This window comes from Streptomyces sp. NPDC039423 (assembly GCF_055598725.1).
In genome coordinates this window covers 424041-479489 of the sequence record NZ_JBVKAH010000006.1, presented here as the reverse complement: position 1 = coordinate 479489, position 55449 = coordinate 424041, and the positions used below count along the sequence as shown (strand labels likewise).

Here is a 55449-nt window from a genome sequence, read left to right as displayed (position 1 = left end):
GGGACCCGGTGACCGGGCTGAACGACCACCCGGACGTGCTGGCCTTCCACCGGCTGCTGTACGGGACGCCCAGCCTGGTCGCGCGGTTGTACGCGTACCAGGGCGCCTCCGAGGAGGCGTTGGCCCGGGCGCTGGAGGAGGTGCTGGGGGACGGGGTGGCGGCCCGGCTGGCGGCGGGTCAGGTCATCGCCGTACAGCGGATCCTGGCGGAGGAGAACTGGCGGCGGATCGCCGCCGGTGAGTCCGCCGACGCGGTCGAAGGCGACGCGGTGGCCGCCGCCGCCCTGGCCTTCCGGCAGCTCGCGCGGGGGCTGCCCCTCTGAACGACGGCCCCCATGGGGCCCGGCGGGCCCGCGGCCCCCACGGCCCGCATAGCCCGCACGGGCCCGGTGGGCGCCGGGGGCCGGCGGGCCGCCGCTCCCTCCTCGGAGCGGCGGCCCGGGTCCCTTCCGGCGCGGCGGGTCACCACATCACGGGCAGCCGCTCCGGGATGCGCTTCATGAAGCCGGTGCGCCACACCAACTGCTCGATGGGGACGGCCAGCGCGAGGCCGGGCATCCGGTCGAGCAGGGTCTCCAGGGCGATCTCCGCGTGCCTCTTGCCGAGCGCGGTCGCGGGGCAGTAGTGCCGCCCGCCGCCGAAGGAGAGGTGGGCCGTGCTGTTCTCGCGGGTGAGGTCGACGGTGTGCGGGTCGGTGAAGACCTCCGGGTCGAAGTTGGCGCCCTCGACCAGCACCAGCACCAGCTCGCCCTTGCGCACCCGCACGTCCCCGAGCGTCACGTCCTCCAGGGCGAGGCGGGGCAGGCCGTCGCCGATGGAGAGGTTGATCCGCAGCAGCTCGTCGACGGCGGCCGGGATCTTGTCGCGGTCGGCGAGCAGTTCGTCCTTCAGCTCGGGGTGCTGGATGAGGGAGACGAGGGCCATGGTCAGGAACCCGGAGGTGGAGATGACCCCGGCGCCGAACATGGTCACGCCGACCGTCGCCAGCATCTCGTCGGTGAGGTGGTCGTACGCCGGGTCCTCGCGCAGCGCCGCCAGTTCGGCCATCAGCCCGGTGGTGGCGGGGTCGTCCAGGCGCTCCACCATGTAGGCGATGTCGCGGTCCCAGTTGAGCTTGGCACCGGCGATCGGGCAGGCGGAGTTCATGAACGCGATGTCCAGGCTGCGCATCAGCCGGGGCGCGTCCGCCGGCGGGATGCCGAGGATGTGGCAGTGCATGGCGGCGGAGTACGGATCGGCGAACTGCCCCCGCAGGTCACCGGGCGCCCCGTCGGCGAGGATGCGGTCGACCAGGTCGGCGGCGGCCGATCGCATCCATTCCACCAGGCCGGGCGCCTTGGGGTTGAGCGCCTTGAGCACGGCCTTGCGCAGGCCGGCCCCGGTGATGTTGCCCATGTTGTTGACGACCTCCGGGGGGATCGTCAGCGCGTACTGGCGCGGGACGCCCGGGGCGGAGGTGTCCTTGAGGCTGAACCGCGGGTCCTCCAGGACCTGCTTGCACAGGGCGTGCGAGGACACCAGCCAGGCCTGGTCCCCGGCGATGGTCCGCACGCGCTTGACCGGCTCCTCGCGCAGCAGCTCGGTCTCGGGGGGCAGCCGGTCGCCGCGCCAGGAGAAGGGGAAGTCGACGAGCTCGTCGGGCAGTGTCTCAACGGACATCGGCGGTGTCTCCTTCGGCGGCGTGCGGCGGTGCGTGGTGCGAGTGCGAGTCCGGGTGCGAGTCAGGGTGCGGGCCCGGGTGCGGTGCGGCGGGGGTCACGACGGCGTGGCCCTGGTTGCGGGAGGCGCGCAGCCCGGAGCCGCGCGAGTAGAGCAGCTCGGCCATCGGCAGGAGCTGGTGGTAGCAGTTGAGGGAGGAGGGGACGCCCAGGATGGCGGGCGTGTCCAGGAACAGGGGCGCCTCGGCGCAGACGTATTCGACGCACACCGCGCGCTGGCGCGCCGTGGGGGCCTTCCCGTCCAGGACCTTGGAGGAGAGGAAGGCGTCGATCAGGGCGTCGCACGTGGTGCGGAAGTCCTGGTCGGTCGCCAGCCGGTCCATCAGGTGCCGGTGGATCTCGCGGTACGCCGGGTTGTCCAGGAACGCCGACATGGGCCGGGCCCGCAGGCGCCGCCCGTCGGGGTCGACGGCGGCGACCGCGTTGGTCACCTTGGCGCGTACGCCGCGCAGGTTCTTCACGGCTTTGCGGCGGGCGTCCTCGGCGGTGTAGCCCGAGGCCTCGTACATCTCCGCCACGTGGAGGTCGGTGTAGACGAAGTCGACGCGGTCGAAGTGGGTGGTGCCCCAGCGGGCCAGGTCGGTGACGCGCCGGGCGGAGAAGTAGCTGTTGCCGGGCGAGACGCCGATGACGGCGTGGGCGCCTTCGGCGTGGATCACCCGGCAGTGGGCGGTGTAGGGCTGGACCCGGAAGAGGCCGGCGGCGGGGTCCGGAGCGGTGAAGGGCGGAATCTCGAAGACGGTGTCAGTCGTCAACTGGGAGGTCCTTCGCGTCGCTAGTCCCGAAGAGCCTCGTGCTCCTGGTGTGGCGACGACGCCGCGAAGTTAGCTTCCGGATACGGAGAGTGTCAACGGAACCCCACTCGTTACCCTTGCGTACGCGTGGACTTACGCAGGGTGTCATCTTCCGTTCATATTCATACTCGGAAAGAAACGTTACTCAGTAACGGTATTCTGGGCGGCATGACGTCACTCGACCAGGAACTGCGCAAGGAACGGGCCCACCACGACTGCTGCCGCGCCGCGCTCGATCGCATGGTCGCCGGTGCCGCCGACCACGTCGTCACCGGAGAGGACGTCTCCGCTTCCGGCGCCGACGCCGAAGTGCTCGGCCGCCGCCTCCGCAGCCGCGCCAAGGAACTGCGCGAGGAACCGCGCGGCCCGCTCTTCTTCGGCCGCCTCGACAACGAGGACGGCAGCCACCACCACATCGGCCGCCGCCGGATCGGCGAGCACCCGGCCGCCCCGCCGCTGGTCGTCGACTGGCGCGCGCCCGTCGCCCGCCCCTTCTACCGGGCGAGCGCCCACGATCCGCAAGGGGTCCTGGTGCGGCGCAGGTTCGGCTGGGCGCCGGCCGGCGACGGCGACTCGGCGGACCTCACCGGACTGGAGGACGAGCACCTGGCCGCCGGGAAGACGGGCGGGCCCGGCCCCGCTCCCACCGGCCCCGCCCCCACCCCCGCCCTCACCGGCGCCATCCTCACCGGCGAGATCGAGCGCCCCCGCGTCGGGCCCATGCGGGACATCGCCGCCACCATCCAGCCCGAGCAGGACGAGCTGGTGCGCGCCGGGCTCACCGAGTCCCTCTGCGTGCAGGGCGCCCCCGGCACCGGGAAGACGGCCGTCGGTCTGCACCGGGCGGCGTACCTGCTCTACACCCACCCGCAGCGAGTCCGGCGCGGCGGGATGCTGATCCTCGGCCCCAACCGGACGTTCCTGTCGTACGTCTCCGGGGTCCTGCCCGCCCTCGGGGAGTCGGACGTCCGCCAGTCGACGCTCCTGGACGAGATCGACCGGGGCCACGAGGTGCGCGCCCACGACACCCCCGCCGCCGCGCTGGTCAAGCACGACGCCCGGATGGCCGGCGTCCTGCACCGCGCCCTGTACGCGCGGACCGGCGCCCCCGACGAGCCGCTGACCGTGCCCGACGGGTCCTACCGCTGGCGGGTCCCGCTGGAGGAGCTGGCGGCGATCGTCGCGGAGGTGCGGGCGGAGGCGCCGCCCTACGCGGTGGGGCGCGAGCGGGTGCGCAGCCGGGTGGTGCGGGCGATCCAGCTCAAGGCCGAGCGGCGGGCGGGTCCCAGGAGCGCGGCGTGGACGCGGCGGATCGGCCGGACGCGGGCGGTGTCGGCCCTGGTGGACGCGTGCTGGCCGGCGGTCACGCCCGAGGAGGTCCTCGCCGGCCTGCTCACGGACCCGTGCGACCCGGCGCTCACCGGTGCCGAGCGGGCGGCGCTCCGGTGGTCGCGGCCGCCGCGCTCGTACCGGTCGGCGAAGTGGAGCGCGGCCGACCTGGTCCTGCTCGACGAGCTGGCGGGGCTGGTGGAACGCCCGGCCGGCTACGGGCACATCGTGATCGACGAGGCGCAGGACCTCTCCCCGATGGAGTGCCGCGCCGTCGCCCGCCGCGCGGACTTCGGCTCCCTGACCGTCCTCGGCGACCTGGCGCAGGGCACCACCCCGTGGGCCGCCCGCGACTGGGCGGAGCAGCTCGCCCACCTGGGCCGGACGTCGGTGCCCGTGGTGGCCCTGACGGCCGGGTACCGCGTCCCGGCGGGTGTCGTCGCGCTGGCCAACCGGCTGCTGGAGGCGCTCGACGTGGACGTGCCGCCCGGCCGGTCGCTGCGCCGGGACGGCGAGGTGGCGGTGCGCGAGGTGCGGGACGTGCCGGCGGCGGTGGCGGGTGCCGTGCGGGCGGCGCTGGACCGCGAGGGTTCGGTCGGGGTGATCGCCGCGGAGGGGGCGGTCGACGGGCTGTGCGCCACCCTGGAGGAGGCGGGCCTGACCGGGCCGCGGGTGACGGTGCTGCCGGCCACGCTCGCCAAGGGCCTGGAGTACGACCACGTCGTCGTCGCCGAGCCGGCCGCCATCGTGGCGGCCGAGCCGCGCGGGCTGAACCGGCTGTACGTGGTCCTCACCCGCGCGGTCTCCCGCCTCGACGTGCTGCACCACCTGCCGCTGCCCACGCCGTTGCGGCGGGGCTGAGCGCTTCGCCGGGCGCCGCCGCCGGAGTGTCGCCGGCGGCCGGGTGCGCCGGGGTGCGGGGGCGGCGCAGGACGGTGGCCGCGACGACGAGGGCGGCGACGAGGAGTCCCGTACCGACGGCGAAGGCCAGCCGGTAGCCGCCCGTGAGGGCCTCGGCCCGTCCGCTGCCGCCGGCCAGCAGGCTCTCCGTGCGGGAGGCGGCGAGGGTGGACAGGACCGCCACGCCCAGCGCCATGCCGACCTGCTGGGTGGTGTTGAACAGCCCGGACGCCAGCCCCGCGTCGTCCTCGCCCGCGTCCGACATGCCGAGCGTGGTGAGCGCGGGGAGGGCGAGCCCGAACCCGCCGGCGAGCAGCATCACGGGGAGCAGGTCCACGGCGTAGTGCGCGTGCACGGGGACGCGGGTGAGCAGTCCGAGGACGCCGATCAGCAGGACCAGCCCGGCGAGCAGGACGTTGCGCTCGCCGAAGCGGGCGTTGAGGCGGGCGGAGACGCCCAGCGACACGGCGCCGATCACGGCGGCGGCAGGGAGCATGGCGAGGCCGGTGGCGGCGGCCCCGTACCCGAGGACCTTCTGGAGGTGGAGCGCCACGAGCACCTGGAACGAGAACAGCGCGGCCACCATGAGGATCTGGACCAGGTTGGCCCCGGCGACGCTGCGGGAGCGGAGGACGCGCGGCGGTATCAGCGGTGCGGCGGCGGTGGCCTGGCGCACGGCGAAGGCTGCGAGCAGGGCGAGGCCGAGCGCGCCGAGCCCCAGCGTGTGCGCGGAGGTCCAGCCGTACGCCTCGACCTCGACGACCGTGTAGATGCCGAGCATCAGACCGGCCGTCACCAGGGCGGCGCCGATGACGTCGGCCCCGGCGGCGAGGCCGCGACCGCGGTCGCCGGGGAGGGCGGGGACGGCGAGGGCGAGGGTGGCGAGCCCGATCGGCAGGTTGATGAAGAAGATCCAGTGCCAGTCGAGCGCCTCGGTGAGGACGCCCCCGAGCACCTGGCCGAGGGAGGCGCCCGCCGCTCCGGTGAAGCTGAACACCGCGATGGCCCGGGCGCGTTCGCGGGCCTCGGTGAACAGGGTGACGAGGATGCCGAGGCTGACGGCGGAGGCCATCGCGCTGCCGGCGCCCTGGAGGAAGCGGGCGGCGATCAGTACGGCGGGCGAGCCCGCCGCCCCGGCCAGCAGCGAGGCGGCGGTGAACACCGCCGTGCCGGCGAGGAACATCCGCTTGCGCCCGATCAGGTCGCCGAGCCGTCCGGCCAGCAGCAGCAGGCTGCCGAAGGCGATCAGGTAGGCGTTCACGACCCAGCTCAGCGAGGCGGGGGAGAAGCCCAGGTCGTTCTGGATGGCCGGCATGGCGACGGTGACGATGCTGCCGTCGAGGACGGTCATCAGCATGCCGCCGGCGAGCACGGCGAGGGCGAGAGCGCGCGGGTCGCGCGAGGTGCGTGGGGTGCGTGGTGCGAAGGACATGGCGGTCTCTCCTGTCATGGGACCCGACAGGAGAGACCGTAGCAGATAGTTTTGTTGTAGACGATCTGCTGCGGATCAAATGGCCGCCCGGGGTGTCACCTCTCCCGCTGGCGTGCCCGCCGGGCCGGCCGGGGGCCCTCGACCGGCGTGGCGAGGTGCCCCTCGGTCAGGTGCTTCAGTGCCCGCAGGAACACCTCGCGGTCACCGGCGGGCAGGGAGCCGAGGGCCTCCTGATGGACGCGGTCGACGATCTCCTGGCTCTGCCGGGCGACCCGGGCGCCCTCGGCGGTGACCGCGATGATCCGTGCGCGCCGGTCCGTGCTGGAGGGGCGGCGCTCGGCGAGCCCGGCCTTCTCCAGGGCGTCGACGGTGACCACCATCGTGGTCTTGTCCATGTCGCCGATCTCGGCGAGCTGGATCTGGGTGCGCTCCTCCTCCAGGGCGTGGACCAGGACGCAGTGCATGCGCGCCGTCAGGCCGATCTCCGCGAGGGCGGCCGACATCCGGGTCCGCAGGACATGGCTGGTGTGGTCGAGGAGGAAGGAGAGGTCGGGCTCGGTGCGGGCGGGAGACATGGCGGTCATGGTCCCAGCGTACCCAGCGGTGGATCCGTAACGGATTATCCGAAAGTGGATGGTGCGGGGACCGTCGTAGCGCGTCACACTTTTGCAAGCGCCTGCTTGCAAAAGTTAGCAATGGGGTGCACCATCGAGGCATGGCATCACTCAACGTCGGCAATCTCGGCGAGTACTTGCGCGAGCAGCGGCGCAGCGCGCAGCTGTCCCTGCGTCAGCTCGCCGATGCCGCCGGGGTGTCCAATCCGTATCTGAGCCAGATCGAGCGCGGGCTGCGCAAGCCGAGCGCGGAGGTGCTCCAGCAGGTCGCCAAGGCGCTGCGGATCTCCGCCGAGACGCTGTACGTGCGGGCCGGGATCCTGGACGAGCGGGAGCGCGAGGAACTGGAGACGCGTGCCGTCATCCTCGCGGACCCGTCGATCAACGAGCGGCAGAAGCAGGTGCTGCTCCAGATCTACGACTCGTTCCGCAAGGAGAACGGACTCGATACGGAGACGAAGGGTGCCGAGCACACCACCGAGGACGGCACCTCACCCGAACTCTGACTCCGCGATCCGGGAGGACCACAGCCGTGGCCATCATCGAAGAACTCCGCACGCCCCTCTACTTCGCCGCCGGTACCGCCGACCTCGCCGTGCGGCAGGCGAAGAAGGTTCCCGGCCTCATCGAGCAGATCGCCGCCGAGGCACCCGCCCGCATCGACGCGGTGCGCCACACCGACCCGAAGGTCGTGCAGGAGAAGGTGAGCACCCAGGCCAAGGAGGCCCAGGCCACCGTGCAGGCGAAGGTCACCGAGGTGATCGGCTCGCTGGACACCGACCTGAAGAAGCTCGGCGAGAGCGCCCAGCAGCTCGCGCTGCGCAGCGTCGGCGTGGCGGCCGAGTACGCGGTCCGCGCGCGGGAGACGTACGAGAAGGTCGCCGAGCACGGCGAGCAGGCGGTGAAGCAGTGGCGCGGCGAGGCGGCCGAGGAGATCAACGAGATCGCCATCGCCGTCGAGCCGGACCCGGAGCCGAGGACCGAGGCCCCCGCCCCGGCCGAGGCGCCCGCCGCCGCCAAGCCGGCCCCCGCGAAGAAGGCGCCCACGCCGCGCAAGCCGGCGGCGAAGAAGACCACCGCGCCCGACGCGTGACCCCACCGGCCGCCCGGGCCCGCCGCCCGGGGCCGCCCTGACGTACCGGCCACCCCGTGTCGCCCGGCTGCCGCCGGGCACGTTCGGGGTGGCCGGGGCGTTGTACCGGTACCTTGGCCGCGAGGCGCTCCACCCACTGACTAGGCGGTGCTCAGTATGTTGCTCGCAGGATTCAGCACGTTCCTCTTTCTGCTCAACCTCGCGATGCTCCTGATCGCCGTGGTCGCCCTGTTCATCGCGGTGACGGCACGCGAGGACGCCTACCGGGCCGCCGACAAGCAGACCAAGATGTTCTGGCTGGTCATCCTGGGCGTCACGGTCGCGGTGAACCTGCTGGTGCCGATGCTGTTCCTCCAGATCGCCGGCCTGGTCGCGTCGATCGTGTTCATGGTCGACGTACGGCCGGCCCTCCAGCAGGTGTCCGGTGGCGGGCGCGGCGGCCGGCGCGGCGGCGGTTCCAGCAGCGACGGTCCGTACGGCCCGTACAACGGCGGCCGCTAGCCCGGCGGGACCACCCACCTGGGGGCGCGGGCGTGGGCGGCCTCAGCGGTTGCCGGGCGCTCGGCGGCCGGCCGCCCGGCCCTGGCGGGACCTGCGGGCGGCGGGCCCCTCGCCGGACGTCCGCTCGCGGGCGAGCAGCAGCACCGCCACGTCGTCCGTCAGCTCCCCGCCGTTCAGCTCCCGCACCTCCGCCACGGCGGCCTCCAGCAACTCCTCGCCGCCGAGGCCCTGCGCGAGCTGGCGGTTGATCATCTCGACCATGCCGTCCTGGCCCAGCCGGGGCGAGCCCGGGCCGGCCGAGCGGCCCTCGATCAGCCCGTCCGTGTACATCATCAGGCTCCACGCGCCGCCCAGCTCCACCTGGCGGCGCGGCCAGCGGGCGCGCGGCAACACCCCCAGGGCGAGGCCGCCGTCCTCGTACGGCAGGAGCTGGGCCGCCCGGCCGTGCCGTGCGATCAGCGGCGAGGGGTGGCCCGCCAGGCACAGCCCGGCGCGGCGCCCGTCCGGCGCGATGTCGACCGTGCAGAGGGTCGCGAAGATCTCCTCGTTGTCCCGCTCGTGCTCCAGCACCTGCTGGAGCGTCGAGAGGAGCTCGTCACCGCACAGGCCCGCCAGCGTCAGCGCCCGCCAGGCGATGCGCAGCTCGACCCCGAGCGCCGCCTCGTCCGGCCCGTGCCCGCACACGTCGCCGATCATGGCGTGCACGGTCCCGTCCGGCGTCCGGACGGTGTCGTAGAAGTCGCCGCCCAGCAGCGCGCGCGAGCGGCCCGGCCGGTAGCGGGCGGCGAAGCGCAGGTCGGAGCCCTGGAGGAGGGGCGTGGGCAGCAGGCCCCGCTCCAGGCGGGCGTTCTCCTGGGCGCGCAGCCGTGACTCGGCCAGCTTGACCTGTACCGAGTCGGCCCGCTTGCGTTCCACCGCGTACCGGATGGCCCGGCTGAGCAGCGGCCCGTCCAGTTCCTCGCGGCACAGGTGGTCCTGCGCACCGGCCCGTACCGCCGCGTTCGCCAGCTCGGTGTCGCCCGACGGGGTCAGGGCCAGCACGGCGTGGCGGGGGGCGAGGCGCAGCACGTGGTGCAGCGGCGCCAGCCGGTCGTCGTCCGGGCGGGCGGCGGACAGCGCGAGGTCGACGAGCACGCAGTGCACGTCGTCGGTGAGCAGCCGCTCGGCCTCGGTGAGGTTGCGGGCGGTACGGATGCGGACCCGGCAGCCGGACGCGTCGGTCAGCTCCGGAACGGTGAACGTGCCCGTCGGATCGTCCTCGATCACCAGCAGGGTGAGGTCCGTGACGGCGGCTGTGGTCTCGGGGACCACGGCCTGGCCGGGACTGCTCACCCTCTGTCGCGGTACGGGTACGGGCATCGGTTCGGTTTCCTTCCCTCCCCCCGAGGGCGGTGGCCCGTCGGACGACGCACCACCAGACGGGGACCATAGCGGTCCCCGGCGGCCGAACGGAATGGTGATCGGCGAAGAGCCGGCGGCATATGCCGCACGGCGGGAGGTAGTTGGGCACCGGGCCATGACGAACGTCACGCGCTGTGTGTTGGCCCGGTCACATCCCGGACGTATCCGGCAGGGGCGCGTACGGAGCGCGGTGCACGAGAGGGCCGGGGAGGGGCTCGCGGGCGGTAGGGCGGGGCGCGCGGGCGGGGAGGGGGCGCGGGCATGGAGGCGGGACGCGCCTCACCTGTCCGGGCGCACGACCCCCAGGATCGCCATCGAGCCGGCGCCTGCGACCGTCACGTTCCGTCCCGGGCGGGGCGCGTGGATGATCGCGCCGTCGCCGATGTACATGCCGACGTGGCTGGCGTCGGCGTGGTAGATGATCAGGTCGCCGGGCCGCATGTCCTTGATGTCGATCCGGGGCAGCAGCCGCCACTGCTCCTGCGAGGTGCGCGGGATGCCCTTGCCCGCCGCCGCCCACGCCTGGGACGTCAGCCCCGAGCAGTCGTACGAGCCGGGGCCCTCCGCCCCCCACACGTACGGCTTGCCGAGCTGCGCGGACGCGAACGCGATCGCCTTCCTGCCCTGCGGGCTGGCGCTGCCGCCGATCCCCTTCAGTACACCGGAGCCGAGCCACGCGGTCTGGGCCCGCGCCTGTTCGTCCCGCTCCAGCCGCTCCAGCCGGGCGCGCTCCTCGGCCTGGAGCCGGGACTCCAGCGCCTTCGCCGCGGCGATCTTGGTCTCGATCCGCTTCTTCGTCCTGGCCTGCTGGAGCCGGTTGGCCTCCAGCTCGGTCCAGTGCGCGCTGGCGTCCTTGGTGTACGCCTCCAACTCCGCCTGGCGCTGCTTCAGTTCGGCCAGCAGGTCCTTGGTTGCCTTCTGGCCCTGCTGGAGCCGGCCGACGCCGTTCAGGAAGAGCTGGGGGTCGTCGGTGAGGACGAACCGCGCCTCGTCCGGTAGGCCGCCGTTGCGGTACTGGGCGCGGGCGGCGGCCCCGGCCCGGTTCCTCAGGTCCTCGATGCGGGCCCGGCCGTCCACGATCGCCTGTGCCAGCCGCACGATCTCGGCCGACTGCTTCTTCGCCCGCTCGTCGGCGAGGTTGTACGCGTCGGTGGCGGAGGCGGCCTGCCGGTAGAGGGCGTCGATCTCCCGGCGTACCTCGTCGAGGCTCTTGCCGGAGGCGGTGGGGGACGGGGTGCCCGGCAGCGCGGGGGCGCCGGGCGAGGAGGGCGGCACGGTGGGCGGAGCGGGCGCCGCGTACGCGGCCTGTACCGGTGACGCCAGCACGGTCAGAGCGCAGGCCACGACGATCGCGGCGGAGGCACAGCGGCGTCGGTTCACGGACTCCCCCATCTCCCCATCTGATTTACCGTCAGTAACTTTGGGTGCCGTCCGAGATGGTGCCACGGCGGTGGCGAAAACGACAGGGCCGTACCCACCGAAGGGGACGAAAGATCGTCCCGGTCCGTTCCGCCGGGCCCCGCGGAGGGGCCGTGCAGGGCCGCGTCGGGCGTCGCCGGGCGCCCCTCCGGTCAGTACGAGCCCGGCGCGAGCGCCGGCCACCGCACCGTCAGCTCGCCCTGCCGCCACCGGCGCCGGCCGTCCACCAGCGGCCAGTCGGCCGCCAGGTCCCGTGCCGTGCGGATCCACCGCTGCCGGGCGCCCAGCGACGCGTACGGGGCCGCCGCCGCCCACGCCCGGTCGAAGTCCCGCAGGAAGGCGTGCACCGGCTCGCCCGGCACGTTCCGGTGGATCAGCGCCTTCGGCAGCCGCTCCGCCAGGTCCGAGGGCCGCTCCAGCGAACCGAGCCGCGTCGCGAACGTCACCGTCCGCGGCCCCTCCGGCCCCAGCGCCACCCACACGTGCCGCCGCCCGATCTCGTCGCAGGTCCCCTCCACCAGCAGCCCGCCCGGCGCCAGCCGCGCGCACAGCCGCGCCCACACCTCCGCCACCTCGTCCTCGTCGTACTGGCGCAGCACGTTCGCCGCCCGGATCAGCGCCGGGGCGCCGTCCACCGGGACCTCGAAGCCGCCGTGCACGAAGGTCAGCCCGTCGCGCTCGTACGGCCGGGCCGCCGCAACCCGGGCGGGCTCGATCTCGACGCCGACGACCCGGGCGCGCGGGTCGGCGTCGGCGCGCAGCCGGTCGAGCAGCTCGACGGCGGTCCAGGGAGCGGCCCCGTACCCCAGGTCCACCGCCGTGGGCGGGCCCTCGCAGCGACGCAGCGCGGCGCCGTGGACGGCGGCGATCCAGCGGTCCATGCGGCGCAGGCGGTTGGGGTTGGTGGTCCCGCGGGTCGGGGTGCCGACGGGGCGGGTGGTGCGCGGGGCCATGGGCACGAGGGTAAGCGGTGGGCGGGCGCCTCCCCGTCCCCCGTGCACCCGCCGACCGGACGCGTAATGAATTGGCAAAGCGGAAATGCGGGGGCCCGGGTCCGCTGTTGACGCTGACGGGAGGGCCGTACGCACCGGCGCGCGCGTGTCCTCCGCTTGCCGTGCCCGCACAGCGGAAGGACTGCCGACGTGAGCCAGTACGTGTCCCGGTTCGCCGGCGCCCTGGCGGGGCCGCACCGGACCGCCGGTCCGCACCGGCTCCGGCTGCCCGGGCGGGCGCGCGTGCCGCGCCGGGTCGCCATGCTCAGCGTCCACACCTCCCCGTTGCACCAGCCCGGCACGGGCGACGCCGGCGGCATGAACGTCTACATCGTGGAGCTGGCCAAGCGCCTGGCCGCGATCAACATCGAGGTCGAGATATTCACCCGGGCCACCGCCGGGGGCCTCCCCGCCGCCGTGGAACTGGCCCCTGGCGTGCTCGTGCGGCACGTCGACGCCGGCCCGTACGAAGGGCTCGCCAAGGAGGAGCTGCCCGCCCAGCTCTGTGCCTTCACGCATGGCGTGATGCGCGCCTGGGCGGGGCACCGGCCGGGCCACTACGACCTGGTCCACTCCCACTACTGGCTCTCCGGCCACGTCGGCTGGCTCGCCGCCGAGCGGTGGGGCGTCCCGCTGGTGCACGCCATGCACACCATGGCCAAGGTCAAGAACGCCTCGCTCGCGGAGGGCGACGCCCCCGAGCCGCCGGCCCGGGTCATCGGCGAGACGCAGATCGTGCGGGCCGCCGACCGGCTGATCGCCAACACCGCGGGGGAGGCGGACGAGCTCGTCCGCTTCTACGAGGCCGAGCCCGCCAAGGTCGCCGTCGTCCACCCGGGCGTCAACCTCGACCGGTTCCGCCCCGCCGACGGGCGGGCCGCCGCCCGCGCCCGCCTCGGACTGCCGGCCGACGCGTTCATTCCCGTCTTCGCCGGGCGCATCCAGCCCCTGAAAGCCCCCGACATCCTGCTGCGGGCCGCCGCCCTGCTGCTCGACCAGGACCCGTCCCTGCGGTCCCGGATGCTCGTCCCCGTCGTCGGCGGGCCCAGCGGCAGCGGCCTCGCCAAGCCCGAGGGCCTCCAGAAGCTCGCTGCGCGGCTCGGCATCGCCGACGTCGTGCGCTTCCACCCGCCGGTGGACCAGGAGCGGCTCGCCGACTGGTTCCGGGCCGCGTCCGTCCTCGTCATGCCCTCGTACAGCGAGTCCTTCGGGCTCGTCGCCATCGAGGCCCAGGCGGCCGGCACCCCGGTCGTCGCCGCCTCGGTGGGCGGACTGCCGGTGGCCGTCCGGGACGGCTCGACCGGCTTCCTCGTACGGGGCCACGACCCGGCGGACTACGCGGCCGCGCTGCGCCGCTTCGTCGTCGACCCGGGGCTGGCCGACCGCCTGGGCGGGGCGGCCGCGCGGCACGCCGGGTCCTTCGGCTGGGACGCGGCGGCGGCCGGGACGGCCGACGTGTACACCGCCGCCATGCACGAACACCGCCGTGGCGTACGCTCGCGTCATGGCTGACGCCCGGAAGATCATCGAGTCCGCGCTGACCGACGCCGAGCTGACCTGGGAGTCCCCGGAGCCCGGTTCGTACGTCGTCACCCTTCCCGGCACGCGCAAGCTGTCGACCACGCTGTCGCTGCGCCTGGGCAGGCACTCGCTGTCGCTGAACGCGTTCGTGATCCGGCACCCCGACGAGAACGAGGCGGCCGTCCACCGCTGGCTGCTGGAGCGGAACCTGCGGCTGTACGGGGTGGCGTACGCGGTCGACGGCCTCGGCGACGTCTACCTGACCGGCCGGCTCCCGCTGTCCGTGGTGACGCCGGAGGAGCTGGACCGGGTGCTCGGCTCGGTCCTGGAAGCGGCGGACGGGGCGTTCAACACCCTGCTGGAGCTCGGGTTCGCGACGGCGATCCGCAAGGAGTACGCCTGGCGGGTGGCGCGCGGCGAGTCCACGCGCAACCTGGACGCCTTCGCCCACCTGACCCGCCCGGAGAAGTGACCGCCGCCCCCCGGCGAGCGGCGTTCCGACCGGGGGCGTACGACACCCCCGTGTCCGTACGCCCCCGGAACCCTCAGGCGGCGGTCCTCTCCGGCTCCGGGGCGGCCGGCGCGGGCTCCGCTCCCGCCGGCTCCTCCGGCAGCGCCCGCATCAGCAGCCAGTAGCCCAGCCCGGCCACCGTTCCCAGCACCGCGCACGCGCCCCACAGCCACTCCGCGCCGAAGCGGTCGATCGTCCACCCCGACGCCAGCGGCGCGATCAGCGCGGCGACCGACCACGACATCGTGTACACACCCTGGTAGCGGCCGCGCCCGTGGACCGGGGACAGGGCCACCACCAGTCCCGTCTGCGTGGGGGCGTTGACGATCTCGGCGAGCGTCCAGACGCAGACCGTCAGCGCGTACCCGGCGACCGACCCGGCGAACGCCGTGAGGCCGAAGCCGTACCCGGCCAGCACCGACGAGACGATCAGCAGCCGGCGCGGGTCGCGGTGCTCGATGTACCGGGTGACCGGTATCTGGAGCGCCACGATGAGGACACCGTTCACCGACATCGCCAGCCCGAAGTCCGCCGCGCTGAACCCGTCCGTCCCCATGGCGACCGGCAGGCCCACGTACCCCTGCTGGAAGATCAGGGAGATCAGGAAGGACAGCCCCACCATTCCCATGAACCGCCCGTCGCGCAGCACCGTCCCCATGCCCACCTCCGGTGCCGCGGCCTTCCCGGCAGCGGACGGCGCCCGGACGGGGCGGGACTCGGGGATCCGCGCGAACACGAGCACCGCGCACACCAGCGTCAGCGCGGCCTCGCCCAGGAAACCGGCCAGGTAGCTGTACTCCGCGATGAACCCGGCGCCCGCCGAGGAGACCGCGAAACCCAGGTTGATCGCCCAGTAGTTCAGCGAGAACGCCCGCACCCGGTCCTCGGGCCGGACGATGTCCGCCATCATCGCCTGCACCGCCGGCCGTGAGGCGTTCGAGGCGGCACCGACGACGAGGGCGACCGCGGCGATCGCCACCGGGTGCTGCATGAACCCGAGGACGGCGACGGACACGGCCGTCGACACCTGGGCGACCAGCATCGTGGGCCGTCGGCCGAGCCGGTCGGTCATCACCCCCGCCCCGATCGACGACACCACGCCGCCGAGCCCGTGCAGGGCGGCGACTAGCCCCGCGTACGAGGCCGAGTAGCCCCGGTCCAGCGTCAGGTACAGCGCCATGAAGGTGGCGACGAAGGCACCGAGCCGGTTGATCAGCGTGCTCGCCCAGAGCCACCAGAACGCACGCGGCAACCCCGAGACGCTCTCCCTGGCCGCCCGTTTGAGCGTGGTGATCGACATGCGTTTCCCCCCGTAAGTGCCCGACCCGGTGACCGCAAATTACGGTGCGCCGGGGCAGGGGGGCCACTCGATTGACGGGAGCCGTCAACCGTCCCGGCGTCCATTAATCTCGTACGCATGGCCGACGCACCGTACAAGCTGATCCTCCTCCGCCACGGCGAGAGCGAATGGAACGCGAAGAACCTGTTCACCGGCTGGGTGGACGTCAACCTCACCGAGAAGGGCGAGAAAGAGGCCGTCCGCGGCGGTGAGCTGCTCAAGGACGCCGGTCTGCTCCCCGACGTACTGCACACCTCCCTCCAGAAGCGCGCCATCCGCACCGCGCAGCTCGCGCTGGAGGCCGCGGACCGCCACTGGATCCCGGTCCACCGCTCCTGGCGCCTGAACGAGCGGCACTACGGCGCGCTCCAGGGCAAGGACAAGGCGCAGACGCTCGCCGAGTTCGGCGAGGAGCAGTTCATGCTGTGGCGCCGCTCCTACGACACCCCGCCGCCGGTCCTCGCCGACGACAACGAGTTCTCCCAGGCCGGCGACGCCCGGTACGCGACGATCCCGCCGGAGCTGCGCCCGCGCACCGAGTGCCTCAAGGACGTCGTCGTCCGCATGCTGCCGTACTGGTACGACGGCATCGTCCCGGACCTGCTGGCCGGCCGCACGGTCCTCGTCGCCGCGCACGGCAACAGCCTGCGCGCCCTGGTCAAGCACCTGGACGGCATCTCCGACGCCGACATCGCGGGCCTGAACATCCCCACGGGCATCCCGCTGGTCTACGAGCTGGACGCCGACTTCAAGCCGCTCGTCAAGGGCGGCACCTACCTCGACCCCGAGGCGGCCAAGGCGGCCATCGAGGCGGTCAAGAACCAGGGCAAGAAGTAACGCCGATCGACGCCAAGCCCCCCACCCGCGGTTTCGCCGTCACGTGGGGGGCTCCGTCGTTCCCGCGCCGGGTCAGGTCCCGGCGCATCCCGCCGGGTGGCCGCCGCGGCCGGTCCGAGTGGCCCGGCCGCGACTGCCCCGTCGGCTCAGGCCAGCGTGGCGGGCCCGGCGGCGATGCGGAACTGTTCCAGCAGCGCCTCGGGGAGGACCGCGCCGGTCACCCGCAGCGTGGCGTCCTCGACGAGCTTGCGGTGCTCGTGCTCGAACAGCGGCATCCCGACGCTCCCCGAGTACTGCGGGGCGATCGAGCTCGAATACACGGAGGCGGGCGACAGCTTGTTCGCCGACGACCACGACTTCGAATGCGCGAGGAGGAGTTCGAGGAACTTCTCGATGCCGAACGCCACGATGATCTCGTTGGCCCGTTCGAGCGTGGCGAAGAGGGAGTTCGAGTAGTACGAGGAGCGGGTGGCCTGGTAGCAGAGCAGGGTGGACGGCGGCGTCACGTTGACCTTGGCGTCGGGCACCCAGATCTCTTCCACGGCGCCGGAATTCATCATCATTTCCGCCGTGACCTGCTGCGACTGGTCGTAATCGACCGACCCGAGGATGACCGCCGTCCGAACCCTGCCCTTGCAGGGTTCGGTGAGCGCCCGGAAGCTCTCCCACACCAGGCGGCCCCGGGCCTCCAGGTATTTGATCAGCGCGATCGACTCCTCGCGCCAGTCCTCGTCCGGCGGAACGAACCGGCGGGCCCGGGCGTGGGAGAGCAGCCGGTCGTGGTCCCGGGTGCGGAGCGTGTCGTGCGTCGGGTCGATGTGGTCGGTCCCGGTGGGCGTGTTGTGCAGGACGATGCGCATCTTGTTGCGCGGTCCCATGAAATCGCTGTGCCTGACCTGGAAACCGCGTTCACGCAGTCCGGTGACGCAGTGGTCGCAGAAACAGGAGACCGAGATCTCGTTGCTGTCCAGGATGTTGGACCCGGCGTTCGGCAGGAGGTTCACGGCGTCCAGGACGATTCCGTCGACGCCCCGGTCGAGCACCTCCGACACCATTTGCGCGACCACTTGCTGGGCGACCCTGTTGGTGATGCAGATCTGGTCGCCGGGGGTGTCGTACTGGTCCTTGATGAAGAGGTATTCCGAGCCGGTGAAACCGAAGTGCAGCAGGACGCGCCCCCAGATCACCCCGTTCGGGCCGACCGCCTCGCGCGCCTCGGCGATCCACTGCGCCAGCGGGTCGCTCACCCCGAGGGACGCCTGCGGGGGCTGCACCACGGACTCGAACGCCGGCCCCGAGCGCACGATGGCCGGCAGGCAGATCTCGGTCGGGGACCGGCGCACGTACTGGCGGTATCGCTCGACCCAGTAACTCACGCTGGAGTCCTGGAGCATGACCGTCGACGGGATGTCGAGGATCAGCCGGTCCTCGGCCCCCTCGCCACCCTGTCCGAGGCCGTCGGCCGCTGCCTTTCCATCCTTCTGGTTGCTGATGTCCGGCTCCTCACGCTCGTCTCGTTCACCTGGCGGGTACGCGGTAGAGGTGGTCCACGAACTGCTGGACGCTGTCCTCGCGGGTGTGCCCCTCGATGAACCGCGCGAGCAGGGCGCGGACCTGGAAGGGGGCGTCGACCTGGTCCCGGGCGACCCGGACCACCGGGGGCGTCCGGTCCTCGTGGTGCAGGGCCCGCGCGTCCAGGAGGGACCAGAAGGTGACCGCGAGGGCGAAGACGTCGGTCGCGTAGGAAACCCGGCCGATGTCCCTGCGGGCGTAATCGGGGAGGAAAGCGAGCCGCCCGCCCTGGAGCAGACTCCTGGAGGGAAGGGAGATGAGATTCGCCTCCACCACTTTCACCAGACCGAAGTCGGCGAGCAGATAACTGTCCGAAGCCTTGCTGTACATCACGTTCCACGGTGCGATGTCGCTGTGGACGATCCCCTCGGCATGGGCGATCGCCACCGCGTCGCACATCTGGAGGAGGACCTTTTTCGCGGCTCCCAGGGAAAGGCGCCCCATCATGTGCGAAAGGTCCGCACTGTTGGCGTCGCCCGAATCCACCCAGTCCATGACCAGGTAGAGCGTGTCGTCCAGGCGGCCGAGATCGCGCACCGGTACGACGTTCGGCGATTTGCGGCTCAGCCGGGCGGCCACGATGGCCTCCGTGGCGAAGGACGCCTGCGCCTTTTCCAGGGCGTGGGAACTCAGATCGCTGCGAATGGTCTTGACCGCGACCTGTTCGTCGAAAAGGCGGTCGTGCGCTCGCCAGAGATCGCCGCACCCGCCCGAGTGGAGGGGCCGGCGGTCGGTAATGGTGTAGCGGAACAGCTCCGACAAGGCGTGATCACCGGCCACCCCTCCACCCCCCACAGGCTCGGTAGTACGTTCAGATTACTCAAGAGCCTTGTGTATTTCTATGAAACGCGAAGATCGAGATGATTCGAAGTCGTGTTCGTCGTACGGGAGTTGCGGGGCGCGTTTTCCACGGCCAACCCGCGGCGCACCCGCCGCGCACCACCGCCGCCCATGCCGCGGGCCCCGCCCAGGACATGGACGGGGCCCTTCCCTCGGCCGCCCGGCGCGTCAGCCGCAGCAGCCGCCGCACTGGCACGGCGCGCCCGACTGGCAGCCGCAGCCGCAGCCCGAGCCACAGCCGCACGCCCCCAGCACGGGCAGGCGGAGCACATCGACGGGCACTTCCCGCTCGGGGTCGGTCATGGGCGTTTCTGCCATGGGTCCCTCCTCGAAGGCGCACCTTCCGAGGCGTACGTCGCCTCCCCCCTTGCATGCCCGCCCGGCAGGGCGCACCAACGGCGCACGGAGGTGCGACCCCCGCCGCCGCGCTACGCCCCTTCCACCGGCGCCTCCGCCTGCTGGAGCTCGTCCGCGTGCTCGCCCGTGACCAGGTACACGACCCGCTTGGCGACCGACACCGCGTGGTCGGCGAACCGCTCGTAGTAGCGGCCCAGCAGCGTCACGTCCACGGCCGTCTCGATGCCGTGCTTCCACCGGTCGTCCATCAGGTGCTGGAACAGCGTCCGGTGCAGCCGGTCCATCTCGTCGTCGTCGTGCTCGAGCTGGAGCGCCAGGTCGACGTCCTTGGTGATGATGACCTCCGCCGCCTTCGCCATCAGGCGCTGCGCGAGCTGCCCCATCTCCAGGATCGTGGCGTGCAGGTCACGCGGCACCGCCGCGTCCGGGAAGCGCAGCCGCGCCAGCTTCGCGACGTGCTGGGCCAGGTCGCCGGAGCGCTCCAGGTCCGCGCTCATCCGCAGCGAGGTCACCACGATCCGCAGGTCCGTCGCGACCGGCTGCTGGCGCGCCAGCAGGGCTATCGCCCGCGCCTCCAGTTCGTGCTGAAGGTCGTCGACCTTCTGGTCGGCCGCGATCACGGCCTCCGCCAGCTTCAGATCCGCGTCGAGCATCGCCGTCGTGGCGCGCCCGACCGCCGACCCGACCAGCCGGGCCATCTCGACCAGACTCTCGCCGATCGAGTCCAGTTCCTCGTGGTACGCGTCCCGCATGGATGTCCCTCTCTCAGTGCGACCTACAGGGGTCCGGGTGGGGCTCGGGCCCCCACGTTCCCACGGTCGAAGTCCAAAAAGTCCGGGGCCTCCCTCCCAAGTGAACCGTCACCGTCCCCTCGGTGAACTCTGGGCGACGACTGTTCGAGCACGGCCCCGGATGGCTGGGAGAGTGTCCGCGGCCCCGCATAACCTGGACACATGGACGTGAACGCGGCGGTCGCCGCATTGGCCGCGATCGCCGGAGCCTGCACCGGCGTGATCGCCATGCTGGCGTTCCGCTGGAGCGAGCGCGACCAGGCGAGACCCACCAGGACCTCCCTGCACACCGACGCGGTCCTGCCGCCCGGTGTGGACACCGTCCTGTCCGTACTGCGGTCCTCGGCGGTCGTCCTCGACGAGAGCGACTCCGTCGTCAAGGCCAGCTCGGCGGCGTACGCCCTCGGGCTCGTCCGCGGCGGCAAGCTCGCCGTCGAGCCGATGCTCCACATGGCCCGCGACACCCGCCGCGACGGCGAGATACGCCAGGTCGAGCTGGACCTCCCCCGGCGCGGCACCGGCCGCGGTGAGGCCCTGGCGGTGTCCGCCCGCGTCGCCCCCCTCGGCTCCCGCCTCGTCCTCCTCCTGGTCGAGGACCTCACCGAGGCCCGCCGCATAGAGGCCGTGCGCCGAGACTTCGTCGCCAACGTCAGCCACGAGCTCAAGACCCCCGTCGGGGCCCTCTCCCTGCTCTCCGAGGCCGTCATGGACGCCTCGGACGACCCCGAGGCCGTGATGCGCTTCGCCGGCCGCATGCAGATCGAGGCCACCCGGCTCACCAACCTCGTCCAGGAGCTCATAGACCTCTCCCGGGTGCAGAACGACGACCCCCTGGAGGACGCCGAGCCCGTCCCGGTCGCCGAACTGGTCGCCGAGGCCGTCGACCGCTCCCGGCACGCCGCCTCCACCAAGCAGATCACCATGGCCGCCGGCGGCACCGCCGACCTGTCCGTCTGGGGACACCGCGGCCAGCTCGCCGCCGCCCTCGGCAACCTCGTCGAGAACGCCGTGAACTACTCCCCGGCCCATACCCGCGTCGGCATCGCCGCCCGCCGCGTCACCGCCCCCGGCGGCGACCAGATAGAGATCGCCGTCACCGACCAGGGCATCGGCATCCCCGACAAGGACAAGGAGCGCATCTTCGAGCGCTTCTACCGCGTCGACCCCGCCCGCTCCCGCGCCACCGGCGGTACGGGACTGGGCCTCGCCATCGTCAAGCACGTGGCCGCCTCGCACGGCGGGGAGGTCACGGTGTGGAGCACCGAGGGTCAGGGCTCCACGTTCACCCTCCGGCTCCCCGAGTCCGGCGCCGTACGGGACCGCACCACGCGGTCCGACTCCGACCACACCACCACCGAACCGCTCACCGCCCCGGAGGTCCTTCCGTGACCCGAGTGCTCGTCGTCGAGGATGAGGAATCCTTCAGCGACGCCCTGTCCTACATGCTCCGCAAGGAAGGCTTCGAGGTCGCCGTCGCGTCCACCGGGCCCGAGGGGCTGGACGAGTTCGAGCGCAACGGCGCCGACCTCGTCCTGCTGGACCTCATGCTCCCCGGTCTGCCCGGCACCGAGGTCTGCCGCCAGCTTCGCGGCCGGTCGAACGTCCCCGTGATCATGGTGACCGCCAAGGACAGCGAGATCGACAAGGTCGTCGGACTGGAGATAGGAGCGGACGACTACGTCACGAAGCCCTTCTCGTCCCGCGAGCTGGTCGCCCGTATCCGCGCGGTGCTGCGCCGCCGCGGCGAGCCGGAGGAGATCACCCCGGCGGCGCTGGAGGCCGGGCCGGTCCGGATGGACGTCGACCGCCATGTGGTGACGGTGGCGGGCGGCAAGGTCGACCTCCCGCTGAAGGAGTTCGACCTGCTGGAGATGCTGCTGCGCAACGCGGGCCGGGTGCTGACCCGGATGCAGCTCATCGACCGGGTGTGGGGCGCGGACTACGTCGGCGACACCAAGACGCTCGACGTCCACGTCAAGCGCCTCCGCGCCAAGATCGAGCCCGACCCGGGCGCCCCGCGCTACCTGGTCACCGTCCGGGGCCTGGGCTACAAGTTCGAGCCGTAGGCCTGTCTTCCGGATCGTGCCGGGCACGGCGCCCGCCGGGCCCGGCCGGCCGTGCGGACGAGACGAGGGGCGCCCCACCACCGGTGGGGCGCCCCTCGTCGTACGACGTGTGCGTCAGTGGCCCGCGTGCGAGGCCGAGGCGGAGTCCGACGGGGCCGCGCCCTCGCCCTCGGCCACGCCCTCGCCGCCGTCCGCCGGGGCGACCGGGGTGTTCGACGCGGTGGGCGAGCCGGTGGGGCTGCCGGTCGGAGCGCCCGACGGCGGAGCCGGCGGGAGGGACTCGGCGGGCTTCTGCTCCGCGGGCTTCTGCGGCACCTCGGCGGGGCCGAAGCCGGCGAAGTAGCTGGTTGCCGGGACGACGTACGCCTTCAGCCGGACGTCGCCGGTCTCGCTGAGCTTGAAGACGACCTCCTGCGCGTTGCCGTCCTTCGCGGCCTCGCGGCCCTTCTCGATCACGGCCGAGGCGTTGCCCTTGCCGCCCAGGAGGACGGAGCCGCCCGCGGGGACGGTGATCGGACCGGAGCCGCTCGCGGCGGTGAGCTTGACCGGGCTGTTCGAACCGGGCAGCTCGACGGCCTCCAGCGTCTCCGCCTTGGAGCCGTTGTTGAAGAGCATCGCCGAGACGACGGCGGGGCCCTCCGCGTCCAGCTTGGGCTGGGTGATCACCACGGCGTTCTGGATCTTGACGGTGCCGACCGAGACGGCGGCGTTGTCCGGCCTGACGCCGAGGGTCTGCGCGTTGTTGCCCGCACCGCAGGCGGAGAGCGAGGCGATCGAGAACACGATGGCGGTGGCGGCGAGGGCGCCGCGTCGAAGGCTGCGGCTCACGGCGGCGGCAACTCCTAGGACGTACGGACGGAGGGACGGGGCACGGTCTGGTGGTACGGACCGCCGGCCGACCCCGGGACCGCCTGAGAAGGGGTCAGAGGATCAGTCGGCGCGCTCAGGTTACCGACCCTCCTCGTCCGTGCCGCACCCGACCCGCCCCTGGGCGGTGCCGGGGTCCGCCCGCACCCCGCGGCGGCCGGCCCGCGGCCGCCGCGCCCCGCCGGTCCCGGTGGTTCGCACGGCGTTCACAAAACCGCTCTTGATCAATTCCGGGACCGTCCCGCATTCCTTCCGAAAAGCGCTGCTCGGTCAAGCTCCGCGGTCATCGTGCGATCACCACGCGTCAATTTCGACAAACGCGCGGGACGTCCGTCCGTACGGGTGAGCGGCGGCCGAACGGAGTACGGGAAGTTCACCTCCGGTAACCCGGCAAACCGGGACGATCCGCCCCTTCGGACCACCCTCCGAGGGGTGTGACGAGCTCGTTTCAGGGGCCCCGCGCAGCCGCTCCGACCTGCGAATACCCCCTTCCGGAAGCCCTCCGCAGCACGTTCGTGTTGCTGTTGTCAAGCCCCGAGATATGCCCTGACCTGCGAAAACGCCATTCAGAAGAAGCCGTATCCGTGTTACCCTGGATAGCCACGGAAGGGGTACCTGTCACATGACGTTCAAGGTTGGCGACACCGTGGTCTATCCCCATCACGGGGCCGCGCTGATCGAGGCCATCGAAACTCGCCAGATCAAAGGCGTGGACAAGACCTACTTGGTGCTCAAGGTCGCCCAGGGCGACTTGACGGTTCGTGTGCCAGCGGACAACGCGGAGTTCGTCGGCGTGCGCGATGTGGTCGGTCAGGACGGACTGGACCGGGTCTTCGAGGTGCTTCGCGCGCCGTACGCCGAAGAGCCGACGAACTGGTCCCGTCGCTACAAGGCAAATCTCGAGAAGCTCGCCTCCGGCGACGTCATCAAGGTCGCCGAAGTGGTGCGTGACCTGTGGCGCCGGGAGCGGGAGCGCGGTCTCTCCGCAGGAGAGAAGCGCATGCTCGCGAAGGCGCGCCAGATCCTGGTGAGCGAGCTCGCGCTCGCGGAGAACACCAACGAGGACAAGGCCGAGGCCCTGCTGGACGAGGTCCTCGCGTCCTGACACGGACGCGTCCCGCGCAGCCGGCAGGCCGGCGCGACGCGTAGCCGAAGCGAGACGCGTAGCTGAAGCGAAGCGATGCCGCGGTGCCCGATGACACGCTGTGTGACACACAGCTCGTCGCCGGGCGCTGCGGCATGTCCGGCTCCGCGTCTTCTTCGGTACCCGTGATTCCCACAGCCCGCTGGCCCGCACGGGCTCCTGCCGGGCGTAACGCGCGGCCCACCCGACCGGAGGTCACGGAAGGGACCGGTCGAGGCGTTGCGCCGCCCAGCAGAGGCCATACCCAGATCGGCCGAGTCAACAAACCTGCCGGAGTGCACCCGATGTCAGACGCGACACACCCCGCCCGCACCGCGGCGGTGATCCCCGCCGCCGGCCGCGGCGTACGGCTCGGCCCCGGCGCCCCCAAGGCGCTCCGCGCCCTCAACGGGACGCCCATGCTCATCCACGCCGTCCGCGCCATGGCCGCCTCCCGGGCGGTCTCCCTCGTCGTGGTGGTCGCCCCGCCCGACGGCGCGCCCGAGGTCAAGAACCTCCTCGACACACACGCGCTGCCCGAGCGGACCGACTACCTCGTCGTCCCCGGCGGCGAGACCCGCCAGGAGTCCGTGCGCCTCGGCCTGGACGCCCTGCCCGACGGCATCACCACCGTCCTCGTCCACGACGCCGCCCGCCCGCTCGTGCCCGTCGACACCGTCGACGCGGTCGTCGAGGCCGTCCACGAGGGCGCCGTCGCCGTCGTTCCCGCCGTACCGCTCGCCGACACCGTCAAGCAGGTCGAGCCGCGCGAGAAGGGCGAGCCCGAGCCCGTCCTCTCCACACCCGACCGCGCCACCCTCCGCGCCGTCCAGACCCCGCAGGGCTTCGCCCGCGACACGCTCGTCCGCGCGCACCGCACCGTCACCGACGCCGTCACCGACGACGCCGGCATGGTCGAGCGGCTCGGCGAGCCCGTCGTGGTCGTCCCCGGCCACGAGGAGGCGTTCAAGGTGACCCGCCCGCTCGACCTCGTACTCGCCGAGGCGGTCCTCGCCCGGAGGAGGGCCAACGATGGCTTCTGACCCGCGCGTCCCCGGCCTGCCCAGCATCGGCATCGGCACCGACGTCCACGCCTTCGAGAAGGGCCGCGAGCTGTGGTGCGCCGGCCTCCTCTGGGACGCCTCCGAGAGCGACGGGTACGGACTCGCCGGCCACTCCGACGGTGACGTCGCCGCCCACGCCGCCTGCGACGCCCTGTTCTCCGCCGCCGGCATCGGCGACCTCGGCGCCCACTTCGGCACCTCGCGCCCCGAGTGGTCCGGCGCGTCCGGCGTCACCCTCCTCGCTGAGGCCGCCCGGATCGTCCGCGCCGAGGGCTTCGAGATCGGCAACATCGCCGTCCAGGTCATCGGCGTCCGCCCCAAGGTCGGCAAGCGCCGCGACGAGGCCCAGAAGGCCCTGGGCGCGGCGGCCGGCGCCCCCGTCTCGGTGTCCGGCACCACGACCGACGGCCTCGGCCTGACGGGCCGCGCCGAAGGCCTCGCCGCCATCGCCACCGCCCTCCTCGTGCGCAGCGCTTCCTAGGTCCCGCCCGGCCCGCGGCGCCCCGCACGCGCCAGGGGGGCGCCACGCCGATCTTGCCGGGCCTCCGACCGGACCCGCTCCAGCACCTGCGGCACCGGGCACCGGCACCGGCCCACTACCCTGGAGTGGTGACTATTCGTCTGTACGACACCAGCGCCCGGCAGATCCGCGACTTCACCCCGCTCACGCCGGGCTGCGTCTCGATCTACCTGTGTGGCGCCACCGTGCAGGCGGCCCCGCACATCGGACACATCCGGTCGGGCCTGAACTTCGACATCATGCGCCGCTGGTTCACCTACCGCGGCTACGACGTCACGTTCGTCCGCAACGTCACCGACATCGACGACAAGATCATCGCCAAGTCCGCCGACCAGGACCGCCCCTGGTGGTCGATCGGGTACGAGAACGAGCGCGCGTTCAACGACGGTTACCGGGCCCTGGGCTGCCTCCCGCCCACCTACGAGCCCCGCGCCACCGGCCACGTCCCCGAGATGATCGAGATGATGCGCGGCCTCATCGAGCGCGGGCACGCGTATGTGGCGGACGGCAGCGTCTACTTCGACGTGCGCTCCTTCCCCGAGTACCTCTCCCTGTCCAACCAGGACATCGACGACCTGCGGCAGCCCAGCGAAGAGGGCATCACCGGCAAGCGCGACCCGCGCGACTTCGCCATGTGGAAGGCCACCAAGCCGGGCGAGCCCGACTGGGAGACCCCGTGGGGCCGTGGCCGCCCCGGCTGGCACCTGGAGTGCTCGGCCATGGCGCACAAGTACCTCGGCTCCGCCTTCGACATCCACGGCGGCGGCATCGACCTGATCTTCCCGCACCACGAGAACGAGATCGCCCAGGCCAAGGCCTACGGCGACGAGTTCGCCCGCTACTGGGTCCACAACGCCTGGGTGACCATCGCCGGCGAGAAGATGGCGAAGTCGCTGGGCAACTCGGTGCTGGTCTCCGAGATGGTCAAGCAGTGGCGCCCCATCGTGCTGCGCTACTACCTGGGCACCCCGCACTACCGGTCGATGATCGAGTACAGCGAGGAAGCCCTGCGCGAGGCCGAGTCGGCCTTCGCCCGCATCGAGGGGTTCATCCAGCGGGTCGTCGAGAAGGCGGGCTCCGTCGAACCCGCCGCCGAGGTGCCGCTCGCCTTCGCCGAGGCCATGGACGACGACCTGGGCGTCCCGCAGGCGCTCGCGATCATCCACACCACCGTCCGGCAGGGCAACAGCGCGCTGGCCGCCGACGACAAGGAAGCCGCCGTCGCCCGCCTCGCCGAGGTGCGCGCCATGCTCGGCGTCCTCGGCCTCGACCCGCTCGACCCGCACTGGGCGGGCGAGGCCGACCGCGGCGAGGACCTCCACGGCGTCGTCGACACCCTCGTACGCATGGTCCTCGACCAGCGCGAGGCGGCCAGGGCCCGCAAGGACTGGGCCACGGCCGACGCCATCCGGGACCAGCTCGGCCAGTCCGGGCTCGTCATCGAGGACGGCCCCGACGGGCCCAGGTGGACGCTGGGCGCGCGCTAGGCACCGCGCTGGCACACTTCATATACACGCACGTACGTACGCATCATCGACGAAGCAGGTAAGTCATGGCCGGGAACAGCCAGCGCAGGAACCGCCGCACGTCCAACAAGAAGGGCGCGACGGTCGGCAGCGGTGGCCAGCGGCGCCGGGGCCTGGAAGGCAAGGGCCCCACGCCGCCCGCCTCCGCCCGCAAGGGCCATGTGAAGAACCGCGTCGCCAACGCCAAGGCCAAGCAGGCGCACCGCCGCCAGGTCGCCCGGCGCGGCGGCAAGGGCCTCTCCGAGATGGTCGTCGGCCGCAACCCCGTCTTCGAGGCTTTGCGCGACGGCGTACCGGCGACGACGCTGTACGTCCAGCAGTTCATCGACAACGATGAGCGGGTGCGCGACGCGCTCAAGCTCGCGGCCGACCGCGGCGGCATCAACCTCATGGAGGCCCCCCGCCCCGAGCTCGACCGCATGACCAACGGCCTCAACCACCAGGGCCTCGTCCTCCAGGTGCCGCCCTACGAGTACGCGCACCCCGAGGACCTGGCCGCGGTCGCCTTCGACAACGGCGAGGACCCGCTGATCGTCGCCCTCGACGGCGTCACCGACCCGCGCAACCTCGGCGCCGTCGTCCGCTCCGTCTCCGCCTTCGGCGGCCACGGCGTGGTCGTCCCGGAGCGGCGCGCCGCCGGCATGACCGCCGGTGCCTGGAAGACCGCCGCCGGCACCGCCGCCCGCACCCCGGTCGCCCGCGCCACCAACCTCACCCGCGCCCTGGAGGCGTACCAGAAGGCCGGCATCACCGTCGTCGGCCTGGCCGCCGACGGCGACATGGAGGTCGGCGAGCTGGAGGCGCTCGGCGGCCCGGTCGTCATCGTCGTCGGCAGCGAGGGCAAGGGCCTGTCCCGCCTCGTCGGCGAGACCTGCGACCACCTCGTGCGCATCCCCATGCCGGGCGGCGCCGAGTCGCTCAACGCCGGTGTCGCGGCCGGCGTGGTGCTGTACGAGGCGTCGCGCCGCCGCGTCTGACGATCCGCGCCCGCCCGGCCGGCCGGGCGCCGGAGGAGCCGTACCGGGACCCGTCATGATCTTGACGGGTCTCGGACATTTCCCACCCGTCAAGGCAGTGTCCTAACCCCACGTCACTCGGTTAGATGAGTGTGGACACCAGAACGCCCCGGCCCGGTTTCGACGATCAGCCTGCGCTGAGCATGGTCAAGGTGGATTGCGATCCCGCGCAGGTCATCGTGAACCACGCCAGTTTCCGTGTGCAGCTCGCCCCGGTGAACAAGCCCCGGCTGGCCGACCCCGCCCGCGTGCCCGCCATGAGCGGCGCCGGCGGCATGGCCGCGCGCCGGCGCGCGCCCGTCGTGTGGAGCGGGAAGTCCTCGCCCGGCGACCCCGGCGCGACCGGGCTGCTCCAGGCCGTGCGGGAATCGACGGCCGTCGGCACGCTCGACGCCGGCGCCACCCAGGTCATCCCGCGCCTCGACGACACCATGCCGACCCCCGTCGTCGGTGCCCAGCGCGGCCCGGACGCCCCGCCGCTGCTGCCGCCCATGCGGCGCGCCGTCGGCGCCTACGACGAGCAGCCCGGTCCGTACGCCGACCCCTACACCGGCCCGTACGGCGGCGACACCCCCGACGGCCACGGCACCGACCACCCCGGCCACGAGGCCGGCCGCACCGGCGACCGCGCAGCCGACGGCTCGTACACCGGCCCCGCCCACCGGCACGCGTACTACCCCGGCCGGCGGATGAACCTCGGCGTCGTCCTGCTGCCGCTGCGCGTGTTCCTCGGCTTCATCTCCATCTACGCCGGCATGGGCAAGCTCTGCGACCCCGTCTACTTCGACGGCGGCGAGCGCGGCTCCATGGTCAAGTGGCTCACCTCCCTCCACCCCTGGGCGCTGGCCGAACCGCTGCGCGACTTCGCCCTCGCCCACCCCGTCGGCGCCGGCCTCACCGTCGCCTTCGCCCAGGTCGTCGTCGGCGTCCTCACCGTGCTCGGCCTCTGGCAGCGGGTCGCCGCCGTCTTCGGCGCGATGCTCTCCGCCGCGCTCATCCTGACCGTCAGCTGGAAGACCGTCCCCGTCTACGACGCGCCCGACATCATCTACCTCGCCGCTTGGTCGCCGCTGATCATCGCCGGCGCGCCCGTCTACTCCATCGACGGACGCCTCGCCGGCGAGGCCTGGCGCACCCTCGGCCCCCGCTCCGCCCTGAGGGACCTGCGGCGCCGGGTGCTGCGGCGCGGCGTGGTCGTCGCGGCCGTCGTGGTCGGCCTGACGCTGCTGGTCGGCTCGGTGCTCGGCGGCGCCGTCCGGTCCTCGGAGATGGTCACCGTGCCCGGGCCCGACGACGACCCGACCAACCACCTGCCCGGCCGGCCCCTCCCCGAGGAGCCCGGCGAGCACTCCCCGTCCGCCCGCGAGTCCTCCCGCCGCCCCGAGCCCTCGGCGTCCGCCTCCGCCGGCCCGACGGCCGAGGAGGAGGCCTCCGCCCCGGAGGAGGAGACGGCCCGCGAGGACGAGCGCGTCGAGGAGGAGCGGCCGACCGCCTCGCAGGGCACCGGCCAGGAGGCCCCGGAGCAGTCCGAGCCCGTGCCCCCGCCGTCCTCCAGCGCCGGCCCCACCTCCACGGGCGGCACCGGCAGCGGCGGCAGCACCGGCGGCGGTGGCGGTGGCGGCGACGACAGCGGTACGAGCGGCGGCAGCGGCTCGGGCGGCAACGACGGCGGCTCCAGCACCGGCGGCAACCGCAACCCGATCGGCGGCCTCCTCGGCTGACGCCCACCACACCCCGGAGGGGCGGCCACCGCGACGACGGTGACCGCCCCTCCGTCATGCGGGTCGGTGAGGCGCGAGGCGCGGGGCGGGGGAGCGGCTGGGACGGCGGCCGTACGGGCGTCACCAGGGCGACCCGTAGGCCCGGGTCCGCCCCGGGAAAGCCGCGAGGGCGAGGGTGGGCCGTACGGGGAGGGCCTTCAGGGGCGGCCCTCCACGGCGCCCTCCGGCCGTCCCCCCAGGGCGTCCTGGACAGGCGCCCGCCCCCGGGCAGGGAGCCGGGACCCGGGAGCGGCTCACCCCCAAGGGGCCGTGCCGCCTCGGGGCCGGGGCCCGGAGACAGGGACCGGAGACAGGGACCGGGGCAGGGGCCCGGGCCCCTGCCCCGGCCCGGGGTCAGGGGGTGGGGCCGGTGGCCGCGGCCAGTTCCTTGGCGGCCTCGCGGAGGTCCTTCGCGGTGTCGATGGCCCTCCAGTACGCCCCGTGGGGCAGCGGGAAGCCCGCCAGACGCCGCTCACGGGCCAGACGCGGGAACGTGGTGCGCTCGTGGTCCCCGCGGTCGGGCAGCGCGCCCGTGAAGGCCGGGGAGAACACGTACACGCCCGCGTTGATGAGATACGGCGACGGCGGCGACTCGATGAAGTCGGTGATGTGCCCGAAGGTGTCCGTCTCCACGGCTCCCCAGGGGATCCGGGGGCGGGCCAGGGCGAGCGTCGCGGTGGCGTCGCGCTCGGCGTGAAACGCGGCCATCTCGCGCAGCGAGAAACGGGTCCAGATGTCACCGTTCGTCGCGTACCAGGGCTCGTCGGGGTGCGGCAGGTGCGCGGCCGCGTACTTGAGGCCGCCACCGCGGCCCAGCGGTTCGGATTCCACGACGGTGGTGACCCGCAAGGGCAGTTCGGTCGTCGCCAGCCACTGCTCGAGCACCTCGGCGAGGTGGCCGCAGGAGATGACGGCGTCGGTCACGCCCTCGGCGGCCAGCCAGGAAAGCTGATGGCCGATGATCGGGGTCCCGGTTCCCGGGATCTCGACCATCGGCTTGGGGCGGTCGTCGGTGTACGGGCGCAGTCGGGAACCCTGGCCGCCCGCCAGGACCACGGCCTGCGTCGGAGAGGTGTGCATACCGCGCACGATAGGCGCACCTCGGTGCCGGCGATACGCCTCAGCTCTCGTGGGCGACGCCGGCGGCGTAGGACGTGTCGCACACGGGACGGGAGTAGGTCTGGGCGCGGACGGGACCGTAGTGCTGGACGGCGGCACGGCCGAGCGCGCGGGCGATCGACATGCAGTGCCTGGCGAGCGACGGGCGCTCCTCCACCGTGCGCTGGAGGTGGGTGAGGGCGACACCCGGGTCCTTCTCCTGAAGCTCTGCGAGGAGCTTGTCGCGGAGAATATCCTGTGGGGCACGGGGCTTCGCCCGTACCGAGACGTTCTCCGAGGACGCGGTCAGCATCTGCGTCTGCGAGCTGTTGCCCGCCCACGGGACACTGGTGACCGCGAGAGTTCCGGAGAGCACCAGGACGACGGGCAGGACGAGGGCGAGAGAGCGGCCGATTCGGCGTGCGGTGTGGGTCACGGACGTGAGCGTAGCGGCCAGTGATGATTTGGAGACATTTAGTCACCCCCACGGGGGATGGTTCGATGCTCCTTTTCGAATCAGGTGTTGACGCGCGGGGTCCGAATTGACCGGTGTGCCGGGGTATTTGTCGACATCCGGATGGTGTGCGCGCGGGCGGACGCGCACGGCCCCGCACCGAAGTGCGGGGCCGTGTACGGGTTTCGGCGGCGGTCAGCCGCTGAGGCGCTCGCCGGTCGAGGTCGAGAACACGTGGATCTCGTCCGGACGCGGTACGACGTGCAGCACGGAGCCCTTCTCCGGGATGGAGCGGCCGCCGACGCGGACCACCAGGTCCTTGTCCTCGCCGCCGACCCGGGTGGAGCCGTACACGTACCCGTCGGCGCCGAGCTCCTCGACGACGTTGACGGACACGGCCAGGCCCTGGTCGCTCTCGGCACCGGCGACGTCGAAGTGCTCGGGGCGGACGCCGACCGTCACGGTGGTGTCGCCCTTGCCGGCCGCGGCGGACAGCGCCTCGCGCGACACCGGCACGACGCTGTTGCCGAACTTGACGCCGCCGTCGGTGATCGGGACCTCGACCAGGTTCATGGCCGGGGAGCCGATGAAACCGGCGACGAAGAGGTTGGCGGGGCGGTCGTACATGTTGCGCGGGGTGTCGACCTGCTGGAGCAGACCGTCCTTGAGGACCGCCACCCGGTCGCCCATGGTGAGGGCCTCGACCTGGTCGTGCGTGACGTACACCGTGGTGATGCCGAGCCGCCGCTGGAGGCTCGCGATCTGCGTACGGGTCGACACGCGGAGCTTGGCGTCGAGGTTCGACAGCGGCTCGTCCATGAGGAACACCTGCGGCTCGCGCACGATCGCGCGGCCCATCGCCACGCGCTGGCGCTGACCGCCGGAGAGCGCCTTCGGCTTGCGGTCCAGGTACTCGGAAAGGTCGAGGATCTTCGCCGCCTCCTCGACCTTCTTGCGGATCTCCGCCTTGTTCACGCCGGCGATCTTGAGCGCGAAGCCCATGTTGTCGGCGACGGTCATGTGCGGGTACAGCGCGTAGTTCTGGAACACCATGGCGATGTCCCGGTCCTTCGGCGGCAGGTGCGTGACGTCACGGTCACCGATCCGGATGGCGCCGCCGTTGACGTCCTCCAGACCGGCGAGCATGCGCAGGGAGGTCGACTTGCCGCAGCCGGACGGACCGACGAGGACGAGGAACTCGCCGTCCGCGATCTCGATGTCCAGCTGGTCGACGGCGGGCTTGGTGCCACCCGGGTAGATCCGGGTCGCTTTGTCGAAAGTGACGGAAGCCATGGTGATGCAGTCCCTTCACCGGCAGGAACGTGCCGGACGATCCGAGTAAAGGAATGGAAGTGGTCTGGTCCATGCGACATGGACTCCGGGTGACGGTACCTGGCGACCTGCGGTCTGTCAGTAGTCGGCGGACAGAATTGTCGGCCGCGGTGGCAGAGCAACGCATTTTTGACCTGACCGCGCGGAGCGACGTCGTCGCCCCACGGGCGTGCCGCCCTCGCGGGCAGCACTTCCTGCTTCCTCGCCCCTCGCCGCCCGGCCGTGGTCGTGACGGACCACGCCCGGCCGGTCTTACATGGACTCCACAGGCATGACGGCCGACGGCCCGTCGGTCCGTATCCCACTGCGGCTCACGCGGCCGCTGCGTACTGCTCCGAGTCCGCAGCTCTGATCAACGGCGGCGGCGTCCTGCCCGGAGGCAGCGCCACAGCCGCCGACCAGTACAGTCGCATGCCCTCGTCACGGAGGTTCACCGCCGCGTTCACGTCGCGGTCGTGCACCACTCCGCACTCCTGGCAGGTCCACTCCCGCACGGACACATCAAGACGAGGCCCTTTCGCGCGGCAGGAGGAGCAGCGCCGCGTCGAGGGGAAGAACCGGTCCACGATCACCAGCGTCCGCCCGTACCACGCGCACTTGTAGCGGAGCTGCCTCAGCAGCTCACCCCACGCCGCGTCGTGGATGGCCTGGTTCAGCTTCGTCTTGCGTCGCCGCCCCTTGCCGACCGCTGGGCGCATCAGGTTGGCGACGGGCAGATCTTCCACCACGAGCACTTGGTTCTCGCGCACGAGGCGGGTGGTGAACTGGTCCAGCATGTCCCTCCGCACGTCACTGATCAGGGCGTACAGCCGGGCGATCTCCTTCCGGACCTTGTCCCGGTTCTGGGAACCCTTCTCCTTCCGGTGGAGCTGCCGCTGGAGGCCGGCGAGCCGCTTCGCGTACTTCCTGAGGAGGCGGGGGTTCTCCAGCTTGCGGCCGTCGTCCAGGGTCACCAGAGCGGCCAGCCCCAGATCGAGCCCGATGGCCTTGGGGGCCTCGCAACCAGGCAGGAAGGCGGCGGGCAACGGCTCGATCCGCTCCTCCACGAGCATGGAGAGGAAGTACCTGCCCGCCCGGTCCCTGGTCACCGTCAGCTTCACCGGCACGACACCGGCGGGCAGCGCCCGGGACCACCGCACGTGCAGCGGGGACGACTGCTTGGCCAGCGTCACCAGCCCGGTCCCCGGACGCTCCGGATCCTCCAGCCAGCGGAAGCCCGTGCGGACGTACGTGGCCGAGTCCCGCGCGGTGCGCTTCCGCTTGAACCGCGGATACTTCGCGGCCTTCCGGAAGAACCTCTGGAACGCCCCGTCCAAGTGGCGCAGGGCCTGCTGGAGGACCGTCGAGGAGACCTCCCGCAGCCATGACGTCTCCTCGGCACGACGCCATCCGGTGAGGGCACGACAGGTCTCCGCGAACCCCACCGACACCCGATGCCCCTCCCACGCCTCCGCCCTCAACGTCAGGCCCCGGTTGTAGACCCACCGGCAGGCTCCGAAGGTCCGCTCGAGCTGCTCCGCCTGCTCGCGCGAGGGATAGAAACGGAAGCGGTAGACGCGCTGCCGGGTACCGGCTTCCTTGGTGTGCCGCTTCATCGGCCCGGAAGCGCGTCCGTGACGGGGGTGCCGGTCGGCGATGCCCAGTGCCTCCCGCTTGACGCGCTTCGCCTCCACGCCGGTGACGCGCACCGGCCGCTCGTCGCCCGTGTCCGTCATTCCCCCGCCCTCGATCCGATCTTCGGAACAGCACTCCAGTGCTTCCAACGAACACCCGCTCGGGAGGTCACGGGCACGAACCTCATGGCTGCGGGAATCCAGCGCTGTGTAGAGTGGGAGCGCCCTTCGTGTACGTCTCCGACGTGGGCGATGCCGCCTTAGCTCAGTTGGCAGAGCGGTTGCCTTGTAAGCTCCAGGTCGTCGGTTCGATTCCGACAGGCGGCTCCAGCAAAACCGTGTCCCGGACCACTCAGGTCCGGGACACTTTGCTTTTGAGGGGTGTACCTGACGTGCCTGGGGAGGGGTGTGTCGGATGGTTCGGCGTTCGGCTGGGCTGATCGGGGTGTGGGCGGAGGCCCAGCGGCAGCAGCAGCGGCAGGCGGAGGCGCGCCAGAGGGTCGTGGTCGAGCAGCGGTTGCGGGCCGAGCGTGAGCAGCGGGCCTACGAGCGGGACATGGCGCGGATGCATCGGGAGCAGCGGGCGGCGTACCGGCGGCAGCGGGAGGCTGACGTTCTGGAGCGGTCGCGGGAGCTCGACGCGCGGGTGGCGGAGCTGGAGGGGTTGCTGGCGGCCGGGTGCCGTGCGCCGGTGTTCCGGCTTGCCGCGTTGAGGCGTGATGAGGCGGTCGAGCCCTTTTCGCCGGGCCAGTTGGGGCGGCCGGTGGCTATGCCCGATCCGGCGCTCTACCAGGCGCAGGGCGGGTGGACGGCGAGTGGCCGGGCGCAGGCGGAGCGGGAGGCGCGGGCGCGCTTCGAGCGCGATTGGTACGCGGCGCAGGCGGCCGAGGGGCGACGGCTGGAGCAGTTGGAGTCGTATCGGCGCCAGTACGAGGAGTGGGCGGCGGCCAGGTTGCGGGAGGTGCGGGAGCACAACGCGGGGCTCGCGGGTACGGCGGAGGCGTTGAGGGCGGGTGAGCCGGAGACCGTGGTGGAGTTCTTCTCGGCGGCTCTGTACGCGTCGTCGGCGTGGCCGGAGGGTTTTCCCCGGCAGGTGTCGGCCGCGTACGACCGGGGGGCACGGCAGTTGGTGCTGGACTGGGAGCTGCCGGGGTTCGAGGTGGTGCCGGAGGCGAAGGGTGTGCGGTACCTGGTCGGTACGGATCAGGAGAAGCCGATCGCCCGGCCGGTGACTCAGCGGCGTGCGCTGTACCGGGATGTGCTGGCGCAGTGTGTGCTTCTGGTGCTGCGGGAGTTGTTCGGGGCGGACGAGGTGGGGGCGCTGGGGTCGGTGGCGCTCAATGGGTTCGTCGACGGTCCGGATCCGGCGACGGGGCGGTCGGCGCGATTGGTGCTGGCTTCGGTGCTGGTGGAGCGGGCGGTGTTCGAGGGGCTGAATCTTGAGTTGGTGGGGGCGGTGGAGTGTCTGGTCGAGGGGTTGGGCGGGCAGGTGTCGGCCCGGCCGGATCAGCGGGTGGCGGTGCGGCCGGGGCGGTCGCCGCAGCAGGTGGGTTCGGGTGTGACGTCGCATGGTGGCGGTGAGGAGCCGGATCTGTTGGTGATGGATCCGGTGGCGTTCGAGGGGTTGGTGGCGGAGCTGTTCCGGGCGCGTGGGTTGCAGGCGGTGACGACCCGGCGGTCGAACGATGGTGGTGTGGACGTGGCCGCGGTGGATCCGGATCCGTTGAGTGGTGGGTCGATCCTGGTGCAGGTGAAGCGGTACCGGAACACGGTTCCGCCGAGTGCCGTGCGTGATCTGTTCGGGACGGTGCAGGCGGAGGGGGCGAACAAGGGTGTTCTGGTGACGACGTCGAGCTTCGGGCCTGGTTCGTACGCTTTTGCGAGTGGTAAGCCGTTGACGTTGGTTTCGGGTGCGGAGCTGGTGGACCTGTTGCACCGGCATGGGTTGCGTGGGCGTTTGGGTGGTGGGTCGCCGGTGTCCGTGTCGGCGTCGTCGGATTCGGGGTCGTCGGCTGCGGGGTCGGAGTCGCCTTGGTCAGAGGACGCCTCGGCGGATTTCCATGTGCTGGGTATGGACTGGTCCGGCTCTGTGGCGCTCGATGTGTGTGCGCTGGTGTGTGAGGGGTCGCGGGTGCTCGGTGACGAGTATTTCGTGTTCTTCAACAATCCGGGGACGCCGGACGGGTCGGTGCGGATGGTGCGGGGGGTCGCCGGTGACCGGGCGGCTGTGCGGGTGGCGTTCGATGGTCTGCCCGAGCGGGCTGACCGGTTGGTGCTGGTCGCGGCGGTGGATCCGGAGGTGAATCCGGGGGCGGATCTTGCGGGTTTCCGGGATGCGGGGATCCGGTTGCGGGACGCGTCGGGTGTGGAGCTGGACCGGCTGGCGGTTTCGGAGGGCCGGGGCGGGGAGACGGCTCTGGTTCTCGGGTCGTTCCGGCGGCGGGATGGCGGGGACTGGGATTTCGTGCTCGGTGGCAGGGGTTATGCGGGTGGTTTGGCGTCTTTGGTGGGGGATTTCGGGATCGAGGTGGAGTGACCGTACGGCGAAGGCCCCGGGCGGGATGTGTCCGGGGCCTTTGGTGTGGGTGGGGTCAGTGGCGGCCGGAGATGCGGTCGGCGAGGGTGGCGAGGCGGTGGGTGGTGGGGGTGTGGGCGGTGGTTTCGTGGTGGTCGGCGGTGCGGTAGGCGGCGTAGAGGGTGTGGACGCCGAGCCAGCGGAGGGGTTCGGGTTCCCAGGGGCGGACCTTGTGGTTGACCCAGGGGAGGGTGGTGAGGTCGGTGGGGCCCGACTGGCCGGAGTCCTGCTGGATGAGGTCGCGGAGGGTGCGGGCGGCCAGGTTGGCGGTGGCGACGCCGGAGCCGACGTAGCCGCCGGCCCAGCCGAGGCCGGTGGAGCGGTCGAGGGTGACGGTGGCGCACCAGTCGCGGGGGACGCCGAGGACGCCGGACCAGGCGTGGGCGATGGGCGTGCCGGCGAGGCGGGGGAAGAGGCGGACGAGGATGTCGCGGAGGGCGTCGATGGCGGCGGGCTGGGTGCGGCCGTCGTTGTCGGTGCGTGAGCCGTAGCGGTAGGGGATGCCGCGGCCGCCGAGGGCGATGCGGTCGTCGGCGGTGCGCTGGGCGTAGGTGTAGGCGTGGGCCATGTCGCCGAGGGCTTCGCGGCCGGTCCAGCCGATGTCGTCCCAGATGGTGGTGGGGAGGGGGTCGGTGACGATCATCGAGGAGTTCATGGGGAGCCAGGTGCGTTTGTGGCCCTTGAGGTTCGCGGTGAAGCCTTCGGTGCAGCGGAGGACGTAGGGGGCGCGGACGGTGCCGTACGGGGTGATGGCGTGCTTGGGCTTGATCTCGGTGACGGGGGTCGATTCGTGGATCGTGACGCCGAGCGCTTCGACGGTGGCGGCGAGGCCCTTGACGAGTTTGACGGGGTGGATGCGGGCGCCGTGGGGGGTCCAGGTGGAGCCGACGGCGCCGGTGACGTGGACGCGGTCGGCGGTGTCGCGGGCGCCGAGGAGCCGGCGGTCGGTCTCGCCGAAGGCGACCTCGACGGAGTGGAAGGCTTTCAGGCGGGCCAGCTGGGCGGGGGTCCGGGCGATTTCGAGGACGCCGCCGTGGTGGATGTCGGCGTCGATGTTCTCGGCGGCGGCGACGTCGATGACTTCGGTGACGGTGGCGTTCATGGCCTGCTGGAGGCGTACGGCGGCGTCGTGGCCGTGTTCCTTGGCGTAGCGGTCGCGGCCGGCGATGCCGTTGTAGAGCCAGCCTCCGTTGCGGCCGGAGGCGCCGTAGCCGCAGAAGTTCGCTTCGAGGACGACGATGTTGAGGAAGGGGACGGCCTTCTTGAGGTAGTACGCGGTCCACAGGCCGGTGTAGCCGCCGCCGATCACGCAGACGTCGGCGGTGGTGTCGCCGGGGAGGGGTTCCCGGGGGGCGGGGGTGCCTTCCTGCGCGTACCAGAACGATATGCCGCCGTTGACCGTGCTCATGTGGTTCCTCGGGTCCCTCGTCGGTGGGTGGGTGTGGACGGTAGCGGATGGGGCGGGGGAGCGGTGGCGAGGGGGCCGGGCGGCGGTAAGGGGTTCGGACTGTGGACGCTGCTGGCGCGGGGGGCGGTCGGGGAGGCAGGCTGCGGTCATGATTCGTAGCGCTGTTGTGGATGACGTGCCCGCCCTCTACGCGATGGTCCGGGAGCTCGCGGAGTACGAGAAGGCCCTGGACGAGGTGCGGGCGAGCGAGGAGCAGTTGCGGGAGGCGCTGTTCGGGGAGCGGCCGGCGGCCTTCGCGCACGTCGCGGAGACGGAGGAGGGGGAGGTCGTGGGCTTCGCGCTGTGGTTCCTGAACTTCTCGACCTGGCGGGGCGTGCACGGTATCTACCTGGAGGATCTGTACGTGCGGCCCGGGATGCGCGGCGGTGGGTACGGGAAGGCGCTGCTGCGGGAGTTGGCGCGGATCTGTGTGGCGCGGGGGTACGAGCGGCTGGAGTGGTCCGTGCTGGACTGGAACACCCCGTCGATCCGCTTCTACGAGTCGCTGGGTGCCCGTCCGCAGGACGAGTGGACGGTGTACCGGTTGACCGACGGGGCGCTGGCGGAGCTGGGTGGCCGCGGTTAGTACTCCAGCTGTAGATCGTGATCTTCATGTCCCGGATGCGGCTTGCCTGCGGTAATGGCCGTTGTGGGCTCGGGCCTGGTGGCGGCGTCTCCAGTCGGACCAGCCGAGCCGATGGGCCGCCTCCCGGACGGGCTGCATCACGAGGGCGACGAACAACCGCTGAATCTCGTTGCAGGTAAGCGGGATCATGTGGTCTGGGGCGGGGGACCGGGCGTGTTCCTCGGCGCGGACGACGGCGAGGAAGGCGTGGGCGAGCATCGCGAGGGTGACCCAGCGGGACCACGAGGTGAAGCGGCAGCCTGGTGCTCATCGAGTCCAGCCAAACCCTTCTCGGCCTGGAAGGTCTCCTCCACCCGCCACCTGGACCCGGCGACCCGCACCAACTGGGGCAATGGCACCGGCTTCGGCGAGAAGCAGCGGTAGTAGGCGAGTTCTCCGGTGGTGCGGCTGCGGCGGATCGGCAGCTGGTGGCGGCCCGGCCGGGGCTCGGCCAGGTCGATGACAGCCCAGTCGTAGAAGCGGTGTCCTTAGGCGCCGGCACCTGCGGACAGCTTCTGCCAAGCCCGCTTCGGCAGCTGCCTGACCAGGCCGTCCACTCGGAACTTACCTGCCCTGGTGGGGACTTCGGCCGAGCAGGCGATGGCCAGCACGTAGCTCATGCCGCGCGCCTCCAGGGCCGCCCGCAGCTTTGGGTTGCCGCCGTAGACTTCGTCCCCGGCGATCCAAGCGGCATGATGCCCGGCGTCCCGGAATCGCTCGATCATCTGCCGGGCGAGGTCCGGCTTGGTGGCGAACACGGTCGGTTCGGGGATGCCCGCCGTCCGGGAGCGATCCAGATCTTCGGTCCATGAGCGCGGGATGTACGGCTCTCGGTCGACTGCAGCGTGCCCGCGTCGGCCCGCGTAAACGAGGTAGACCGCGACCCCCCCAGTCGAGACCTAGCTCACCCGTCCACAACCTCCCGGGGCAATACACCGAGTGCGGCCCTCACGACAAATTCGATTGTGGCCCCGCCCATGCCCTGGGTACGGTCCGCCCATGTTTACAACGCCCCGTGTTTCTTAGCTCGGACACAAGCCTCGACGTCACCCTTGTGCCCTTGAGCTGTTACGGAGCGTAACAATCATGAATACCTTTCGCGGTCCCGGCCTGTTCCGGGACCGAGACTTCTCGCTGCTGCTGAGCGGTCAGCTGATCTCTGCCATCGGCAACCAGGCTCAGAGCATGGCCCTGCCGCTGCTCGTCCTGGCCCTCACTGGGTCGGCAACCCAAGCCGGGTTCGTACTCGGCCTCAGTACCCTGTCCTACTTGGTGTTCGGGCTGATCGCCGGCGCCCTCGTCGACCGGTGGGACCGTAAGGCCACCATGATCTGGTGCGAGCTCGGCCAGACTGTGCTCACCGCTGGCGTCGCCGTCGCGCTGTGGCTTGACAGGCTCACCATGCCCCAGCTCTACGCGACGGCCGTGCTTGCCGGGATCCTCACCACCCTCTTCCAAGTGGCAAACACCGCGGCGCTGCCCAACGTGGTCGATCCGCGACAGCTGTCCGCTGCACTCGGCTACTCGCAGTCCGCCGCCAGTGCCGTGAGCGTCTTCGGGGCTCCGCTCGCCGGTGCGCTGTACGCCGCCGGGCGGACCGTGCCGTTCGCCGTCAACGCGGTCTCCTTCGCAATGTCCGCGGCGTCGCTGCGTCTGATGCGCGCCCGGTTCCAGCTGGACCGAGAGGACGCGCGGACGACGGCCCGGCTCACCACCGAGATCCGTGAGGGGCTCGGCTGGCTTTGGCACCAGCCGGTCATCCGCTTCCTCACCCTGGTCTCGGCCGCTGACAAGGTGCGCTACGGCGCTGGGTACCTGCTGATCATTACCCTCGCCCAGCAAGTCGGCGCCTCGTCCGTGTGGATAGGCGTCATCTTCAGTGGCGGGGCGGTCGGCGCCATGGTGGGGGCCCTGGTCTCGGACCGGGTCACACGTCGCTTCCCGCTCGGCCGGATCGCTGTGGTGATGCTCTGGTTGGAGGCGCTGATGTTCCCGCTGTACGCGCTCGTCCCCAACCCGCTGCTGCTGGCGGCGGTCGCGGCCGCCGAGTCGCTGGTGGCCCCCGTGTACGCGGTGGCCATGACCACCCACCAGCTGGCCATCACCCCCGATGAGCTGCGGGGCCGGGCGACGAGCGCGATCTCGACGCTCACCACGGGAGCCTTGTCGATCGGCACACTCGCAGGCGGCGCGCTGATCACGACACTGGGCGCCAAGCCTCTGGTCTGGCTCTGTGGAGGATGGCTGCTCACCCTGGCCCTCCTCATCACTGCCAACCGGTCCGTGCGACAGGCACCGCCAGCAGGCACGATCCCACAACAGCGGGCCACCAGCGCGGCGGAGACCGCGGACAGGGCGAGCTAGCTCCCGGGCTGGGGCCACCGTCTTGTCGTTTGTCCACACGACTCACGGTGATCGACGGTGGCCGCACCCGTCCCTGCGCCAGCCTCCACCTGCAAGATCACGATCTACAGCTGGAGTATTAGGAGCGGTCGCAGGTGACGGTGGGGCCGGTGAGCATGCCGCCGGTGCTTTCCTGGCCCCGGGGGGTCCAGTAGCCGAGTTTGGACACGACGGTGGAGCAGGCCGTCGTGAGGGTGGCGTGGACGGTGACGGTGGTGGGCCGGCCGGGCTGGAGGTCGGTGAGGGCGCAGTCCAGGGCGTACATGCTCCTGGTGGTGGAGGGGTAGCGGCCGGGGAGCGGGTTGACGCAGCGCGGGTCGGTCGTGGTGAGGCGGATGCCGGTGTTCTCCTCGCCGATGAGGCCGAGGCGGGCGCTGCCGTCGCCGTGGTCGCTGACGCGGGCGACGGTGTAGGCGAGGGCGGTGGTGGTGCCGGGTCGCAGGGTGCCCGGTGTGCCCTTGGTGGTGGTGACGTCGACGCGGTGGGTGGGCCGTGGCGCGGGGTCGGTGAGGGTGATGGTGGCGTGCGCCTGGCCGTGGAGGTCGGTCCCGGGCGGGTCGGAGCGTACGTGGACGGTGGCGCTGATGTCGTAGGTGCCGGGTCCGGGGTAGTCGGCGCGGCCGGCGAGGGTGCCGGTGGCGGTGGGCCGGCCGGCGGGGGTGTCGTGGCGCCGGGCGGTCCAGGTGCCGGTGGTGCGGCATGCGGGGCGGGCTCCGGTGTGGCCCCGGCGGCAGGTGGCGGCGGCGGTCACGGTCATGGTGGTGCCGGTGCCGGTGACGCACAGGGCGATGTCGGCGTACTGGCCGTGCGGGCCGCGGAGGGTGCCGCCGGGGGAGCAGTGGGTGACGGGGCCCGCGGGGGGCGGGGCGTGGCCGGGGGCCGGGGCCGGGGCCGAGGCGTGGAGCGGGGCGGTGTGCGGTGGGGTGGCGTGGGCCGCGGTGGCGGTCCCCAGCAGCAGCACCGACAGGGCGCCCAGGGCGGTGCGCGCTTTCGTGGTCATCCTTGCCTCCTGTTTCGGTGGCTTGGATGGTGCGGGAGCCGCCGCGCGCCGTGGCCCGCCCCACGCGGGTACTGCGCCGGTTCCGCTACGCCGGTTCACCCGGCGGGCGGAGGCGGTTACGGGACGAGGACCACCTTGCCGACGGTGGCGCGGGTCTCCAGGGCGCGGTGCGCGGCGGCGGCCTCGGCGAGCGGGAAGCGCTGGACGGCGGGGCGGAGGCGGCCGGTGGCGGCTTCGGTGAGGGAGCGCAGTTCCAGGGTGCGGATGTCGCCGCCGGCCTTGCGGAGCATGACGGGGCCGAGGACGGAGCGGGAGGTGATGCCGCGTTCGGCGAGTTCCGCGTCGGTGAAGGTGAGCGGTTCGCCGTCGTGGGGGCCCTGGCCCGCCCAGCCGAAGACGAGGTGCTGTCCGCCCTTACCGAGGAGGTCGACGGCGGCGCGGCCGGTGGCGCCGCCGACGGAGTCGAAGACGGTGTCGGCGGGTGTGCCGTCGAGGTGCGCGCGGACCTTCTCCGGCCAGTCGGGGCGGGTGTAGTCGACGGCGAGGTCGGCGCCGTTGTCGTGGACGAGGGCGGTCTTGCGGGGGCCGCCGGCGAGGCCGACGACGGTGGCGCCGGCGTTCTTGGCGTACTGGACGAGGAGGGTGCCGATGCCGCCGGCCGCGGCGGTGACGACGGCGACGCGGCCGGGGCCGAGTTCGGCGAACTGGAGGATGCCCATGGTGGTGCGGCCGGTGCCGATCATGGCGACGGCCTCGGTGTCGTCCAGGGCGGGCGGGATCTCGTGGACGCGGGTGGCGTCGACGGTGGCGAGTTCGGCGTAGCCGCCCGGGGCCATGCCGAGGTGGGCGACGACGCGCTTGCCGAGCCAGGCGGGGTCGGTGCCCTCCCCGAGGGCGTCCACGGTGCCGGCGACCTCGCGGCCGGGGACGGTGGGCAGTTCGGCGGGCGCGGGGTACGGGCCGGACATGCCCTGGCGCAGGGCGGTGTCGAGGAGGTGGACGCCCGCCGCGGTGACGGCGACGCGGACCTGGCCGGGTGCGGGCGCGGGGTCGGGGACCCGCTCGTAGGTGAGGTTCTCGGCGGGGCCGAAGGCGTGGAGGCGGATGGCGTGCACGGCGGTTTCTCCTCCGTCAGGGCCCGGACGGGCCTGGTGGGGTTACGGAGGAGAGCATCCGACCTCGACTTCGCTTGAGGTCAAGGCGCCTGGGGTGGGAAGGGCGTCAGGGGAGGCGGGGGAAGCGGGACTGGAGCGTCCAGATCGCCGGGTTGTCGGCGAGGCCCTCGTGCATGTCGGTGAGGTCGGCGATGAGGTCGTGGAGGAAGTCGCGCGCCTCGCGGCGCAGGACGGCGTGGCCGAACGTCAGCGGGGGTTCGTCCCCCGGCATCCAGTCGGCCTCGATGTCCACCCAGCCGAAGCGGCGCTCGAAGAGCATGCGGTCGGTCGATTCGGTGAAGTCCAGCTCGGCGTACTGCGGCTGGGCCGCCCGGCTGCCGCGGGGGTCGCGGTCGAGTCGCTCGACGATGTCGCACAGCGCCCACGCGAAGTCGAGCACCGGTACCCATCCCCAGGCCGTGGACACCTCCCGGTCGGCCTCGGTGTCGGCGACGTACACGTCGCCGCAGAACAGGTCGTGGCGCAGCGCGTGGACGTCCGCGTGGCGGTAGTCCGTCTGCGGCGGGTCGGGGAAGCGGCGGGAGAGGGAGTAGCCGATGTCGAGCACGTACTCGATGGTGTCACGGCCCGGGCGGGTGCTCGCACGGGTGCGTGGGCGGCGGCCGGGCGGCCGGATGGGGTGCTGCCGGGGCGGGGGGTGTCGGCCGGGCGTCCGGATGGGGCGGTGCGGGGGACACCGGCCGGGCGGGGTGCGGCCGGTGCGGGGGTGGCGGCCGGGTCAGGGCAGCAGTCGCCGTTCCTTCGCTACGGCCACCGCGCCGGCGCGGGTGTCGACGCCGAGCTTGGCGTAGACGCGGCCGAGGTGGGTCTTGACGGTGGCCTCGCTGATGAACAGGGCGCGGGCGATCTCCCGGTTGCCGAGCCCGCGTGCGAGCTGGCCGAGGATGTCCCGCTCCCGGTCGGTGAGGGACGGTGCGGCGGCGGCGGAGGCGGCGCGGCGGGCGACCGGGGCGGAGAGGGCGGTGCGGCCGGCGGCGGCCGCGTGGATGGCGGCGAAGAGTTCTTCGGGGCGTTCGGCCTTCAGCAGGTAGCCGGTGGCGCCCGCGCCGATCGCCCGGGTGACGTCGGCGTCGGTGTCGTACGTGGTGAGGACCAGGACGCGGACGTCGGGGGAGGCGATGCGGCGGGTGGCCTCCACGCCGTCGATGCCGGGTCCGAGCTGGAGGTCCATCAGGACGACGTCGGGCGTGAGCTTGGCGGCCATGGCGACGGCCTCCTCACCGCTGCCCGCCTCGCCGACGACCTCGATGCCGGGGGCGCTGGCGAGCAGGGCGAGCAGCCCGGCGCGTACGACGGCGTGGTCGTCGCACAGCAGGATGCGGACGGTGCTCATCGCGGGCCCTCCAGGGGGATCGACACGGACAGGACGGTGCCCTCGCCGGGGGCGGACTCGACGGTGAGGGTGCCGCCGAGCTGTGCGGCGCGGGCCCGGATCGCGGGCAGGCCGTGGCCCCGGTCGCCGGGCGGGGGCGGCGCGCCGGGGTCGAAGCCGCGCCCGTCGTCGGCGACGTCGAGCACCACCTGGTCGTCCAGGTAGGTGAGGGTCAGCCCGGCGGACGTGGCGCCCGCGTGCTCGGCGACGTTGGCCAGGGCGCCCTGGGCGATCCGCAGCAGCGCCGCGCCCACCCGGTCCGGCAGGGGCACGGGCGGGCCGTCGATACGGAAGGCGACCGGGAGGCGTGCCGACTCGCGGGCGGCCAGGGCCCGCAGCGCCTCCTCCGGGCCGCCGCCACCGGCGAGGTCGGCGGGCGCCAGGTCGTGCACGAACCGGCGGGCCTCGGCCAGGCTGCGTTCGGCGATCGAGGCGGCGGTACGGACGTGGCGGCGGGCGGCGGCCGGGTCGGCGTCCCAGGTGCGGTCGGCGGCCTGGAGCAGCATGCGCTGGCTGGACAGGCCCTGGGTGAGGCTGTCGTGGATCTCCATCGACAGCCGCTGCCGTTCCGCGAGGGTGCCTTCGCGGCGCTCGGTGGCGGCCAGCCGTTCCGCCTGCCGCTGGGCGTGCACGAACACGGCGGTGGCGATGGCGGCGACGGCGGGCGGGGCGACCACCAGATTCGGGTCGAGGGCGCCGTCCGCGAGCTGGAGCTGGGCGGCCACGACGAACACCGTCAGCAGGGCGACCAGCACGAGCGCGGCGCGCGGCGGCAGGGTCCGCAGCCCGGTGTAGAACAGCGGGACCGCGCACCAGGCGAAGCTGGGCGCCAGCACCACGAGCACCATCCAGACGGCGACGACCGCGCACAGCCAGGCCAGCCGGCGCGGTACGGGCAGGACGTACAGCACCGCCAGCGCCGCCGACAGCGCCACCACCCAGGGGCCGAGGTCCAGCCACGGGTGGCGGAGCAGGAACCTGGCCAGGGAGGCGCCCAGCAGGGCGAAGAACGCGGCGTGCATCACCCGGTCCGTCCAGCGGGCGTCGGGGTCGTGCTCCACGTCCACCACTCCTCGTACGACTGTGTGACGCACCCATCCTCACTCGCGCGGAACGGTCCGGCATCAGCCGATCGGCTGACCCGCGGCTCCCGGTTCCGGCCCCAGCATCGAAGGCATGACGAACCCGAAGCACCCCCGATCCTCGAAGAAGCCGTCGCTGCGCTCCCGCCTGCTGACCGGCGCGGCCGTGGCCGCCGCGCTCGGCGCCGGCACCTTCGGCGCGATGTCCGCGAGCGCCGCCGAGCCGGACCCGGCGCCCGCCGCCGGGCCCGCCGCCGCGGCCGCCGCCCATCCGCGCGACCTGGCCCAGTCCACGCACCTGACGATCGACGCCGCCACCCGGGCCGCGCAGGCGGCGCTGGACGCCGCCGAGCGCGAGAACCAGCGGGTCACGGTCGCCGTGGTCGACCGCGACGGCAACACGGTCGTCACCCTCCGCGGCGACGGGGCCGGCCCGCAGTCCTACGAGTCGGCCGTCCGCAAGGCGTTCACCGCCGTGTCGTGGAACGCGCCGACGTCCGAGCTGGTCAAGCGTCTGGACACGGCCCCGAACCTGAAGGACATCCCCGGCACCCTGTTCCTCGCGGGCGGCGCCCCGGTCGCCGCCAAGGGCGCGCCGATCGCCGGTATCGGGGTCGCCGGTGCGCCGAGCGGGGCGCTGGACGAGGAGTTCGCCCGGGCGGGTGTGGCCGCGCTCACCCGCTGAACCGTTCATTCCGCCCATACGATCACGGAGTGGACCCGCACCCCCTCCGTCGCCGCCGCGCCCCGGCCGCCGCCGTCGCCCTGCTCCTCGCCCTCCCGCTCACCGGCTGCACGGCCGGCGGTGACGGCGACGGAGGCGGCGGCACCCGCGGCGGGGGGCGCGCCGCCCCGGGGGCGGCCGGGCTGCGCGACCCGTACTTCCCGCGGCTCGGCAACGGCGGCTACGACGTGCGCCACTACGCCCTGACGCTCGACTACGACCCGCGCACCGGCCGTCTCAGCGGCTCCGCCGACATCACCGCCCGCGCGACCCAGGCCCTCAGTGCCTTCAACGTCGACCTGACCGGGCTCACCGTCCAGGGCGCGCTCGTCGACGGCGAGGCCGCCGCCGTCAGCCGTTCCGGCACCGAGGTCACGGTGCGGCCCGGTGCCGCCGTGAAGGACGGCGCCACCTTCCGTACCGTCATCCGGTACTCGGGCGTGCCGGTCACGATCACCGACGCCGAGGGGGCCGAGGAGGGCTGGCTGCGGACCGCGGACGGGGCGGTGGCGCTGGGGGAGCCGACGGGCTCGACCGCCTGGTTCCCGGGCAACCACCACCCCTCCGACAAGGCCACGTACACCGTCGCGGTCACGGTCCCCGAGGGCCTGGAGGCCGTGTCCAACGGCGAGCTGACGGCCCGTACGTCCCGGGGCGGCCGCACCACCTTCACCTGGCGTTCCACCGAACCGATGGCGAGCTACCTGGCGACCCTGGCCATCGGCCGGTACCGGACCACGACCTCCCGTACCGGCTCCGGGCTCCCGGTCCACACCGCCGCCCGCGGCAACCCGGCCCTGCTGGGCGAGATCCCCGAGGTGCTGGAGTGGGAGACGGGGAAGTTCGGCCCCTACCCCTTCTCCTCCACCGGCGCGATCGTCGATCCGCTGGTCGACGTGCAGTACGCGCTGGAGACGCAGAACCGGCCGTTCTTCGACAAGAGCACCTTCGACCTGCCGACGCTGGTGCACGAGATGGCCCACCAGTGGTACGGCAACTCCGTGTCGCCGAAGTCGTGGCGGGACATGTGGCTGAACGAGAGCTTCGCGACGTACGCCGAGTGGCTGTACGCGGAGGACTTCGGCGGCACGCCCGTCCAGGAGAGCTTCGACGAGGCGTTCGCCGACGAGGAGAACTGGGCGTTCCCGCCCGCGAAGCCGCCGAAGGCCGAGGACCTGTCCGGGCCGCCGGTGTACGGCCGGGGCGCGATGGTGCTGCACAAGGTCCGTCAGGCGGTCGGCGACGACACCTTCTTCGCGATCCTGCGCGGCTGGCCGGCGAAGTACCGGCACGCCAACGCCTCGACGGAGGACTTCACGCGGTACGTGGAGGCGGAGTCGGGCAAGGACCTGCGCGGCCTGTGGGACACCTGGCTGTACGGCGAGGGCCGCCCTACAGGTCCTTCCGCATGACGACGCAGTCGCGGCCGAGCCGGTGGTCCTCGCGGCGGTCGATCTCCTCGTAGCCGAGGGCGGACCAGAAGGACAGGGCGTTGGGGTTGTTGTCGAGGACGGCGAGCCTGAGGCCCCGCCGGCCGGAGGCGCGGAACCGCTTCTCGACGATCTCGGCCAGCTCGCGGCCGAAGCCGGCGCGGTGGTCGCGGGCGTGGACCATCAGCAGCCCGATCCAGGGGTCGGGGTCGTCGGGGTCGGGGTGGTGGGCGCGGGTCACCGAGATGCCGATGACGTGGCCGGCCGAACGGGCCAGCAGCACCTCGGTGTCCGGGTGGGACAGTTCCTCGGCCAGGGAGGCGGCGACCTGCTCGGGCCGGATGTCGTCCGGGTCCGGGAAGTCCCCGCTGAGCTGCTGGAACTCCCGGTTCGAGGCGTACAGCTCGGTGAGTTCGGTGAGGAGCGGGCCGGGCAGGGCACCGCCCTCGCCGACCTCCAGCGGTTCGACGATCATGCGGAAAACAGTAGGGCCCCGGCGCGGACTTCGCCGCCGGGGCCGCCGGTGCTCAGCCGTGTCAGATGTTCACGCCGAAGTCGCGGGCGATGCCCTCCAGGCCGGAGGCGTAGCCCTGGCCGACGGCGCGGAACTTCCACTCGGCGCCGTTGCGGTACAGCTCGCCGAAGACCATGGCGGTCTCGGTGGCCGCGTCCTCGCTCAGGTCGTAGCGGGCGATCTCGGCGCCGCCGGCCTGGTTGATGATGCGGATGTAGGCGTTGCGGACCTGGCCGAAGTTCTGCGAGCGGGTGACAGCGTCGTAGATGGAGACCGGGAAGACGATCTTGTCGACGTCGGCGGGGAGGCCGGCCAGGTTGACGTTGATCTGCTCGTCGTCGCCGCCGCCCTCGCCGGTGCGGTTGTCACCGGTGTGGACGATGGTCTGGTCCGGGGTGGACTTGTTGTTGAAGAAGACGAAGTGCGCGTCGGAGGCGACCTTGCCGGCCGCGTCGACGCCGATGGCGGAGGCGTCCAGGTCGAAGTCGGTACCGGTGGTGGTGCGGACGTCCCAGCCGAGGCCCACAGTGACGGCGGTCAGGCCCGGCGCCTCCTTGGTCAGCGAGACGTTGCCGCCCTTGGACAGGCTTACAGCCATGGGAAGTCCCTTTCTTCGTACCTCGATGCCGGTCACAGCAGATAACGCGCCACGCGGCGGGCTGGTTCCAGGAACGGAAAACGGGGTGACGCGGACGCGTCCCGGCGGGGACCATGGGGGACATGTCCGGTCCTCATGTCATCCGCGGTTCGGTCTCCCTGCCGGAGGCCGAGCTGATGTGGCGTTTCTCCCGCTCCTCCGGGCCGGGCGGACAGCACGTCAACACCAGCGACTCCCAGGTGGAGCTGCGGTTCGACCTGGCGCGTACGGAGGCGCTGCCGCCGGTGTGGAAGCAGCGCGCGCTGGAGCGGCTGGCGTCCAGGCTGGTCGGCGGGGTGCTGACGGTGCGGGCGTCCGAGCACCGCTCGCAGTGGCGGAACCGGGAGACGGCGGCGGTGCGGATGGCGTCGCTGCTGGCGGAGGCGACGGCGCCGCCGCCGAGGGCGCGGCGGGCGACGAAGGTTCCTCGCGGGATCAATGAGCGGCGGCTGCGGGAGAAGAAGCAGCGGGGCGAGACCAAGCGCGGCCGCTCGTCCCGTGACTGGTCCTGACGCCCCCGTTCCGGCGGAACGATCGCCCGTGCCGGGGCCGGGCGCCGGCGGGGCGGTCAAGCGAGATGGCGGTAGTTGCCGCGGAAGTAGGTGAGCGGCGGGCCGTCCGGGCCCGGGAAGGCGACGGTGAGCACCCGGGCGATGACCAGCGTGTGGTCGCCCGCCTCGACGCGCTGTTCCGTGCGGCACTCCAGGGTCGCCAGCGCGCCGCCCACCAGGAGCGCCCCGCTGGCCTCCCCCCGGGTGGTGGGGAGGTCCGCGAACAGCAGCCGGTCGCTCACCCGGCCCTTCATCGCGAACCGCCCGGCGACCTGCCGCTGGCCCTCCGCGAGGACGGACACGCCCCACAGCGGCTGCTCGGCGAGCAGGTCGTCCATGCGGGAGCCGTCGCGGAGGCTGACCAGGACCAGTGGGGGGTCCAGCGACACCGAGAGGAAGGCGGTCGCGGTCATGCCGACGTCCTCGCCGCGCGGGCCCTCGTCGGGGTCGTGGGCCGTGACCAGCACCACACCGGCGGCCAGCCGGGACATCGCGGCACGGAACTCGTCGTTGCTCACCCCCTCAGCATGGGGGACGGCAGGGGCCTGGGCCCCGGTCTGGGTCTGGGTCTGGCTCGTCGGCAACACACCGGGAACGCTAACCCCGCCCTCCCGGCGTACGCATCGGACCGGGGAACCAGCCGGGAGGCCGGCAGTCCTAGGTCCTCGGGCCGTCGTGACCCCATACTGTGCGTTCACGCGGAGTTCGTCGGTCGGTTACCCGTAGTACGGCCCGTCGCCACGTCCAACATCATTCTTTGTGACTTGAGTCACAGAGCCAAGGTTTTGTTGACCCTGTGTACCTGGGGCACAGCTCGCTGTGATTCAGTGGCGGGGACAGTGCAACACGAGCGCCGATGAGAACCCTGGAGTTGCTGTCGAGGTCTCGGGGAGAGCGAGCAATGGAGACCGAGTCGGAGCCGTACGTCCGTCTTGCGACCCTGCGGCAGCTGCATCAGGTCGTCGCCAACCTCAACACGGCCCGCAGCCTGGCCGACACGTTGCAGACCGTCGCCGACGGCGTCATCGCCGGTCTCGGTTACGAGCTGGCCTGTGTGAACCTCGTCCGCCCCGACGGTGACCTCGTCGTCGCCGCCTTCGCCGGCAGCCCCGCCGCCGAGGCCCTGATCACCGGCCGGGTGGGGTCCCGGGAGTCGTGGGAGCGCCGCCTGGGCATGGGCGAGGCCTGGGGCGAGCTGCGCTTCATCCCGCACACCGAGGGCTGGGTGCTGATAGAGGACGACGTGCCGCAGTGGCACACCGACGGGCCGGAGCCCCGGTTCGAGGACGAGTGGCACCCCCGGGACCGCCTCTACGCACCGATGTACGCCTCCGGCAGCGGCCGTGAGCTCCTCGGCGTCATCTCCGTGGACCGGCCGCGCAACGGCCGCCGGCCCGGGCCGTGGGGCCAGGAGGCGCTCCAGATGTACGCCTCGCAGGCCGCCATCGCGATCAGCAACGCCCGGCTGCGCGCCAACATGCAGCGGGCCCTGGTGCGCCTGGAGCGCGAGCAGCAGGCGCTGCGCGCGAGCGAGGAGTCGTTCCGCCAGGCGTTCGAGTACGCCCCGTCCGGCATGGCGATCGCCGAGATGGGCGGTGACCAGCACGGCCGGCTGCTGCGGGCCAATGACGCGCTGTGCCGGCTGCTGGGCCGTCCCGCCTCGGTGATGCGCCGGTACTCGTTCGCCGATCTCGTCCACCCGGAGGACATCGGCACCCTGCTGCGGACCTCCGCCGAGGGCGGCCGGGCGGAGCTGCGGCTGGCCCGCCGGGACGGCACCTACGTGTGGGTGTCGCTGCGCAACTCGGTGGTGGCCGACACCGCCGACGGGCCGCGTTTCCTGCTGACGCACGTGGAGGACATCGAGGAGCGCAAGCGGCACGAGCTCCAGCTCGCCCACCGCGCCTCGCACGACGCGCTGACCGGCCTGCCGAACAGCGCGGAGCTGCGCGCCCGGCTCAGTGCCCGGCTGTGCGACCGCCCGCACGCGGTGCGGGCGACGGCCGGGACGCACGAGGTCGACGCCTACGAGAGCGGGGACTACGAGTACGGGGAGCACGCCTACCGGGGGGACGGCTTCGACTTCGCGGCCCGCGCGGAGGCCGGCGCGTACGACCACCATGTGCACGCCGTGGCCCCGCCCGCCGAGGTCGACGACGGGACGAAGGGCCTGGCGGTCCTCTTCTGCGACCTGGACGGGTTCAAGTCGATCAACGACCGGTTCGGGCACCACACGGGTGACGCCGTGCTCATCGAGGTGGCCCGGCGGCTGACCGCCGGGGTGCGGGACGGCGACACCGTCGCCCGGCTCGGGGGTGACGAGTTCGTGGTCCTGGCCGACGGGCTCGGCGCGGCCGACGCCGCCGACCTGGCCGTACGGCTGCGCAACGCGATCATTCCGCCGATCCGGGTGGACGGGCGCGCGGTGCGGGTGGGCGCCAGTTTCGGGATCGGCTGGGCGGAGTGCGGAATGTCCGTCGAAGAGGTGCTGAACTCCGCTGACCAGCGGATGTACATCGAGAAGCGCTCCCGGTCGAAGGTTCACCGCCGGGCGGGCTGAGCCGTTCGGGGTAGGCTCGCCGGGGTCGGTGACCGCTGGCGAGCACGGATGAGGAGTGACCAGGGATGGCTGCCGGGACTCACGGCAACGGCGCGGGCACGCCCGAGGACGACGATCCGTTCGGCTACCTGTACGCGGACGGACAGGCGGCGGGTGCGCAGGCGCCGCGGCAGGGCGGCGGCTACGGCTATCCGGGTCCGGCCGCGCAGCCGGGAGTGCCCAGGACGTCGTACAACCAGGTCAGGGCGGTCGGCGAGCGGCAGTACGGGCAGGCACCGCAGCAGCAGTACGCGCAGCAGTACGCCCAGCCCAGCGCCCCCTACGCGGCTCCGGAGACCTACCCGGGCGGCGGCGGTGACCGGACCCGTCCGGTGCCCCAGGCGCAGCCGGCGCAGCGCGGTGGCGGCCGCGGTGGCGGCCCGAACACCAAGGGCCTGCTGCTCGGTGCGGTCTCGGTGGTGCTGGTCGTGGTGATCGGCATCACCATCGCCGTGCTGACGAACAACGACGGTGACAAGGACCGCAAGGCCACCCCGTCGGCGCCGGCCACCCAGGTCCAGCAGACCCCGAGCCCGGACGCCTCCAAGGGCGGGGAGGACGAGAAGCCCGTCGAGCTGCCGAAGCAGGACGCGGCGACGCTCCAGCTCGGCGGTCCCGCCCGGCTGGGCAAGGACGTCAAGGGCGCGAAGGGCGCCGACGGCGCGTACGTCATGTTCAACGGTGTGGGCGGGTCCGCGAGCTGGACGGTCGACGTCCCCGAGGACGGCCCGTACACGCTGTTCCTGAGCTACAGCGTGCCGGGCAAGGACGCCGGCGCGACGCTGTCGGTCAACGGCGCGTCGCCGCGCGAGATCCGGATGAAGAACTTCGCGCACGCGGCGGAGGGCGACTGGGAGAAGGGCTGGACGTACACCTACTCCTACGCCGAGCTGAAGAAGGGCACGAACACGATGAAGATGTCGTGCGAGCCGGGGAACCAGTGCGAGGCGTACCTCGACCAGGTCTGGTTGCAGCAGGGTCACGTCAAGGGCTGATCACCGACAGGAAGTGCGCCACCGTCCCCGTCATCGCCTCGCGAGCGGGGGCGAGGTATTTCCGGGGGTCGACGACGCCGGGGTGGGCGGCCAGGTGGTCGCGGACGGCGCCGGTGAAGGCGGTGTTGAGGGCCGTACCGACGTTGATCTTGGTCATGCCGGCGGCGATCGCCGCGCGCAGCTCGTCGTCGGGGACGCCCGACGAGCCGTGCAGGACGAGCGGGACGGGGACGGCGTCGCGCAGCGCACTGATCAGGGCGTGGTCGAGGGCGGCGGTGCGTTCGGTCATGGCGTGGGTGGATCCGACCGCGACGGCGAGGGCGTCGACGCCGGTGTCGGCGATGTACGCGGCGGCCTCCGCCGGGTCGGTGCGGACGCCGGGGGTGTGGGCGTCCAGCGGCGGCTCGCCGTCCTTGCCGCCGACCCGGCCCAGCTCGGCCTCGACCCAGATGCCCCGCTCGTGACCCCAGCGGACGGCTTCGGCGGTGGCCTTGACGTTGTCGCCGTAGCCGAGCTTCGACGCGTCGACCATCACGGAGCTGAAGCCCTCGGTGTGGGCGGCGCGCAGCAGGTCGGGGGAGACGACGTGGTCCAGGTGGAGGCCGAGCGGGGCGGTGGAGGCGCGGGCGACGGCGGCGGTGGCGGCCGCGACGGCGGACAGGTCGCCGCCGTGGAACCGCACCGCGTTCTCGGAGATCTGGAGAACGGCGGGCCGCCCCACCCGTTCGGCCCCCCGCGCGATGGCCTCGGCGTGCTCCATCGTGATGACGTTGAACGCCGCGACGGCGCCGTCCACGGACCTGGCCCGGGCGATCAGTTCGCCGGTGGGGACGAGGGGCATGTGCAGTACCTCCACTAAGCGGCCGTGGCGTGCTCCGTCACCGTGATCCGGGTCAGCAGTTCCCGGTACGCGGCCGTCTCGAACTCGCCCGCCGCGGGTGCCAGCACCGTCGCCGCCGAGAGGGCGACCGCCCGGGCCAGCCGGTCCGGCCATGTCAGGCCCTCGACCAGGCCGGAGAGCAGGCCGGCCACCGCCGAGTCGCCCGCGCCGGTGGGGTTGCCCCGCACCGCCGAGGGCGGCGCCGCCTGCCAGATGCCGTCGGGCGTGACCGCGAGCAGTCCGTCCGGCCCCAGCGAGGCGACCACGGCGTGGGCGCCCCGGCGGCGGGCGTCCCGGGTGGCGCGCAGCGGCTCGCGGGCGCCGGTGAGCCGGGCGAGCTCGTCGGCGTTGGGCTTGACCAGGTCGGGGCGGGCGGCGATGCCCCGGCGCAGCGGTTCGCCGCCGGTGTCCAGCAGGACGGGTACGGACGCGGCGCGGGCGCGGCGCACCAGATCGGCGTAGGCGCCGACGTGGATGCCGGGCGGGAGGCTGCCGCACAGGGCGACGGCGTCGGCGTCCCGGAGGAGGTCGTCGTAGGTGGCGAGGAAGGCGGACCACTCGGCGGGGGTGAGGACCGGTCCCGGTTCGTTGAGCTGGGTGGTGTCGCCGGTCGACGCGTCCACGACGGCGACGGTGCGGCGGGTGGTGCCGGCGGCGGGGACGAGCGCGTCGCGCACGGGCAGCGGGGCGAGCAGGCCGCGCAGCACCTCGCCGGTGGGGCCGCCCGCGAAGCCGGTGACCACGGTGTCGTGGCCGAGGGCGGCGAGGACGCGGGCCACGTTGACGCCTTTGCCGCCGGGGCGTTCGGCGACGTCGGTGACGCGGTGGGTGGCGTGCGGGGTGAGGGCGTCCACCCGGTAGGTGATGTCGAGCGCGGTGTTGAGCGTGACCGTCAGGATCACCCGTAACACCCCCGAGAAGTACGGCGTGCTTCCGCCTGTGTGCGTGACGCTTCCGGGCCCTGATCATGCCAAACCGAAGGCGGTCGCGCCCAGTCCCCCGGCCCAACCGCCTTGCAGTCATTGGTTCAGCATTCAGCC

53 protein-coding genes, 1 tRNA gene and 1 pseudogene (2 of these 55 running past the window's edge) are annotated in these 55449 nt (G+C 72.5%); 25 read left to right on the top strand and 30 right to left on the bottom strand.

Annotated elements, in window-relative coordinates; genetic code table 11:
- Positions 1–323, top strand: partial view of a TetR family transcriptional regulator gene (locus tag ACZ7LK_RS22005; protein WP_392274933.1) — the 3' portion only. The gene continues 301 nt to the left of window position 1, outside the view; 323 of the gene's 624 nt are visible here — the last part of the coding sequence; its start codon lies off the left edge, out of view; the stop codon is at positions 321–323.
- Between the two features lie 139 nt (positions 324–462).
- On the opposite strand, the gene ACZ7LK_RS22000 is transcribed toward ACZ7LK_RS22005, so the two are convergent.
- Both ACZ7LK_RS22000 and ACZ7LK_RS21995 read right to left on the bottom strand, forming a co-directional pair.
- On the bottom strand, positions 463–1659 hold the full coding sequence (locus ACZ7LK_RS22000) for a cytochrome P450 (protein WP_471142770.1): 1197 nt from the start codon (positions 1657–1659) through the stop codon (positions 463–465).
- Positions 1649–2473: a cyclodityrosine synthase gene (locus ACZ7LK_RS21995; protein WP_469461036.1), complete on the bottom strand. Its 825-nt coding sequence runs from the start codon at positions 2471–2473 to the stop codon at positions 1649–1651. The genes ACZ7LK_RS22000 and ACZ7LK_RS21995 overlap by 11 nt, the downstream gene beginning before the upstream one ends.
- 207 nt (positions 2474–2680) lie before the next feature.
- On the opposite strand from ACZ7LK_RS21995, the gene ACZ7LK_RS21990 reads away from it, so the two are divergent.
- Positions 2681–4702 carry a HelD family protein gene (locus ACZ7LK_RS21990; protein WP_392274936.1) on the top strand — a complete coding sequence of 674 codons (2022 nt, stop codon included), beginning with the start codon at positions 2681–2683 and terminating at the stop codon, positions 4700–4702.
- On the opposite strand, the gene ACZ7LK_RS21985 is transcribed toward ACZ7LK_RS21990, so the two are convergent.
- Complete coding sequence (locus ACZ7LK_RS21985; RefSeq protein WP_469461038.1) at positions 4632–6173, bottom strand: MFS transporter; 1542 nt, start codon at positions 6171–6173, stop codon at positions 4632–4634. The genes ACZ7LK_RS21990 and ACZ7LK_RS21985 overlap by 71 nt on opposite strands.
- 95 nt (positions 6174–6268) lie before the next feature.
- Positions 6269–6757 (bottom strand): MarR family winged helix-turn-helix transcriptional regulator, encoded by a 489-nt coding sequence (locus ACZ7LK_RS21980; protein ID WP_392274938.1) that lies wholly within the window; start codon positions 6755–6757, stop codon positions 6269–6271.
- Positions 6758–6888: 131 nt separating this feature from the next.
- Between ACZ7LK_RS21980 and ACZ7LK_RS21975 the strand changes: the two genes are divergently transcribed.
- The 3 genes from ACZ7LK_RS21975 to ACZ7LK_RS21965 all read left to right on the top strand — a co-directional run bounded on the left by ACZ7LK_RS21975 (position 6889) and on the right by ACZ7LK_RS21965 (position 8381).
- Positions 6889–7293 (top strand): helix-turn-helix domain-containing protein, encoded by a 405-nt coding sequence (locus ACZ7LK_RS21975; protein WP_392274939.1) that lies wholly within the window; start codon positions 6889–6891, stop codon positions 7291–7293.
- A 26-nt stretch (positions 7294–7319) separates the two neighbouring features.
- The gene (locus ACZ7LK_RS21970) at positions 7320–7880 is read left to right on the top strand and encodes a hypothetical protein (RefSeq protein ID WP_392274940.1); all 561 of its coding nucleotides are present in this window, start codon (positions 7320–7322) and stop codon (positions 7878–7880) included.
- A 156-nt stretch (positions 7881–8036) separates the two neighbouring features.
- Entirely contained in the window at positions 8037–8381 is a 345-nt protein-coding gene (locus ACZ7LK_RS21965; RefSeq protein WP_392274941.1) for a DUF2516 family protein, read from the top strand.
- Between the two features lie 42 nt (positions 8382–8423).
- Here the strand turns inward: ACZ7LK_RS21965 and ACZ7LK_RS21960 are convergent, their stop codons facing one another.
- The 3 genes from ACZ7LK_RS21960 to ACZ7LK_RS21950 form a co-directional block, all read right to left on the bottom strand.
- Positions 8424–9740: a PP2C family protein-serine/threonine phosphatase gene (locus ACZ7LK_RS21960; protein WP_392274942.1), complete on the bottom strand. Its 1317-nt coding sequence runs from the start codon at positions 9738–9740 to the stop codon at positions 8424–8426.
- A 321-nt stretch (positions 9741–10061) separates the two neighbouring features.
- On the bottom strand, positions 10062–11162 hold the full coding sequence (locus ACZ7LK_RS21955; protein ID WP_392274943.1) for a C40 family peptidase: 1101 nt from the start codon (positions 11160–11162) through the stop codon (positions 10062–10064).
- Positions 11163–11353: 191 nt separating this feature from the next.
- Complete coding sequence (locus ACZ7LK_RS21950; RefSeq protein ID WP_392274944.1) at positions 11354–12154, bottom strand: class I SAM-dependent methyltransferase; 801 nt, start codon at positions 12152–12154, stop codon at positions 11354–11356.
- Between the two features lie 189 nt (positions 12155–12343).
- On the opposite strand from ACZ7LK_RS21950, the gene mshA reads away from it, so the two are divergent.
- Together mshA and ACZ7LK_RS21940 are read left to right on the top strand one after the other, a co-directional pair.
- Positions 12344–13705: a D-inositol-3-phosphate glycosyltransferase gene (mshA, locus tag ACZ7LK_RS21945; RefSeq protein ID WP_392274945.1), complete on the top strand. Its 1362-nt coding sequence runs from the start codon at positions 12344–12346 to the stop codon at positions 13703–13705.
- The gene (locus tag ACZ7LK_RS21940) at positions 13698–14186 is read left to right on the top strand and encodes a type III secretion system chaperone family protein (RefSeq protein ID WP_392274946.1); all 489 of its coding nucleotides are present in this window, start codon (positions 13698–13700) and stop codon (positions 14184–14186) included. Before mshA ends, ACZ7LK_RS21940 begins: the two co-directional genes overlap by 8 nt.
- Before the next feature lie 73 nt (positions 14187–14259).
- On the opposite strand, the gene ACZ7LK_RS21935 is transcribed toward ACZ7LK_RS21940, so the two are convergent.
- Positions 14260–15525, bottom strand: a complete 1266-nt coding sequence (locus tag ACZ7LK_RS21935) for an MDR family MFS transporter (RefSeq protein ID WP_392274947.1) — start codon at positions 15523–15525, stop codon at positions 14260–14262.
- 117 nt (positions 15526–15642) lie between these two features.
- Between ACZ7LK_RS21935 and ACZ7LK_RS21930 the strand changes: the two genes are divergently transcribed.
- Positions 15643–16401, top strand: a complete 759-nt coding sequence (locus ACZ7LK_RS21930) for a phosphoglyceromutase (protein WP_392274948.1) — start codon at positions 15643–15645, stop codon at positions 16399–16401.
- Positions 16402–16547: 146 nt separating this feature from the next.
- Here ACZ7LK_RS21930 and ACZ7LK_RS21925 read toward each other — a convergent pair whose 3' ends face one another.
- The 4 genes from ACZ7LK_RS21925 to phoU form a co-directional block, all read right to left on the bottom strand.
- A complete protein-coding gene (locus ACZ7LK_RS21925; RefSeq protein ID WP_392274949.1) occupies positions 16548–17777 on the bottom strand; it encodes a hypothetical protein in 1230 nt (409 codons plus the stop codon).
- Between the two features lie 142 nt (positions 17778–17919).
- A complete protein-coding gene (locus tag ACZ7LK_RS21920; RefSeq protein WP_471142760.1) occupies positions 17920–18753 on the bottom strand; it encodes a serine/threonine-protein kinase in 834 nt (277 codons plus the stop codon).
- A 228-nt stretch (positions 18754–18981) separates the two neighbouring features.
- Positions 18982–19131, bottom strand: a complete 150-nt coding sequence (locus ACZ7LK_RS21915; protein WP_392274951.1) for a hypothetical protein — start codon at positions 19129–19131, stop codon at positions 18982–18984.
- A 110-nt stretch (positions 19132–19241) separates the two neighbouring features.
- Positions 19242–19922 carry a phosphate signaling complex protein PhoU gene (gene phoU / locus ACZ7LK_RS21910; RefSeq protein WP_392274952.1) on the bottom strand — a complete coding sequence of 227 codons (681 nt, stop codon included), beginning with the start codon at positions 19920–19922 and terminating at the stop codon, positions 19242–19244.
- A 201-nt stretch (positions 19923–20123) separates the two neighbouring features.
- On the opposite strand from phoU, the gene phoR reads away from it, so the two are divergent.
- Positions 20124–21350, top strand: coding sequence for a two-component system sensor histidine kinase PhoR (gene phoR, locus ACZ7LK_RS21905; RefSeq protein ID WP_471142755.1), 1227 nt, complete (start codon positions 20124–20126; stop codon positions 21348–21350).
- A 5-nt stretch (positions 21351–21355) separates the two neighbouring features.
- Positions 21356–22027, top strand: a complete 672-nt coding sequence (gene phoP, locus ACZ7LK_RS21900; protein WP_471142876.1) for a two-component system response regulator PhoP — start codon at positions 21356–21358, stop codon at positions 22025–22027.
- A gap of 114 nt (positions 22028–22141) precedes the next feature.
- On the opposite strand, the gene ACZ7LK_RS21895 is transcribed toward phoP, so the two are convergent.
- Positions 22142–22855 (bottom strand): DUF461 domain-containing protein, encoded by a 714-nt coding sequence (locus ACZ7LK_RS21895; RefSeq protein WP_392274954.1) that lies wholly within the window; start codon positions 22853–22855, stop codon positions 22142–22144.
- Between the two features lie 661 nt (positions 22856–23516).
- On the opposite strand from ACZ7LK_RS21895, the gene ACZ7LK_RS21890 reads away from it, so the two are divergent.
- From ACZ7LK_RS21890 to ACZ7LK_RS21865, 6 genes are all read left to right on the top strand, one after another.
- Complete coding sequence (locus ACZ7LK_RS21890; protein ID WP_003953493.1) at positions 23517–23999, top strand: CarD family transcriptional regulator; 483 nt, start codon at positions 23517–23519, stop codon at positions 23997–23999.
- 323 nt (positions 24000–24322) lie between these two features.
- Positions 24323–25060 (top strand): 2-C-methyl-D-erythritol 4-phosphate cytidylyltransferase, encoded by a 738-nt coding sequence (ispD, locus tag ACZ7LK_RS21885; RefSeq protein ID WP_469461052.1) that lies wholly within the window; start codon positions 24323–24325, stop codon positions 25058–25060.
- The gene (gene ispF, locus ACZ7LK_RS21880) at positions 25050–25562 is read left to right on the top strand and encodes a 2-C-methyl-D-erythritol 2,4-cyclodiphosphate synthase (protein WP_392274956.1); all 513 of its coding nucleotides are present in this window, start codon (positions 25050–25052) and stop codon (positions 25560–25562) included. The genes ispD and ispF overlap by 11 nt, the downstream gene beginning before the upstream one ends.
- Positions 25563–25690: 128 nt before the next feature.
- Entirely contained in the window at positions 25691–27088 is a 1398-nt protein-coding gene (cysS, locus tag ACZ7LK_RS21875) for a cysteine--tRNA ligase (protein WP_392274957.1), read from the top strand.
- A 65-nt stretch (positions 27089–27153) separates the two neighbouring features.
- Positions 27154–28104, top strand: a complete 951-nt coding sequence (rlmB, locus tag ACZ7LK_RS21870) for a 23S rRNA (guanosine(2251)-2'-O)-methyltransferase RlmB (RefSeq protein WP_392274958.1) — start codon at positions 27154–27156, stop codon at positions 28102–28104.
- A 125-nt stretch (positions 28105–28229) separates the two neighbouring features.
- Positions 28230–29864 carry a DoxX family membrane protein gene (locus tag ACZ7LK_RS21865; protein ID WP_392274959.1) on the top strand — a complete coding sequence of 545 codons (1635 nt, stop codon included), beginning with the start codon at positions 28230–28232 and terminating at the stop codon, positions 29862–29864.
- Positions 29865–30257: 393 nt separating this feature from the next.
- Here the strand turns inward: ACZ7LK_RS21865 and ACZ7LK_RS21860 are convergent, their stop codons facing one another.
- From ACZ7LK_RS21860 to ACZ7LK_RS21845, 4 genes are all read right to left on the bottom strand, one after another.
- Entirely contained in the window at positions 30258–30983 is a 726-nt protein-coding gene (locus tag ACZ7LK_RS21860; RefSeq protein ID WP_469461055.1) for a nucleotidyltransferase family protein, read from the bottom strand.
- A gap of 40 nt (positions 30984–31023) precedes the next feature.
- Positions 31024–31437 (bottom strand): hypothetical protein, encoded by a 414-nt coding sequence (locus ACZ7LK_RS21855; protein WP_392274961.1) that lies wholly within the window; start codon positions 31435–31437, stop codon positions 31024–31026.
- Between the two features lie 213 nt (positions 31438–31650).
- On the bottom strand, positions 31651–32748 hold the full coding sequence (locus ACZ7LK_RS21850) for an ABC transporter ATP-binding protein (RefSeq protein WP_392274962.1): 1098 nt from the start codon (positions 32746–32748) through the stop codon (positions 31651–31653).
- Between the two features lie 350 nt (positions 32749–33098).
- A complete protein-coding gene (locus tag ACZ7LK_RS21845; protein WP_471142747.1) occupies positions 33099–34502 on the bottom strand; it encodes an RNA-guided endonuclease InsQ/TnpB family protein in 1404 nt (467 codons plus the stop codon).
- Positions 34503–34654: 152 nt separating this feature from the next.
- Here ACZ7LK_RS21845 and ACZ7LK_RS21840 point away from each other — a divergent pair.
- Together ACZ7LK_RS21840 and ACZ7LK_RS21835 are read left to right on the top strand one after the other, a co-directional pair.
- Positions 34655–34730 (top strand) — tRNA-Thr (locus ACZ7LK_RS21840).
- An 85-nt stretch (positions 34731–34815) separates the two neighbouring features.
- Positions 34816–36936 (top strand): restriction endonuclease, encoded by a 2121-nt coding sequence (locus ACZ7LK_RS21835; RefSeq protein WP_471142744.1) that lies wholly within the window; start codon positions 34816–34818, stop codon positions 36934–36936.
- A 55-nt stretch (positions 36937–36991) separates the two neighbouring features.
- Here the strand turns inward: ACZ7LK_RS21835 and ACZ7LK_RS21830 are convergent, their stop codons facing one another.
- Entirely contained in the window at positions 36992–38383 is a 1392-nt protein-coding gene (locus tag ACZ7LK_RS21830) for an NAD(P)/FAD-dependent oxidoreductase (RefSeq protein ID WP_471142741.1), read from the bottom strand.
- A 148-nt stretch (positions 38384–38531) separates the two neighbouring features.
- On the opposite strand from ACZ7LK_RS21830, the gene ACZ7LK_RS21825 reads away from it, so the two are divergent.
- Positions 38532–39008 carry a GNAT family N-acetyltransferase gene (locus tag ACZ7LK_RS21825; RefSeq protein WP_469461061.1) on the top strand — a complete coding sequence of 159 codons (477 nt, stop codon included), beginning with the start codon at positions 38532–38534 and terminating at the stop codon, positions 39006–39008.
- 24 nt (positions 39009–39032) lie between these two features.
- On the opposite strand, the pseudogene ACZ7LK_RS21820 reads toward ACZ7LK_RS21825, so the two are convergent.
- Positions 39033–39934 (bottom strand): annotated as a pseudogene (locus tag ACZ7LK_RS21820) (IS701 family transposase); the annotation flags it as partial.
- Between the two features lie 199 nt (positions 39935–40133).
- Between ACZ7LK_RS21820 and ACZ7LK_RS21815 the strand changes: the two are divergent.
- The gene (locus ACZ7LK_RS21815; protein WP_471142737.1) at positions 40134–41411 is read left to right on the top strand and encodes an MFS transporter; all 1278 of its coding nucleotides are present in this window, start codon (positions 40134–40136) and stop codon (positions 41409–41411) included.
- 118 nt (positions 41412–41529) lie between these two features.
- Here the strand turns inward: ACZ7LK_RS21815 and ACZ7LK_RS21810 are convergent, their stop codons facing one another.
- The 5 genes from ACZ7LK_RS21810 to ACZ7LK_RS21790 all read right to left on the bottom strand — a co-directional run bounded on the left by ACZ7LK_RS21810 (position 41530) and on the right by ACZ7LK_RS21790 (position 46019).
- Positions 41530–42450, bottom strand: coding sequence for a hypothetical protein (locus ACZ7LK_RS21810; RefSeq protein WP_471142734.1), 921 nt, complete (start codon positions 42448–42450; stop codon positions 41530–41532).
- A 116-nt stretch (positions 42451–42566) separates the two neighbouring features.
- Positions 42567–43565, bottom strand: coding sequence for a zinc-binding dehydrogenase (locus ACZ7LK_RS21805; RefSeq protein WP_471142731.1), 999 nt, complete (start codon positions 43563–43565; stop codon positions 42567–42569).
- 106 nt (positions 43566–43671) lie between these two features.
- Entirely contained in the window at positions 43672–44172 is a 501-nt protein-coding gene (locus ACZ7LK_RS21800) for a hypothetical protein (protein WP_392274968.1), read from the bottom strand.
- 171 nt (positions 44173–44343) lie between these two features.
- Entirely contained in the window at positions 44344–44958 is a 615-nt protein-coding gene (locus ACZ7LK_RS21795) for a response regulator (protein WP_469461068.1), read from the bottom strand.
- Positions 44955–46019: a sensor histidine kinase gene (locus ACZ7LK_RS21790; protein WP_471142873.1), complete on the bottom strand. Its 1065-nt coding sequence runs from the start codon at positions 46017–46019 to the stop codon at positions 44955–44957. The genes ACZ7LK_RS21795 and ACZ7LK_RS21790 overlap by 4 nt, the downstream gene beginning before the upstream one ends.
- 154 nt (positions 46020–46173) lie before the next feature.
- Between ACZ7LK_RS21790 and ACZ7LK_RS21785 the strand changes: the two genes are divergently transcribed.
- The gene (locus ACZ7LK_RS21785) at positions 46174–46764 is read left to right on the top strand and encodes a GlcG/HbpS family heme-binding protein (protein WP_392274970.1); all 591 of its coding nucleotides are present in this window, start codon (positions 46174–46176) and stop codon (positions 46762–46764) included.
- 29 nt (positions 46765–46793) lie between these two features.
- A complete protein-coding gene (locus ACZ7LK_RS21780) occupies positions 46794–48215 on the top strand; it encodes a M1 family metallopeptidase (protein WP_471142728.1) in 1422 nt (473 codons plus the stop codon).
- Here the strand turns inward: ACZ7LK_RS21780 and ACZ7LK_RS21775 are convergent.
- Positions 48196–48708, bottom strand: a complete 513-nt coding sequence (locus ACZ7LK_RS21775) for a GNAT family N-acetyltransferase (RefSeq protein ID WP_392274972.1) — start codon at positions 48706–48708, stop codon at positions 48196–48198. The two genes, ACZ7LK_RS21780 and ACZ7LK_RS21775, sit on opposite strands and share 20 nt — an antisense overlap.
- A 61-nt stretch (positions 48709–48769) precedes the next feature.
- Complete coding sequence (locus ACZ7LK_RS21770; protein ID WP_392274973.1) at positions 48770–49345, bottom strand: TerD family protein; 576 nt, start codon at positions 49343–49345, stop codon at positions 48770–48772.
- A gap of 122 nt (positions 49346–49467) precedes the next feature.
- Between ACZ7LK_RS21770 and arfB the strand changes: the two genes are divergently transcribed.
- Entirely contained in the window at positions 49468–49896 is a 429-nt protein-coding gene (gene arfB, locus ACZ7LK_RS21765) for an alternative ribosome rescue aminoacyl-tRNA hydrolase ArfB (RefSeq protein ID WP_469461074.1), read from the top strand.
- Between the two features lie 56 nt (positions 49897–49952).
- Here the strand turns inward: arfB and ACZ7LK_RS21760 are convergent, their stop codons facing one another.
- On the bottom strand, positions 49953–50426 hold the full coding sequence (locus ACZ7LK_RS21760) for a flavin reductase family protein (RefSeq protein ID WP_392275300.1): 474 nt from the start codon (positions 50424–50426) through the stop codon (positions 49953–49955).
- Positions 50427–50836: 410 nt separating this feature from the next.
- Between ACZ7LK_RS21760 and cdgB the strand changes: the two genes are divergently transcribed.
- Entirely contained in the window at positions 50837–52495 is a 1659-nt protein-coding gene (cdgB, locus tag ACZ7LK_RS21755) for a diguanylate cyclase CdgB (protein WP_392274975.1), read from the top strand.
- Between the two features lie 65 nt (positions 52496–52560).
- Positions 52561–53529, top strand: a complete 969-nt coding sequence (locus ACZ7LK_RS21750) for a carbohydrate-binding protein (RefSeq protein WP_392274976.1) — start codon at positions 52561–52563, stop codon at positions 53527–53529.
- On the opposite strand, the gene ACZ7LK_RS21745 is transcribed toward ACZ7LK_RS21750, so the two are convergent.
- The 3 genes from ACZ7LK_RS21745 to nagA all read right to left on the bottom strand — a co-directional run.
- Positions 53519–54370: a class II fructose-bisphosphate aldolase gene (locus ACZ7LK_RS21745; protein ID WP_392274977.1), complete on the bottom strand. Its 852-nt coding sequence runs from the start codon at positions 54368–54370 to the stop codon at positions 53519–53521. The two genes, ACZ7LK_RS21750 and ACZ7LK_RS21745, sit on opposite strands and share 11 nt — an antisense overlap.
- Before the next feature lie 14 nt (positions 54371–54384).
- Entirely contained in the window at positions 54385–55311 is a 927-nt protein-coding gene (locus ACZ7LK_RS21740) for a 1-phosphofructokinase family hexose kinase (RefSeq protein ID WP_392274978.1), read from the bottom strand.
- Positions 55312–55443: 132 nt separating this feature from the next.
- On the bottom strand, positions 55444–55449 hold the end of the coding sequence (gene nagA, locus ACZ7LK_RS21735; RefSeq protein WP_469461083.1) for an N-acetylglucosamine-6-phosphate deacetylase. Its footprint extends 1140 nt past the window's final position; only the last 6 of its 1146 coding nucleotides appear in the window; its start codon lies off the right edge, out of view; its stop codon occupies positions 55444–55446.

What these genes read in the sequence shown, in the direction of transcription:
- ACZ7LK_RS22000 (WP_471142770.1), bottom strand. Translation starts at nt 1,659, where the DNA reads ATGTCCGTTGAGACACTGCCCGACGAGCTCGTCGACTTCCCCTTCTCC.
- ACZ7LK_RS21990 (WP_392274936.1), top strand. Translation starts at nt 2,681, where the DNA reads ATGACGTCACTCGACCAGGAACTGCGCAAGGAACGGGCCCACCACGAC.
- ACZ7LK_RS21985 (WP_469461038.1), bottom strand. Translation starts at nt 6,173, where the DNA reads ATGTCCTTCGCACCACGCACCCCACGCACCTCGCGCGACCCGCGCGCT.
- ACZ7LK_RS21980 (WP_392274938.1), bottom strand. Translation starts at nt 6,757, where the DNA reads ATGACCGCCATGTCTCCCGCCCGCACCGAGCCCGACCTCTCCTTCCTC.
- ACZ7LK_RS21975 (WP_392274939.1), top strand. Translation starts at nt 6,889, where the DNA reads ATGGCATCACTCAACGTCGGCAATCTCGGCGAGTACTTGCGCGAGCAG.
- ACZ7LK_RS21965 (WP_392274941.1), top strand. Translation starts at nt 8,037, where the DNA reads ATGTTGCTCGCAGGATTCAGCACGTTCCTCTTTCTGCTCAACCTCGCG.
- ACZ7LK_RS21960 (WP_392274942.1), bottom strand. Translation starts at nt 9,740, where the DNA reads ATGCCCGTACCCGTACCGCGACAGAGGGTGAGCAGTCCCGGCCAGGCC.
- ACZ7LK_RS21950 (WP_392274944.1), bottom strand. Translation starts at nt 12,154, where the DNA reads ATGGCCCCGCGCACCACCCGCCCCGTCGGCACCCCGACCCGCGGGACC.
- ACZ7LK_RS21940 (WP_392274946.1), top strand. Translation starts at nt 13,698, where the DNA reads ATGGCTGACGCCCGGAAGATCATCGAGTCCGCGCTGACCGACGCCGAG.
- ACZ7LK_RS21935 (WP_392274947.1), bottom strand. Translation starts at nt 15,525, where the DNA reads ATGTCGATCACCACGCTCAAACGGGCGGCCAGGGAGAGCGTCTCGGGG.
- ACZ7LK_RS21930 (WP_392274948.1), top strand. Translation starts at nt 15,643, where the DNA reads ATGGCCGACGCACCGTACAAGCTGATCCTCCTCCGCCACGGCGAGAGC.
- ACZ7LK_RS21915 (WP_392274951.1), bottom strand. Translation starts at nt 19,131, where the DNA reads ATGGCAGAAACGCCCATGACCGACCCCGAGCGGGAAGTGCCCGTCGAT.
- phoU (WP_392274952.1), bottom strand. Translation starts at nt 19,922, where the DNA reads ATGCGGGACGCGTACCACGAGGAACTGGACTCGATCGGCGAGAGTCTG.
- phoR (WP_471142755.1), top strand. Translation starts at nt 20,124, where the DNA reads ATGGACGTGAACGCGGCGGTCGCCGCATTGGCCGCGATCGCCGGAGCC.
- ACZ7LK_RS21890 (WP_003953493.1), top strand. Translation starts at nt 23,517, where the DNA reads ATGACGTTCAAGGTTGGCGACACCGTGGTCTATCCCCATCACGGGGCC.
- ispD (WP_469461052.1), top strand. Translation starts at nt 24,323, where the DNA reads ATGTCAGACGCGACACACCCCGCCCGCACCGCGGCGGTGATCCCCGCC.
- ispF (WP_392274956.1), top strand. Translation starts at nt 25,050, where the DNA reads ATGGCTTCTGACCCGCGCGTCCCCGGCCTGCCCAGCATCGGCATCGGC.
- rlmB (WP_392274958.1), top strand. Translation starts at nt 27,154, where the DNA reads ATGGCCGGGAACAGCCAGCGCAGGAACCGCCGCACGTCCAACAAGAAG.
- ACZ7LK_RS21865 (WP_392274959.1), top strand. Translation starts at nt 28,230, where the DNA reads ATGAGTGTGGACACCAGAACGCCCCGGCCCGGTTTCGACGATCAGCCT.
- ACZ7LK_RS21860 (WP_469461055.1), bottom strand. Translation starts at nt 30,983, where the DNA reads ATGCACACCTCTCCGACGCAGGCCGTGGTCCTGGCGGGCGGCCAGGGT.
- ACZ7LK_RS21850 (WP_392274962.1), bottom strand. Translation starts at nt 32,748, where the DNA reads ATGGCTTCCGTCACTTTCGACAAAGCGACCCGGATCTACCCGGGTGGC.
- ACZ7LK_RS21845 (WP_471142747.1), bottom strand. Translation starts at nt 34,502, where the DNA reads ATGACGGACACGGGCGACGAGCGGCCGGTGCGCGTCACCGGCGTGGAG.
- ACZ7LK_RS21835 (WP_471142744.1), top strand. Translation starts at nt 34,816, where the DNA reads ATGGTTCGGCGTTCGGCTGGGCTGATCGGGGTGTGGGCGGAGGCCCAG.
- ACZ7LK_RS21830 (WP_471142741.1), bottom strand. Translation starts at nt 38,383, where the DNA reads ATGAGCACGGTCAACGGCGGCATATCGTTCTGGTACGCGCAGGAAGGC.
- ACZ7LK_RS21825 (WP_469461061.1), top strand. Translation starts at nt 38,532, where the DNA reads ATGATTCGTAGCGCTGTTGTGGATGACGTGCCCGCCCTCTACGCGATG.
- ACZ7LK_RS21815 (WP_471142737.1), top strand. Translation starts at nt 40,134, where the DNA reads ATGAATACCTTTCGCGGTCCCGGCCTGTTCCGGGACCGAGACTTCTCG.
- ACZ7LK_RS21810 (WP_471142734.1), bottom strand. Translation starts at nt 42,450, where the DNA reads ATGACCACGAAAGCGCGCACCGCCCTGGGCGCCCTGTCGGTGCTGCTG.
- ACZ7LK_RS21795 (WP_469461068.1), bottom strand. Translation starts at nt 44,958, where the DNA reads ATGAGCACCGTCCGCATCCTGCTGTGCGACGACCACGCCGTCGTACGC.
- ACZ7LK_RS21790 (WP_471142873.1), bottom strand. Translation starts at nt 46,019, where the DNA reads ATGCACGCCGCGTTCTTCGCCCTGCTGGGCGCCTCCCTGGCCAGGTTC.
- ACZ7LK_RS21785 (WP_392274970.1), top strand. Translation starts at nt 46,174, where the DNA reads ATGACGAACCCGAAGCACCCCCGATCCTCGAAGAAGCCGTCGCTGCGC.
- ACZ7LK_RS21775 (WP_392274972.1), bottom strand. Translation starts at nt 48,708, where the DNA reads ATGATCGTCGAACCGCTGGAGGTCGGCGAGGGCGGTGCCCTGCCCGGC.
- ACZ7LK_RS21770 (WP_392274973.1), bottom strand. Translation starts at nt 49,345, where the DNA reads ATGGCTGTAAGCCTGTCCAAGGGCGGCAACGTCTCGCTGACCAAGGAG.
- arfB (WP_469461074.1), top strand. Translation starts at nt 49,468, where the DNA reads ATGTCCGGTCCTCATGTCATCCGCGGTTCGGTCTCCCTGCCGGAGGCC.
- ACZ7LK_RS21760 (WP_392275300.1), bottom strand. Translation starts at nt 50,426, where the DNA reads ATGTCCCGGCTGGCCGCCGGTGTGGTGCTGGTCACGGCCCACGACCCC.
- cdgB (WP_392274975.1), top strand. Translation starts at nt 50,837, where the DNA reads ATGGAGACCGAGTCGGAGCCGTACGTCCGTCTTGCGACCCTGCGGCAG.
- ACZ7LK_RS21750 (WP_392274976.1), top strand. Translation starts at nt 52,561, where the DNA reads ATGGCTGCCGGGACTCACGGCAACGGCGCGGGCACGCCCGAGGACGAC.
- ACZ7LK_RS21745 (WP_392274977.1), bottom strand. Translation starts at nt 54,370, where the DNA reads ATGCCCCTCGTCCCCACCGGCGAACTGATCGCCCGGGCCAGGTCCGTG.